Annotated in this window: 52 protein-coding genes and 1 pseudogene; 15 read left to right on the top strand and 38 right to left on the bottom strand. The window is 59.7% G+C overall.

Going from position 1 to position 41,208, the window contains the following annotated elements:
- Nucleotides 1-238: 238 nt before the first annotated feature.
- Complete coding sequence (locus ACXJKO_RS12555) at nucleotides 239-1,159, bottom strand: phosphatidylglycerol lysyltransferase domain-containing protein (protein WP_457091431.1); 921 nt, start codon at nucleotides 1,157-1,159, stop codon at nucleotides 239-241.
- Between the two features lie 140 nt (nucleotides 1,160-1,299).
- Entirely contained in the window at nucleotides 1,300-2,814 is a 1,515-nt protein-coding gene (locus ACXJKO_RS12550) for a tetratricopeptide repeat protein (RefSeq protein ID WP_457091430.1), read from the bottom strand.
- 1,216 nt (nucleotides 2,815-4,030) lie between these two features.
- Here ACXJKO_RS12550 and ACXJKO_RS12545 point away from each other — a divergent pair.
- From ACXJKO_RS12545 to ACXJKO_RS12535, 3 genes are all read left to right on the top strand, one after another.
- Nucleotides 4,031-4,738 carry an amino acid ABC transporter substrate-binding protein gene (locus tag ACXJKO_RS12545; protein ID WP_457091429.1) on the top strand — a complete coding sequence of 236 codons (708 nt, stop codon included), beginning with the start codon at nucleotides 4,031-4,033 and terminating at the stop codon, nucleotides 4,736-4,738.
- Nucleotides 4,735-5,070 carry a hypothetical protein gene (locus ACXJKO_RS12540; protein ID WP_457091428.1) on the top strand — a complete coding sequence of 112 codons (336 nt, stop codon included), beginning with the start codon at nucleotides 4,735-4,737 and terminating at the stop codon, nucleotides 5,068-5,070. The genes ACXJKO_RS12545 and ACXJKO_RS12540 overlap by 4 nt, the downstream gene beginning before the upstream one ends.
- Before the next feature lie 202 nt (nucleotides 5,071-5,272).
- Nucleotides 5,273-6,262 (top strand): magnesium transporter CorA family protein, encoded by a 990-nt coding sequence (locus ACXJKO_RS12535; protein ID WP_457091427.1) that lies wholly within the window; start codon nucleotides 5,273-5,275, stop codon nucleotides 6,260-6,262.
- Between the two features lie 161 nt (nucleotides 6,263-6,423).
- On the opposite strand, the gene ACXJKO_RS12530 is transcribed toward ACXJKO_RS12535, so the two are convergent.
- Together ACXJKO_RS12530 and ACXJKO_RS12525 are read right to left on the bottom strand one after the other, a co-directional pair.
- Nucleotides 6,424-6,714, bottom strand: coding sequence for a sodium-independent anion transporter (locus ACXJKO_RS12530; RefSeq protein WP_457091426.1), 291 nt, complete (start codon nucleotides 6,712-6,714; stop codon nucleotides 6,424-6,426).
- Nucleotides 6,701-6,961, bottom strand: a pseudogene (locus tag ACXJKO_RS12525) (DUF2252 family protein). The gene ACXJKO_RS12530 and the pseudogene ACXJKO_RS12525 overlap by 14 nt, the downstream one beginning before the upstream one ends.
- A 358-nt stretch (nucleotides 6,962-7,319) precedes the next feature.
- Between ACXJKO_RS12525 and ACXJKO_RS12520 the strand changes: the two are divergent.
- The 3 genes from ACXJKO_RS12520 to ACXJKO_RS12510 all read left to right on the top strand — a co-directional run bounded on the left by ACXJKO_RS12520 (nucleotide 7,320) and on the right by ACXJKO_RS12510 (nucleotide 8,648).
- Nucleotides 7,320-7,766 carry a carbonic anhydrase gene (locus ACXJKO_RS12520; protein WP_457091432.1) on the top strand — a complete coding sequence of 149 codons (447 nt, stop codon included), beginning with the start codon at nucleotides 7,320-7,322 and terminating at the stop codon, nucleotides 7,764-7,766.
- Nucleotides 7,759-8,130: a tyrosine-type recombinase/integrase gene (locus tag ACXJKO_RS12515; RefSeq protein ID WP_457091425.1), complete on the top strand. Its 372-nt coding sequence runs from the start codon at nucleotides 7,759-7,761 to the stop codon at nucleotides 8,128-8,130. The genes ACXJKO_RS12520 and ACXJKO_RS12515 overlap by 8 nt, the downstream gene beginning before the upstream one ends.
- 185 nt (nucleotides 8,131-8,315) lie before the next feature.
- Nucleotides 8,316-8,648 carry a hypothetical protein gene (locus ACXJKO_RS12510; protein ID WP_457091424.1) on the top strand — a complete coding sequence of 111 codons (333 nt, stop codon included), beginning with the start codon at nucleotides 8,316-8,318 and terminating at the stop codon, nucleotides 8,646-8,648.
- A 38-nt stretch (nucleotides 8,649-8,686) separates the two neighbouring features.
- Here the strand turns inward: ACXJKO_RS12510 and ACXJKO_RS12505 are convergent, their stop codons facing one another.
- Entirely contained in the window at nucleotides 8,687-9,751 is a 1,065-nt protein-coding gene (locus ACXJKO_RS12505; RefSeq protein WP_457091423.1) for a hypothetical protein, read from the bottom strand.
- A gap of 237 nt (nucleotides 9,752-9,988) precedes the next feature.
- Between ACXJKO_RS12505 and ACXJKO_RS12500 the strand changes: the two genes are divergently transcribed.
- The 3 genes from ACXJKO_RS12500 (at nucleotide 9,989) to ACXJKO_RS12490 (ending at nucleotide 11,185) form a co-directional block, all read left to right on the top strand.
- A complete protein-coding gene (locus ACXJKO_RS12500) occupies nucleotides 9,989-10,252 on the top strand; it encodes a DUF7696 family protein (protein WP_457091422.1) in 264 nt (87 codons plus the stop codon).
- Nucleotides 10,253-10,650: 398 nt separating this feature from the next.
- Nucleotides 10,651-10,824, top strand: a complete 174-nt coding sequence (locus ACXJKO_RS12495; protein WP_457091421.1) for a hypothetical protein — start codon at nucleotides 10,651-10,653, stop codon at nucleotides 10,822-10,824.
- 13 nt (nucleotides 10,825-10,837) lie between these two features.
- Nucleotides 10,838-11,185, top strand: a complete 348-nt coding sequence (locus ACXJKO_RS12490) for a hypothetical protein (RefSeq protein ID WP_457091420.1) — start codon at nucleotides 10,838-10,840, stop codon at nucleotides 11,183-11,185.
- A 5-nt stretch (nucleotides 11,186-11,190) separates the two neighbouring features.
- Here ACXJKO_RS12490 and ACXJKO_RS12485 read toward each other — a convergent pair whose 3' ends face one another.
- Genes ACXJKO_RS12485 through ACXJKO_RS12470 form a run of 4 tightly spaced genes read right to left on the bottom strand, consistent with a single transcriptional unit; the run spans nucleotide 11,191 to nucleotide 13,185 of the window.
- The gene (locus tag ACXJKO_RS12485; protein ID WP_457091419.1) at nucleotides 11,191-11,541 is read right to left on the bottom strand and encodes a hypothetical protein; all 351 of its coding nucleotides are present in this window, start codon (nucleotides 11,539-11,541) and stop codon (nucleotides 11,191-11,193) included.
- Nucleotides 11,538-12,008 carry a hypothetical protein gene (locus tag ACXJKO_RS12480; RefSeq protein ID WP_457091418.1) on the bottom strand — a complete coding sequence of 157 codons (471 nt, stop codon included), beginning with the start codon at nucleotides 12,006-12,008 and terminating at the stop codon, nucleotides 11,538-11,540. Before ACXJKO_RS12480 ends, ACXJKO_RS12485 begins: the two co-directional genes overlap by 4 nt.
- Nucleotides 12,009-12,010: 2 nt before the next feature.
- Nucleotides 12,011-12,433, bottom strand: a complete 423-nt coding sequence (locus ACXJKO_RS12475) for a hypothetical protein (RefSeq protein ID WP_457091417.1) — start codon at nucleotides 12,431-12,433, stop codon at nucleotides 12,011-12,013.
- Nucleotides 12,430-13,185 carry a lysozyme gene (locus tag ACXJKO_RS12470; protein WP_457091416.1) on the bottom strand — a complete coding sequence of 252 codons (756 nt, stop codon included), beginning with the start codon at nucleotides 13,183-13,185 and terminating at the stop codon, nucleotides 12,430-12,432. Before ACXJKO_RS12470 ends, ACXJKO_RS12475 begins: the two co-directional genes overlap by 4 nt.
- A 142-nt stretch (nucleotides 13,186-13,327) precedes the next feature.
- Between ACXJKO_RS12470 and ACXJKO_RS12465 the strand changes: the two genes are divergently transcribed.
- The 5 genes from ACXJKO_RS12465 to ACXJKO_RS12445 all read left to right on the top strand — a co-directional run bounded on the left by ACXJKO_RS12465 (nucleotide 13,328) and on the right by ACXJKO_RS12445 (nucleotide 17,675).
- A complete protein-coding gene (locus ACXJKO_RS12465) occupies nucleotides 13,328-13,570 on the top strand; it encodes a hypothetical protein (RefSeq protein WP_457091415.1) in 243 nt (80 codons plus the stop codon).
- Between the two features lie 1,314 nt (nucleotides 13,571-14,884).
- On the top strand, nucleotides 14,885-15,136 hold the full coding sequence (locus ACXJKO_RS12460) for a hypothetical protein (RefSeq protein WP_457091414.1): 252 nt from the start codon (nucleotides 14,885-14,887) through the stop codon (nucleotides 15,134-15,136).
- 56 nt (nucleotides 15,137-15,192) lie between these two features.
- Complete coding sequence (locus ACXJKO_RS12455; protein ID WP_457091413.1) at nucleotides 15,193-16,020, top strand: hypothetical protein; 828 nt, start codon at nucleotides 15,193-15,195, stop codon at nucleotides 16,018-16,020.
- A gap of 434 nt (nucleotides 16,021-16,454) precedes the next feature.
- Complete coding sequence (locus ACXJKO_RS12450; RefSeq protein ID WP_457091412.1) at nucleotides 16,455-16,715, top strand: hypothetical protein; 261 nt, start codon at nucleotides 16,455-16,457, stop codon at nucleotides 16,713-16,715.
- Between the two features lie 129 nt (nucleotides 16,716-16,844).
- Nucleotides 16,845-17,675: a hypothetical protein gene (locus ACXJKO_RS12445; protein ID WP_457091411.1), complete on the top strand. Its 831-nt coding sequence runs from the start codon at nucleotides 16,845-16,847 to the stop codon at nucleotides 17,673-17,675.
- A gap of 25 nt (nucleotides 17,676-17,700) precedes the next feature.
- On the opposite strand, the gene ACXJKO_RS12440 is transcribed toward ACXJKO_RS12445, so the two are convergent.
- The 29 genes from ACXJKO_RS12440 to ACXJKO_RS12300 form a co-directional block, all read right to left on the bottom strand.
- Entirely contained in the window at nucleotides 17,701-19,080 is a 1,380-nt protein-coding gene (locus tag ACXJKO_RS12440) for an SGNH/GDSL hydrolase family protein (protein WP_457091410.1), read from the bottom strand.
- Nucleotides 19,081-19,082: 2 nt separating this feature from the next.
- Nucleotides 19,083-19,325, bottom strand: coding sequence for a hypothetical protein (locus tag ACXJKO_RS12435; RefSeq protein WP_457091409.1), 243 nt, complete (start codon nucleotides 19,323-19,325; stop codon nucleotides 19,083-19,085).
- Nucleotide 19,326: 1 nt separating this feature from the next.
- Nucleotides 19,327-19,707: a hypothetical protein gene (locus tag ACXJKO_RS12430; RefSeq protein WP_457091408.1), complete on the bottom strand. Its 381-nt coding sequence runs from the start codon at nucleotides 19,705-19,707 to the stop codon at nucleotides 19,327-19,329.
- A gap of 65 nt (nucleotides 19,708-19,772) precedes the next feature.
- Nucleotides 19,773-20,252: a hypothetical protein gene (locus tag ACXJKO_RS12425; RefSeq protein ID WP_457091407.1), complete on the bottom strand. Its 480-nt coding sequence runs from the start codon at nucleotides 20,250-20,252 to the stop codon at nucleotides 19,773-19,775.
- Nucleotides 20,253-21,104: a glycine-rich domain-containing protein gene (locus ACXJKO_RS12420; RefSeq protein WP_457091406.1), complete on the bottom strand. Its 852-nt coding sequence runs from the start codon at nucleotides 21,102-21,104 to the stop codon at nucleotides 20,253-20,255. It abuts the gene before it with no gap.
- Nucleotides 21,104-21,802 (bottom strand): putative phage tail protein, encoded by a 699-nt coding sequence (locus ACXJKO_RS12415; protein WP_457091405.1) that lies wholly within the window; start codon nucleotides 21,800-21,802, stop codon nucleotides 21,104-21,106. The genes ACXJKO_RS12420 and ACXJKO_RS12415 overlap by 1 nt, the downstream gene beginning before the upstream one ends.
- A gap of 11 nt (nucleotides 21,803-21,813) precedes the next feature.
- Nucleotides 21,814-22,902, bottom strand: a complete 1,089-nt coding sequence (locus ACXJKO_RS12410; RefSeq protein WP_457091404.1) for a baseplate J/gp47 family protein — start codon at nucleotides 22,900-22,902, stop codon at nucleotides 21,814-21,816.
- Nucleotides 22,899-23,408: a phage GP46 family protein gene (locus ACXJKO_RS12405; RefSeq protein WP_457091403.1), complete on the bottom strand. Its 510-nt coding sequence runs from the start codon at nucleotides 23,406-23,408 to the stop codon at nucleotides 22,899-22,901. Before ACXJKO_RS12405 ends, ACXJKO_RS12410 begins: the two co-directional genes overlap by 4 nt.
- A 10-nt stretch (nucleotides 23,409-23,418) precedes the next feature.
- Nucleotides 23,419-23,682, bottom strand: coding sequence for a PAAR domain-containing protein (locus tag ACXJKO_RS12400; RefSeq protein WP_457091402.1), 264 nt, complete (start codon nucleotides 23,680-23,682; stop codon nucleotides 23,419-23,421).
- Nucleotides 23,682-24,074 (bottom strand): phage baseplate assembly protein domain-containing protein, encoded by a 393-nt coding sequence (locus ACXJKO_RS12395; protein WP_457091401.1) that lies wholly within the window; start codon nucleotides 24,072-24,074, stop codon nucleotides 23,682-23,684. Before ACXJKO_RS12395 ends, ACXJKO_RS12400 begins: the two co-directional genes overlap by 1 nt.
- Nucleotides 24,075-24,076: 2 nt before the next feature.
- Nucleotides 24,077-25,153 (bottom strand): phage baseplate assembly protein, encoded by a 1,077-nt coding sequence (locus tag ACXJKO_RS12390; RefSeq protein WP_457091400.1) that lies wholly within the window; start codon nucleotides 25,151-25,153, stop codon nucleotides 24,077-24,079.
- Nucleotides 25,150-25,869, bottom strand: coding sequence for a hypothetical protein (locus tag ACXJKO_RS12385; RefSeq protein WP_457091399.1), 720 nt, complete (start codon nucleotides 25,867-25,869; stop codon nucleotides 25,150-25,152). The genes ACXJKO_RS12390 and ACXJKO_RS12385 overlap by 4 nt, the downstream gene beginning before the upstream one ends.
- Nucleotides 25,866-26,339: a DNA circularization N-terminal domain-containing protein gene (locus ACXJKO_RS12380; protein ID WP_457091398.1), complete on the bottom strand. Its 474-nt coding sequence runs from the start codon at nucleotides 26,337-26,339 to the stop codon at nucleotides 25,866-25,868. The genes ACXJKO_RS12385 and ACXJKO_RS12380 overlap by 4 nt, the downstream gene beginning before the upstream one ends.
- A 9-nt stretch (nucleotides 26,340-26,348) precedes the next feature.
- Nucleotides 26,349-28,220 carry a phage tail tape measure protein gene (locus tag ACXJKO_RS12375; protein WP_457091397.1) on the bottom strand — a complete coding sequence of 624 codons (1,872 nt, stop codon included), beginning with the start codon at nucleotides 28,218-28,220 and terminating at the stop codon, nucleotides 26,349-26,351.
- A gap of 82 nt (nucleotides 28,221-28,302) precedes the next feature.
- Nucleotides 28,303-28,656: a hypothetical protein gene (locus ACXJKO_RS12370; RefSeq protein WP_457091396.1), complete on the bottom strand. Its 354-nt coding sequence runs from the start codon at nucleotides 28,654-28,656 to the stop codon at nucleotides 28,303-28,305.
- A 46-nt stretch (nucleotides 28,657-28,702) separates the two neighbouring features.
- Entirely contained in the window at nucleotides 28,703-29,077 is a 375-nt protein-coding gene (locus ACXJKO_RS12365) for a phage tail tube protein (RefSeq protein ID WP_457091395.1), read from the bottom strand.
- Nucleotides 29,078-29,119: 42 nt separating this feature from the next.
- Nucleotides 29,120-30,652, bottom strand: coding sequence for a phage tail sheath subtilisin-like domain-containing protein (locus ACXJKO_RS12360; RefSeq protein ID WP_457091394.1), 1,533 nt, complete (start codon nucleotides 30,650-30,652; stop codon nucleotides 29,120-29,122).
- Between the two features lie 48 nt (nucleotides 30,653-30,700).
- A complete protein-coding gene (locus ACXJKO_RS12355) occupies nucleotides 30,701-31,003 on the bottom strand; it encodes a DUF2635 domain-containing protein (protein ID WP_457091393.1) in 303 nt (100 codons plus the stop codon).
- Between the two features lie 3 nt (nucleotides 31,004-31,006).
- Nucleotides 31,007-31,768 (bottom strand): hypothetical protein, encoded by a 762-nt coding sequence (locus ACXJKO_RS12350; protein ID WP_457091392.1) that lies wholly within the window; start codon nucleotides 31,766-31,768, stop codon nucleotides 31,007-31,009.
- Entirely contained in the window at nucleotides 31,768-32,154 is a 387-nt protein-coding gene (locus ACXJKO_RS12345; RefSeq protein WP_457091391.1) for a hypothetical protein, read from the bottom strand. The genes ACXJKO_RS12350 and ACXJKO_RS12345 overlap by 1 nt, the downstream gene beginning before the upstream one ends.
- A 2-nt stretch (nucleotides 32,155-32,156) precedes the next feature.
- Nucleotides 32,157-32,444, bottom strand: coding sequence for a hypothetical protein (locus ACXJKO_RS12340; protein ID WP_457091390.1), 288 nt, complete (start codon nucleotides 32,442-32,444; stop codon nucleotides 32,157-32,159).
- A gap of 71 nt (nucleotides 32,445-32,515) precedes the next feature.
- Complete coding sequence (locus ACXJKO_RS12335) at nucleotides 32,516-33,544, bottom strand: major capsid protein (RefSeq protein WP_457091389.1); 1,029 nt, start codon at nucleotides 33,542-33,544, stop codon at nucleotides 32,516-32,518.
- A gap of 3 nt (nucleotides 33,545-33,547) precedes the next feature.
- Nucleotides 33,548-33,928: a head decoration protein gene (locus tag ACXJKO_RS12330; RefSeq protein ID WP_457091388.1), complete on the bottom strand. Its 381-nt coding sequence runs from the start codon at nucleotides 33,926-33,928 to the stop codon at nucleotides 33,548-33,550.
- 3 nt (nucleotides 33,929-33,931) lie between these two features.
- Nucleotides 33,932-34,963, bottom strand: coding sequence for a head maturation protease, ClpP-related (locus ACXJKO_RS12325; protein ID WP_457091387.1), 1,032 nt, complete (start codon nucleotides 34,961-34,963; stop codon nucleotides 33,932-33,934).
- Nucleotides 34,964-34,972: 9 nt separating this feature from the next.
- The gene (locus ACXJKO_RS12320) at nucleotides 34,973-36,448 is read right to left on the bottom strand and encodes a phage portal protein (RefSeq protein ID WP_457091386.1); all 1,476 of its coding nucleotides are present in this window, start codon (nucleotides 36,446-36,448) and stop codon (nucleotides 34,973-34,975) included.
- 5 nt (nucleotides 36,449-36,453) lie between these two features.
- On the bottom strand, nucleotides 36,454-36,672 hold the full coding sequence (locus tag ACXJKO_RS12315) for a hypothetical protein (RefSeq protein ID WP_457091385.1): 219 nt from the start codon (nucleotides 36,670-36,672) through the stop codon (nucleotides 36,454-36,456).
- 2 nt (nucleotides 36,673-36,674) lie between these two features.
- Nucleotides 36,675-38,624: a phage terminase large subunit family protein gene (locus tag ACXJKO_RS12310; RefSeq protein WP_457091384.1), complete on the bottom strand. Its 1,950-nt coding sequence runs from the start codon at nucleotides 38,622-38,624 to the stop codon at nucleotides 36,675-36,677.
- Entirely contained in the window at nucleotides 38,593-39,063 is a 471-nt protein-coding gene (locus tag ACXJKO_RS12305) for a hypothetical protein (RefSeq protein ID WP_457091383.1), read from the bottom strand. Before ACXJKO_RS12305 ends, ACXJKO_RS12310 begins: the two co-directional genes overlap by 32 nt.
- A gap of 294 nt (nucleotides 39,064-39,357) precedes the next feature.
- Entirely contained in the window at nucleotides 39,358-39,969 is a 612-nt protein-coding gene (locus tag ACXJKO_RS12300; RefSeq protein ID WP_457091382.1) for a phage tail protein, read from the bottom strand.
- Nucleotides 39,970-40,140: 171 nt separating this feature from the next.
- On the opposite strand from ACXJKO_RS12300, the gene ACXJKO_RS12295 reads away from it, so the two are divergent.
- Complete coding sequence (locus tag ACXJKO_RS12295) at nucleotides 40,141-40,314, top strand: YodC family protein (protein ID WP_457091381.1); 174 nt, start codon at nucleotides 40,141-40,143, stop codon at nucleotides 40,312-40,314.
- The last annotated feature ends 894 nt before the right edge of the window (nucleotides 40,315-41,208 follow it).

Here is a 41,208-nt window from a genome sequence, read left to right as displayed (position 1 = left end):
CAAAACAATGCACAGCGTACGGGCCAGAAGCAGGCCGCTTTGACGGCTAAGCGCGCGGGTTGCTCGACTACAATCCCGAGGCTAGCAACATCCGGTCGAAAGTCGGCTGCAATGGCGTGAAGGGAATCAGAGCCTATGCCGGCACTGAACGGCTACTTGCAGATTGAAGTCGATGGCCGGATCTTTTTGGCCCATCGCTTGGCTTGGCTGCTTCATCATAGCCGCTGGCCGCAGGGCTTCATCCCTCTCGGGCACCGTAGAGCCCATGCATTTCCACCGGTCTGAACATTCGTTTTGCCTGCCGCAGCCCGGGCCGGCCCGTATCCGATGAGTCGTTGAAACGGATCAGATCCGGGAACTCGGCCATGAGCCGGTAGCACAGGAGATAGGAGAGCCCTCGGTAGCTGAGGTCGGTGATGCGGACGAAGTTGCACCCCAGGGTGCGGGTGAGCGAGCCCGAAAAGGCAAAGCCGCGCACCTGCCCGTCCACCTCAACCACCATCCCGTTGAGCAGCGATGAGGGAAAGCGTTCAGCCACGGCCAAGCAGGCGACCGTATAGCTGTAGCCGTTGGGCGCAATGCCATTGGCCATCAGCCGCTCCCGCCAAGCCTCCAACACAGCGAGACAGGCGGGCTGATCCGCCGCCGTGTAGGGCCGCGTGACAACCTGCCCCTGCCGGAGCGCCCTCGACAACTCTTGCCGCAGCTTTTTAAAGCCGGCCCCCTCCAGGCTCATGACGGCTGCCCGGTCGAAGATGAACTCCTCCTCCTTGAAGAAAATCTCGAAACCGGCCCGCGCGACCGGCAGCGCATCACTCTCCTGCACCCAGACGATTCGGCTCGACCGGTCGCCGTTGAAGTCCCGCATCCGCTGCAGCGCATGCCGCAGGGCGGCCGGATCGAAGGGAAACGGAGGCAGGTACAGATCTAGGCGTGGCCGGCCCTGCTTGCGGCGGATCTGGTAGACCAGAATTGAGCCGGCGTAGCGCTCCCAGCCCAGCACGTGCGCTCGGAACTGCCCGTAGAGATACAGCAAGGGGAAGTAGTAGAGCCAAGCCTTTACCCGGGCGCGTTCGGCCGCTGCGAGAAAAACCTCCGCATCGTCGATCCCGACTGGCGCGAGGTTCGTCAGACCAATCAGCGTTTGCGCTATGTCCATTGTTTATCAATCCGAGGAGTGCGGGCGTATCTACGATTGAGCGACCGAACCTCATCGACAGCCTGGCTGATAGAATGAGCCGGGCTGAGCTTGTAGGCTGCGCCGCGCTCGATCGATAAGGCAAGGTGCCGCAGAATGGATTACGCTTTGATCCAGCCTGACATCAGCTGCTTGTCTTCGGCCCCTGTGGTGAACTTTTCCTTGAAAGCCGCAAGCCCTTGGCTGCGCCCGACATCCCCCGCATTGATCCAATCTCGATCAGGATACAACTTGCCGCGCTCATGGACGATCAAGGGACCTACATCGTACTCATGGTCCCCTCTGCCATAAACATAAGCAGTCCATGATGCGCCGAGATGGCAGCCGACGCTGTAGCCGATCACGTCATCATCGAGCATCACCGCCAGATGCCGCACGCCCAAGGGCTCCAGCGCGGTCAGGTTTTCCAAGGTCCAGATCGTGCGAGCCCGGTAGTATGTCGCCTCCCCTTTGGCTCTCATGGCGGCATACCAGCGGTCATTGCAGGCCAGCACGCGATCCAGGTTTTCTGGCCCAATGGCCTCCACATGCACGCCTGCTTTCAGGAGCTTCCGGATATTACGGCGGTGGCTTTGCAGCGATGATCCGATCATCTTAGATACGGTCTCTCGCCGCCACACGAACTCGTGTTTGCTCCGCACCATCGTGACTTCATTCTTTGACGCTCCCTGACGCGGCGCAAGCACCGGTCCCAGAAGATGGCCCGCCTTGAGGCCCGCCGCCTCCCGGGCGACGACCCGCTCGTAGACCTCCCGGTCCGACACCAGCGGCAGCAGCTTGGTCTTCTGGTCCAGCCGCAGAAGAATGCAATCTCGCTTCACCTCCTCCACCGCGCCATGGGCCAGATCTTGCGCCAGCTCCAAGAGATTCAGCTCGAACGGTGGCCCGCCAAGGGTCTCCAAATTCCGCCCCCACTCGGCGGCGCGGGTAAAGGTCTCGCGTTCCAGCCAGGAAATCTCGAAGGGTGGCAGGCGGGACCGCCGGGGCTTGGGCAGCCGTCCGAGCCGCTCGCGGGCCTCGGCGTGATCGGGCTCCTCCGCGAGGACCGTGCGATACATCTCTTCCGCCTCTCGAAAGCGGGCCAGCTTGCGCAATTGTGCGGCCAGCTTGAGCTTCAGGTCGGCTCTGGTCGGATCGACCTCCAGAGCGGCCTGGTAGTACTTCAAGGCCCGCCGGGGCTCGCCGCGCGCCCGCGCAATGTGCCCGAGTCCTGTCAGCGCCCGCACCAGTTTTGGCTGCTCCGCCAGCAAGCTCAGGTACAACGCCTCCGCCTCATCCAACCGTGACAGCGCCCGAAGCTCCTGGGCGGTCTCAAGCTTCAGGCGCGTAGGTCCTGACACGGCCGCTGACGCAGCTTCGGAATAGCTCAGAGCATCTGTGTCGCTACGCTGTTGGGCCGGAGCACCCAAGTTGAGCGGAGGCTGGTCGTCCCCTGGCTGTTTCTCCCGAATAGTTTCCAGAGTGATYTGATTGACGACCTCTGCTGCCCTGCGCAGTGCAGCAACGGCGTCTACGTGTACCGGAACCGGTGCCTGCGCATCGACACCGATAGAGGCAATTTGGTCATCGGCCTCCGTGGCGGGAGACGGATTTGTCTGTGTAGGTCGCGCGATCATGCCACCTCCTAGGATGATCCAGGAAAGTTCCGTTTTTTGTCGCGCCTCGCTGCAGCGAGATGGGCAGGGTCTTTGCGTCGATACCGCGAAGACGGCAGTTCGATATTGGCCCAGGAAGACAAAGAAACGCCAGAGGCGGAAGCCTATCCGCTTCGGCTATTGCGAAGTACGGCGAATGCCCAACACAGTCGTCGTTGCGGATTTCCCCTATCGAAAGGCTAGTCGGGAGCGCCTCCGATGATGCGACCCATGCGAGAGTTGAAGGCGCGGACCCGTGCTGCCCGTCCCGACGGATATTGTTCGGGCAATCGACAGCGCTGCCGTCGATAAACTGCTCACGCGCAGCGATTGGATTCGCAGAGCAATCCTTGACCGCCTGCGGCACGAAGGACTGCGCAAACGTCACGCGCCCCGAGGCTCACCCGAATGACCATGCAGACAACCCACGTCGGCATTGACCCCCATCTCACGTCGATGGCCTCGCCCTCGCCGAGCGCCTACGCAGGAGTCTGCAAGGCCTCCAGCGCCAAGTTCTCAAGCCGCCCGCCGCATGCTGTTGCATCACCGAATGTCTGGTCACTGAAGATCAGCGGATTTTTAAGACGTCTTGCCCGCTCCTCCTGTTGACCGAGAGTGTGTCAAAACTCAAACAGGCTCAGCCTCGGTGAACGATTTTTACAAGTTCACGCTCGTGCACCGGGGATTCCGCGGCCTACTGGGGTTCGCAGGAAATTAAATTGCTCCATGGCACGGCCCGTACGCGTTTTGACACAGGCTCGACCCTAAGCAGAAGTCAGCTTGCGGGCGGCCGCGCACAGCAGCACTCCCGGACCGAATGAGACCAAAAATCAGCACCAGCGACGGAGAGTTTCGATCTCCAGGATTGCGAACATGCGTCCGAATGCGCTAGGTCCGTCAATGCGGACTGCGGGAACGGCGGGCGAAGGCCCCCACCATCCATCAGCGAGCATAGCACCGGAAAATGTTGACGGCGAACCTCCGGCTTATAATTTTGCCATCTCGGCCGCGTGCGAAGCCCAGCCAAATCGGGAGGGGAAGGCATGTTGCGGACATTGGTTCTGTTATTCTATTTCTGCGCCTTAGCAGCGCCATCGTTTGCGCAGAATGAGCCCCCGAATGACAGCCGCCTGAAGGCCATGACGGACACGAAGGTCGTTCGGATCGCCTATCGGAGCGATGCAGCGCCGTTTTCTTTGTGAGAGAGAAAGACAAGCCTGTTGGCTACACGATCGACCTGTGCAGGCTCGTCGTCGATGCGATCGGACGGCACCTCGACCAGACCCTGAGGATCGAGTGGGTGCCGGTCGCGGTGTCTACGCGGTTTTCCGCGATCGCGAACAACCAGGCCGATATGGAATGCGGATCGAGCACGGTCACCCTGCGGCGTTTCGAGGAGGTGTATTTCTCGAGCTTTGTCTTCGTGGAATCCACCGCAGTCCTCGTCCGACGGCAATCCGACCTTCGCTCGTTGTCCGAAATGAACGGAAAGAGGATTGCAGTCATCGGGGGCACCAGCAACGAACCCGTGGTGGCGGATCATCTTCGCCGGCTCAAGCTCGATGCCGCAACCCTGGTTGCAGTGGGAAGCCGCGAGGAGGGCATTGCGGCGCTGGAATCGGGAGCGGTCGATGGATATGCCAGCGACAAGCTGCTGCTGGTCGGTGCCGAAAAGCAGCGTCCCGACGCCCTCGCACTGCTGCCCGACGACTTGTCGATTGAACCGTATGCCATCGCGCTACCGCGCGGGGACTGGGCATTCCGCTTGGCGGTGAACCAGGCCTTGGCCGGGATCTACAGCAGCGGTGCGCAATACGACGTCTTCGCGCGGTGGTTCGATCAGATCGGGTTGCATCCAAGCGCTGCTCTCAGCATAGCGTGGACCTTCGGAATGCTTGCGGAGTGAAGCGGGTCACGAGCGGGGACAAGGCCGAGGTTGCCTTTGACGCCGTGCCGGGACGGGTCTTCCAGGCGAAGGTCGGCAATATACTGGGAGTGATCGCGGCAGGCCAGTTTCAGGCCACCGGCGTGCTCCAGGACTTCGCCACGAACACGGCCAATGATCGAGCCGTGGCGGAAATCATCATGGTCGACGACATATCCTCCTATCAGATCCCGCTTGGAGCGGCCGCGCAGGTCGCAATTCTGACAGAGCATTGGCATCACCTGGGATTGCTGCGGCGCATCCTGCTGCGGATGCGAAGCTGGGAGAATTTCATCTTCCTGGAGGGGCACTAGGGCATCGTTCGGCGCGGAAAACCGGATCCACTTTTCGTTGACGCGCCCCTCTGGGTCCGCACGATGCGCTGGCTGGAACTCTCGCAATCGATCAAGGCGGATCCCTTGGAACCGGCGCCCAGGAGGCCGGAGCGATCCGGTGCTTGGAACTGCCTAGCTTGAACCAGCGTTTTGTCCTACATAGCCCAATTCCAGGTGACCCTTGATCCGTGCCTTCCTCTACGATGCCGACGGCCATGACCAGGAGGTGCAACTGGATGAGCACTGCATCGCAGAGCTCAATGAACGAAGCCTGCTGTGGATCGACGTTCAGGGGCGCGAACGCGGGGAGATGGAGCGGCTTGTCGGCCTCTTCTCTCTCGACCGGGGCTCGCTGCGGGAGCTGCTGAACCCGCAGGAGGCGCTCTACCTCGACAATTACGGCGAATACTTTCAGTTCGACATCATCGGGCTTGCCGACGCAGATGAAGGAAATGGCGAGCGGGCGCTCACCAAGCGGCGCCCGGCGCATCTGGAATTTCTGGTCGGACCGCGCTGGATCATCACCGTGCACGAGGGTGAGCTCCCGTTCCTGCAAGCCTTCCGCGACCAGAACAAGGGCGAAACCCTGATTGGAGCGCTCAGCCCGCCAGCGCTGGCGGCTTCGCTCCTCGACTGGCACCTGACCACCTACTTCGAGGCGGTGACGGAGCTCGAGGCGCTTCTCGACCGTCTCGACGAGGCGCTGCTGAGTGGCTCTGGCCGCAGGAGCCTCCTGGCCGGCGTGGTTGCCACGCGGCGCCGGGTCTCGGAACTGCGGCATCTGCTCGCCGTGCAGCGACCCGTGTTCTACGGGCTCTCCCGTCCTGACTTCGCCCAGGTCGTCGAGTCCGACACGGCGGCACATTACCGCTCCCTGGAGCGGCGCTACGAGCGGGCGGTCGATGCGGTTGACCATGCCCGCGAGTTGGTCAACGGTTCCTTCGATCTGTTTACGACCCGCACCGCGGAGGCGACGAACGACCTCGTCCGCCGGTTGACCTTTATCGCCTTGATGCTGGGCGTCGTGGGCGCCGTTGCGGGCATCTTCGGGATGAACTTCGAAACTCCCTACACCCAGACGGGCGTTCCCGGGTTCTGGGCCGTGGTCGGGGGCTTAGCCCTGTTCATCGTGAGCGCGTTGATCGTCGCCAGGCGCAGGGCTTGGATCTGAAGCCGATCTTGAAGTTGGCATGAACTCAAATGGAACGCCCCAGCCAAGGCAGGTCAAGGGAAGTCTCAGCCAGGGTATGCGTCCGTTTAACGGTCCGACGCTTTAGAGAGGACCCTCGGCGCTTCGTGCTGCTGAACCGGATGCTCCCCATCTCCCAAGGATCACGACTTCGATGTGACTGCCGGAGTGACGGCGAGCTCGGGAGACAATTTCAGGTAGCGCTCAATTGCCACCTGTGCGCTGAACAGCAAACGCTCGCGACCGAGCCGCACGTCCATGCCCGCGTGCCGGATGACCTCCAGTACACCAGGATTAAGGCCAGCAAGCCAAACCGTGACACCCTGTTCGGTCCTGCATCTCTCGCCCTCCTCGATCATTTGAAGGGCAGAGTACTCGATGTCTGGCACCCTGTTCAGGTCCATGACGATGACACGCGGCTTATACTGCACCATCAGCGCCGCGAGGACGAAGGAGGTGCATAGCCGTTTGACATCCCATTCCCCAGGGAGCCGGCAAGGTCTCATCGAAATCATTGATGTCGAAGAGGATGTTGCGCTCGGGCGTGGCGAACCCGCCAAAGTTTATCAGGTGGCATTCCCCGCAGGCCTGAACCTAGATCCCAATGGCCGGTGTCGTGGCGAGATCCGCAGCCATGATCCCTGCTGAGCCGCGATAAAAGGCGAAGGGTGACTGCAACATTCGACCATAACGGATCGGCACCAAGTCTGGGATCCGCTCGGGATCGGCTGCCTGTAGGATCGTGATGGGGTCGGGACGACCCTGTCCCTTCTTCCACTTGGCGTTCTTGGCGCGGGCACCTCCTTCCGGAGAGTCTTGCCGGCCTGTGTCCGCATATCGGGAGAGATGACTTGGCCGAGTGCATCCGTYTGAGGGTTGCCGGACACGTTCCTGTCACCCAAAACTTCCGGCAGGGTGACAAGCTGTCTCTTGTTGAGTGCCCCTTGCTCACCAGCCAACCCTGCCATGACGTCCTCCGGTCGAAATGGACACGCTCGGGACAGCGGGTTGATACTAGCATGAGCCGGCAACGTTGACGATGTCGTCGGCAGCGCCAAGTTCGCGACCAAGCTCGCCGGGCGAAGTGATCGTCGTGCTGGGCCACAGCAAGTGCGGCGCGGTCAAAGGCGTCATCATGACAGGGAACTCGGAAAGCTCACCCAGATGCTCTAGCGCGTTAAGCCGCCGGTTGAGGCCAACGGGAGCGCCCCGGGGCGAGCACAGCTCGATGGACCTGGACTTCGTGCGGCAAGTGACGACCACGGACGCCAAGTTGGCAGCCCAGCACCTTCAGCAAAACAGCCAGATCCTTCGAGATCTCGTCGCCCGGAAGTGCTCAAGATCGTTGCGACGATGCATGACGTCGCCAGCGGGCGCATCACGTTCCTGGAATAAGAGTCGGCGACAGAAGAAGGTCGGGTCCTGGCACGAGGTAGACCTTCCTCTTGTTTCTGCTCTCGACTACAAACCAAACATTCGTGCTTGATGCTGCACATCATGAGGCTGCGCAGGTGGTTCTCGACGCCGCCCCGACCCACCACGGATCAACCGTGGCGGCAACCACACGCGGCACGCCCTGGACCGAGAGTGGCTTCAACTCGGTCTGGGACCGCTTCAAGAACAGGCTGGAGCAAGAGGGCAAGGTGGGCGGGGATCTGACAATCCATGGGCTGCGCTATACGGTTGGCGACATGCTGGCCGAAGCGGACACAAGCCTCGACGACATCCGCCGGGCCTTGGGCCAGAAGACCCTTGCGATGGCGCAGCACTATACCGAGCGGGCTCAGAAGCGCTCGGCGGTCCGAAGGGCGGTGGAAAAGATCAACCCCTTGGGCACGCAAGTTGTCTAACCTGCGTGTCTAATCCAGTTGCAGTTGCAACTGATGAACAAAAAAACTCAGTTATTTCAAAGGGATATATGGTGCCCAGGGACGGAGTCGAACCGCCGACACTGCGATTTTCAGTCTGTCCCATCGTATTGAAATAGCTTCGCTCTGTTATCTCCCCGCTCCTCTCTCTGCTGGGAGGATGGCGAATGGCTGAGACCGCGAAATTCCTCACCCTCGAAATGTCGAATGGGGAGGTATGGGGTATCCCGCTTGAGGTGATCGCCCGCGACCGAGCCGAGAACTACAAGGATGAGTTCGACAACGACGTTGAGCGCAGCCTAGCAGAGGACACTCTGCCCCTGTTCGAGGACGACCCGTGGAACGCTCAGGATTGGGCCGCCAATAACATGAACTGGTCGGACGTAGCCGAATATGCGGTGAAGCTGAAGGAGGCCCCGGCCATCAACTTGGCTAGGGAATGGAATACCGCTTCCATGAGCGTTGAAGCTGTCCCCGCTCCTCTCACGGCTAGGAGGTAAGGAGGTTGCTTCTTAAGCGCTCTGCTCGGTGGGGCCCATCAGCGCGTGATACTCCGCCAATACTCAACAAACAGTTCTGAGCATGTAAGATCATTTCTAAGTTCAAATTTGAAATCGTCAATCCCTCCGGTTTGCAACGTATTACGATCTCTGAAGAGCAAATCGGCAATCTGTTCCTCGACGACCTCACAGTCGCTTTTTGAAATACCTTTTGCGGTTGCAAAGACACGCAGCGCCTGTGACCTCTTCGCTGGCTTAAGTAACTCCATATTCTGATCTGCATATGCGAAGCCTAAGAATATTATGACCTCGGCCTCCTCAACCTCGCGACGAATGGCCCTGAGATCGTCACCATCTGCAATTTGCTCCGTGAAGGTCTTTATCTGTCCTGCTAGGGTGAGCAGATCATCATACCTATCTCGGTCGCCTCCAAATGGGACGGTAGGCACATAGCCTTCTTGCCAAGGAAGATACCCAACTCGACCGTACGGATGATAGACCTTTAGTCTCGACATAATCTCGGACGCGAGTCCTTCTTCGATTCCGTAATAAATCTTCAAGGCATTATATAAAAAATGCTCAATGCATCGATCATAATTGAACGTAATAAAAGAAACATTATCAAATATTGTGTTAAGATCGGCTTTTGGCACACCCTCTGTCAATCTCTGGAAGAATAGCGAGTGCCATGCGCCACCAAGTTCAGTCGGAAATGACTCCGAATTGAACATATCGAAGTAGAGCTTACTTTCGCGCTCTGCTTGCAATATTGAACTAACGATACCGAGCTTTCCGCAAATATTAATCCTTGCATCGTCTCGATGGGCATCCAAGAAATTATCTATCGAGATAGCCTGGGGCAAAGCAGCACTAATATTTCTCCCTGCAAGTACATATGGAGTAGTCTTAGGGTCTGGCTCATTATCGAAAATGTGTCGGCGTAGAGCGCCCATTATTGCGTCGTCGCCGTGGGACAGTTCTCTGCCTTCAAAATAGAAGTCGAGTCTGCTTGCAATCATCTGCTTTAGACCTGTCCCAATTGGCAGGCCAACCTCATAGCTTGCTCCTGCGCCAACTATGAAAAGAGTTTTCGACTTGAACATAAATGCCCCCTGTGCGGGGCAGACTATTAGCAAAGTTGCCTTCTAAATGGACACCGAAAAAGTAGCTTGAATGTATGCGGGACAAGCTTTCCTTCACTACGGTACCTGACGCGCTCAAACACCATTGTCGCCCTCCACGACAACCATATTGATGCCTATCCGGAGTACACCGCTGCCAGCCTCGTTCCTGACGCTGATAACAAAGCTTCGGCCGCACCTCTCCCCTAGCTCTTCCTCATGACCTATTCCCGCGATACCGCCGCCCTTTCCGAGCTCGCCGGCCAGCCCGTTAACACATGGTCCGAGGAATGGCGGATCGAGACCGAAGCCCGTACCGTCCTGAAAATGTCGAAGGAAGAACGAGAGAGGTTCTTCAATGGCCGGAAGGATGAGAACGGGAAGACTGTTGATCGTGGCGTGATCGCTCTTAGGGGCCTGAAGTCAGCTGAGGAGATCAAGGCCACTATGGAGCGCCTGCAAGCCGCCCGAAGCGCCAAATAAAAAGGGCCGCGCCCGATCTTTGACCATGTGCGCGGCCCTCCCGGCCCGTAGTTGCCCCTACGGCGAATCGAGCAGTATTTGATTCCTATGGGCTGCCGCAATCGGCACATGACTACCCTGAAGTGGTGGGACAAAGGACCTATATCGGCGGGGCCATTCCTATGCCAGACTACCGATCCGGTCGAGATCTGCCCCTACGGCCGCAACTTTAGAAGCGCCGCGCAGGCGCTTTTCTTTTGCCCTGCTTCCTGGTGGAAGAGCAGGTCTAGATTGAGGCCACGCCGCCAGCGAGTGACAAGCACTTATCCCCACTCTTCACAACGATCCCGCACAGGAGTTCGACTCCTGTCCCATCCTCTGACATGTTCCCTATTCGTTCTTATCGAGTCGGGAAGGTTATGGGCAAGCCAAAGCTCACAGTCGAGCAGGTGCTCGATATTCGCCTGCGCTATGCTGTAGGCGAGCGGGAATGGACGAAGATCGGCCGGCTTTATGGTGTGAAAGCTGATACCGTTCGGGATGCAGCCTTGGGGGTGACCTACAAGGACCTTCCTATGCCGCCACGACGCTGATCCGAGAGCGACCATGGCACAGCAATTCGACCAGACATTCCAGCTCAGACACTACCCGTTACCCAAGCTCGTCGTAGAGTGCATCAAGTGCCAGCGGCAGGGCCAGTTCGACAAGGCACAACTGATTGAGAAGCTCGGAGAGACCTACCCTGTCTATCAGGCCGTTGATCGCCTGACGCGGGATTGGGAGTGCGACAAGCCTGATGCCTTTCCAGCTTACAAGCTGCACCCCAACGCCATGTACTGCCTCCCCCATCTGCCGGAATGGCAGGAGCGTGTCGGGCGGTTCTGCGTCGACGTAAACAATGGACGGGAGCCTGAGCCGCTATATGCCAAGTGGGAGGCGAAGAAGGCGACCTAAGAGCCTTAGCTCCGTCTCTTCGGTCGGGGAGCGCGCAGCAACTCGCTCAGGCTCTGAAGACAGTGCTTCATGTCCTCGAGGTGCTCGGTCTGTAGCTTCATGTGAAAGAGCATCTCCCGATCGAGATTGTTCCTGTCCCTCATGTGCTGGTTCGCTTCCTTTAGCGTCCCCGTTGCATCGGCGATCACCTGATTATCAGCGATGCTAAGCGATGGAATGAAGACATCCTTCGAGGATGGCGGAGGCGCATCCCTGCGCTTGCCGAACCAATGGCCGAACGCGGCGACGATGCCCAAGAACCCCAAACCGAGAAATTGCAGGAAGGCTACTGTGTTCGGCGAGGTGAAGTCGATCATTTGGAACGTGCCGCCCTTACTGCTCCAACATCCATCCAGGCGCGGAGGAAGTTCCAGGTCTCCAGCATCATGAAGCCGAGATAAGCCCAGAAGCCCGTCATGACGCCGCCGTTGTTCGCGACCGAGACCAGAATGCCGAGCGTGATCTGCCCCCAGAAGATACAGATCACCAGGGAGGCGAGGCCGCGGAAGTGCGGCGAATAGGGGAAGCGGGCTTTGAAGGTGCCGTTGACCACGAGGGCGGCGAGCCGCAGAAAGGCAGCCACGAAGCAGACCCATGACCATGTGACTTCGTCAGCCCATCGCGACATCTCGGCAAACGAGGTGGACTTGTCGAAGGTCTGAGGGTCCAGCAGGAGCGTCCAGGCCCATCCCATGAGAGGGACGAGCATGATCCACTCGGACACCCGGACAGGGAAATGCTCTGCAATCCCCTGCCCTATGCGAAGTACGATCCGGTGCGGCATGCTCAGGCCCCTGCCTTCCGACTGAAGAGAGGCTTGAGGCCCGATGCCAGCCGGCCATAGGCTGAATAGACCACGCCTCCGATCGCGACCAAGCCGCCGACCCCTTGAACCGCGGAGTTGATGCCGTCGCGGACGATATCGGCCTGCCCCTGATCGATAACGCCAAGCACGACGAGGATAGGCAGGAGCCCTATGATGGCTGTCGGCAGAGCACCGATACCAGCGATGAAGTTGCCCCACAGCACGCGGCTTTGAATGGGGTTCTCCGCGTTCAACTCGTTCTTGAGGACGGGATCGGCGGCAATCGCTTCCTTGACCGCCTCGACAACGACCGGCCTGGCTGTCGGCGTGACAGGCACAGAAGGACTCTGCACGAGCCGATCGGTGATGCGGCCGGCAAGCTCCAGGAAGACAAGCGGGTTCATGCGAAGATCCTTTTCAGCAGATTGGCGAGGGCAAAGAAAAACCCGCCTGAAGCGGCGGGCTGCGAGACGGGAACCGGAACGGGTTCGATGTCAGGAGGTGGTGGGACAGGCGCCGGGGCAGGAACAGGGCTGGGCACAGGCTCAGGCTGGATCGAGTTGAATRCCGGTGCCACGGCAGCCGCCAGCTCCTTCCTGACGTTGATGCGCTTGGCGCTCGACCAGTCCGGAGTGCTCTTCGAGGTGAGGCGCGTGTACTCGGTCATCGTCCCGTCATTGGACCATTTACCGGAGAAGAACAGGTCACGCTCCTTCTCCCGGCGTTCAATGATCGAGGCAGGCTTGTTCCAGTCCATGAAGGCTTTACGGGCGGCAGCAATGCTACCGGCTTTCCAAAGCTTCACCCAGGATGCGCGCTTGATGGCCCCGGTATTCCAGTGGAACGAGAGAGCCCCCGTGAACTGCTCTTTGGTGAGAGCATGCCCCTTGAATGCCTCAAGCACTTCCTTGGCATATTTCTCCAAGGCCCAGGCATAGACGGCGAGGCAATGCTCTAGCGTTTGAGGCTTGCCGATATAGCGCGTCACATTGTGGCCGGTTGCGCTGGTGAGACCCACGCTCCAAGTCCACACGTCCTCGCTATCCTTATAGGCCTGCCGGATGATGGCCTCATGGGAGGCAATCTCCAGGGCGACGTCGTAATCGACGGTAGTCCAGCCGAGCGAAAGCGCCCGCCCGAATGTGTCGGTGGTCATAGAGTCCTCGTGATGTGGAGTGGCAGTTGTTGGATCCGCAGTCACCAACTCGTGAGTGACTGGGCTCGCCGGTTAAAGGTTCGTTTGGGGCCCAGGCTGATATGTACGCATCTCATTCGCTATCGAATCAGACGGAGATCACATGCACAGACGCTTGTTTGCCTGCGTCCTTATCGGATCGGCTGTTCTTTTTGCCGCCACGTCATCCGCCAACGCTGAAGAGACGCGCCCGCAGCATCGTGAGTGGATGAGGAAGTTCAGCAATCCAGGTGGCTCGCTGAACGGACTGATCGCTGTTCAAGATTCCAATGTGTATCGCCTTGATCTTCAGAGCTGCAAAATTGGTAGTGAGGATGCTCAATCCGAAGCGCCTGAAGCGTGCTAGGGGCTACGTCGCGAAGCTGTCCTGCTGTGGGCATTCAGGCATCCATAATATAGCCACGGTTGATCGGGAATTTTGAGGCGTGGTCCGCCCTGAGGGCCCAACTGCCCCGGCTGAGTTTCTCTGACCCAGATTCCGCAGCCGGGGCTTCTTCTCTAGCAGCCCATGAAAAAAGCCGCCCTCCCGGAGCGGCTACGAATTCTTTACGGTGTCAGATCAAGATGACTTCACCGGGACGATGAGCCCGACATAATGCGGTGTTGCAACCGGCATCGCAGAGCGCCCTGGCTGATGATCCGGAAGAGCGTCAGCTGGGGCGTTTTCATTTTTAACCATCAATCAGCAGTCATATTGACGGGTGAGCAACGTTGGCCGATACGCTCATTCCGCGGTGTCTACCCACCGCATGACGCCCTGGCTGAGTTTCCGCCTAAACTCTCGGCTGGGGCGTTTTGACTCTCAGAAACAGTTCGCTATCCTTACAGAGCCATTAGCCGACAGGCTTTGGCGGGCGCCCTGGCTGAGGAATTGCAAACTCCGGTCGGCCGGGGCGCTTTTATTTCCCATTCATGGCCGGTTCACGCGCTCCGCCTAGCATTCAGCGCGCGGGTTTCCTCAAGAACCGCAGACGCCTCGGCTGAGTACTCGCCAGGTCCTCGGCTGGGGCGTTTGACTCTATGCCTAAGCTTGATATCAGTATCGAGCCATTAGCCCCCAATGCTTTTGGCGAGCGCCCTGGCTGAGGATCCGCAAACTCCTCCTAGCCGGGGCGTTTTCATTTGGGCTAGTCCGCAAGCTAAGACGATATCGACCTTGTCGATGTTGTAAGGCCCCCGCGACAGCATAGGGTTCATGCCGTGGCGAGAGCATTCCCTTGTTTGAAGCCACGGGCGCCCTGGCCGGTGCTACCGGAGAGCCATCGGCTGGGGCGTTTTCATGCTATAGCGGGCCATGGACCCGTTTACTCGCCTCACCTTGTCCCTCTGGCAGTTCTCACGCGGTCGGCACTCCCACAAAGTGATCATCTTTTACTCAATCGTCGTGCTCGGAGCTTTGGCCATCGGTTTGACCGAGTGGGCTGGCTACTGGCCTGAGAGCTGGAAGGTCGAACGACGTGGGATGCCATAGATCACGCGTCTATAGCAGCCCGACGACCTCAGTTGAAACCTATTTTAGTTACTCTCGTACTTGGCAAACGGCCTTGCGAAACTTGGGCCTTCGATCCGAGACTGAATGCGGCGATCAGCAAAAGCGCTACAGCCTTTTGACCATCTTTCAGCTGTGCTAAACCCCCGATTCAGGCTTGAGGGTACCCAAATGGCATCGCAGACTTCGTATATCGTGCAGACATTCGAAATTCATCGAAAGAGGCTAGTTCCGACTGTAAGGGCCCAGTTTAAGACCGAACAACAAGCTATTCGTTCTGCCGAGAGCACCGCACAACGTAAAACTGGAAGCGCGGCAATGAAGGTCATTGCAGACGATGAAACTGGTGAGATGAGCAGTATCGAAGTTATCGCAAAATATGGTGAAGTCCCTGATGACTTTGAAGAACTGCTACAGGGCTAGCCTCACCAAAATATTTGCACTTGATAATACAACTCCTATCGTAGGAATATATCTGTATGCTCATCAACTTACACCGACTAAACACCAAGAATGTTGGCGATCTCGTCTGTGCCCCTGCGAATTACTATTCGAACCAGGGCGGATTTTCATCGGCGGATATCCTCGGATGGCGGTCCTCTGAGACGCCATTAGTGGAGGATCGGAAGAGATGGAAAGAAACTTTTGCCGAAGCGAAAGGCTTTGTTGTGGGCGGAGGCGGCCTGCTTCACATCAGCTTCTTTGAACCTGCCCTTAAGTACCTGTTCGAAAATAAGCGACCGGAGCAGAAGGTTGTTTTGTGGGGTGCTGGGCATAATGATTGGCAGGTCAATGATTGGCGAACACTCAAGTTTCCACTCGATCTGAATCACTATCCCTTTGACCTGATCGGCGTCAGAGACTTCAATCAGCCTTATGCTTGGGTCCCGTGCGTAAGCTGTATGAGCCCGCTGCTTGAGAAGCGGCATGCTCTCAAACGTGAGATTGGCCTCTACGTCCATACGGGCACGTTGAAGAATGAGAGTTTCCGAAAGAAGCTGCCGAGTGACATCGAGATCCTCTCAAATGACTCTACGTTCGAGGAGGCTATTGAGTTTATCGGGTCAACCAAGCTTCTACTGACGGACAGCTATCACGGAATGTATTGGGCTACCCTACTTGAGCGTAAGGTCATTGCCTTCCCGAGTTCATCCAAATTCTATGATACGAAGTACCCGGCACCGCTCTGCACTCCGGTGGACTGGATGAAGTTCGAGCGGATGGCTATGACCTATCCAGAGGCGTACTCAGAATGCCAAGAAACGAACAACGTATTTGCCGACCAGGCGTTTAACCTTCTCTCCTGATCTCATCGTCTTGTGCGGGCTCTGACTGACCATTTCGACGCTAGTTTCAAAAGGACGTCAGCTGCCAACCGGGATCAAGTGAACGAACCCGCGATGTGTGGCAGTGGCGGCTCCAGCAGAGGCACTAACCTTCAGCCGGAGCCAGTCCCATTTGACAACAGCAACCCCGCCCGTCCCAGCGGGGATAGCCTCGAAGGCGCCATCAGTGATCGTGGTAACTGCTGCCATGTCGGCTCCCCCGTTCATCAATGTGTAGGTAAAGCTCCAACCGGCTCCATAGGCCACATCAGCGTAGGTAGAGATCCCTCCAAGCCCCGGCTCTCGGCGGGGTCGTGCGCCCTTATGCATTGACTCCGTGAGAGCCCCTACTATCGAGGGATGGCAAAATATCCGTGTTTTGCCAGCGCCTCGGCTAGCTGTTCATGGAGTTCTAAATGTCTGATAGGTGGATTGCCCTTTACAGTGCCGAGGCTGCGCAAACTTTTGGAACGACTTTTTGGGTGGCCGAGGACGGCAGGGAAATCGAATGCACAGCCGTGTTCCCAGTCGGGTCCGATTTATCCACCTATGAGTGGGAAGATAAAGTAGATCTAGGCGAAGTCATCAAGTGGTCGCGCCCTGGCCAGGGGAAAAACCCATCAGGCGTATCATTTTATAGCTTTGGTAAAGTCAGCCCTAATTCGAATATTCATTAAAATCGGCAACAACATCTGTATGCTCAAGAGATGTTGGATACTAATGATCCTTCCTCACGGCAGCAGAATGTTGGGGCCATCTTTATGCACCTATCAGCCGACCAGTTCCGTTGAAGCCAGAAATTGCTAATGATTATCAATCTGCACCRAACAAATACAACAAATGTCGGCGATCTATATTGCGCCCCCGCTATCTATTTTCCAGAATTTAAAGGCGTGCCTCAGCTCGATATCTTAGGATACCGTGAGAGTGAGAGCGGCTCTCTCGCAGCAAAACTTGACTGGATCAAAAGCCTTAGTAGCGCTCGCGCCATTATTATTGGCGGCGGCGGGCTGTTAGGAATCGACTTTTTCGAGCCAGCTCTCCGTTACGCTTTCGAAAACAAAAGTCCAACGGCGAAAACTGTGCTCTGGGGGGCTGGGCACAACGCGTGGCAAATTGGCGACTGGCGCAAGCTCAAAGCCTCAGTTGATCTTTCGCCTTTCCCGTTCGACCTTGCAGGTATACGTGATGCGGACACTCCATTGGAGTGGGTTCCATGTGTTTCCTGTATGCATGAAGCTCTCAATAATCCTGGGGCACCGACTCAAGAGGTYGGCCTCTACATTCACCACGACGCCGAGACACTTGAGGACTACTTCCCTAAGCTTCCCACCGATGTGCCACGACTTACAAATGCTGCGGCATTTTCAGAGGTGATAGCTTTCATTCAGTCTATCGACTTGCTTCTGACGGATAGCTTTCACGGCGCATATTGGGCGACATTGATGGGAAAGCGCGTCGTAGCATTTCCTAGTTCTTCGAAGTTTTACGGGCTCAAGCACGCCGTACCGCTCTGCGATCCACTTGATTGGCAACGCTTTGCCAATCTCGCAATTAGATATCCTGATGCATTGGAAGAATGCCGAGACGCGAACCGCCGTTTCGCACAGAAGGCTTTCGACATCCTTGGGCTCTAAGAATAGCTTCGGGCGGTAGCTGGTTCTAAAACTGCGACGTGACCGCTTTGATCGTTGACACCAGCGCAGCGGCCACAGCCGTATGCGCCGCTTGCGTAAGATGCGTTCCGTCCGAGGTCCACGCAAAGCTGTCTACCCGATATTTGCCGGGAGAGGTCGGTTCCTCAACGAGCGCGTTAATATCCCAAACGGCCGCCATGTCGGCATGGGGCAGTGTTTTCATCCAGGCATTGAACGCTATACGAACTGCGTCGTTGGCGTGTGGCGTCTGCCCTCCGAGCGTCGTGAAGGTGCCGGACACGCCAGAAGGAGGATGAGTCACAGCAATGACCTTCTTGCCCATGCCAGCGATGATATTGCAGGCTGTCTGGAAGCGGCTCTGCATGGTCGCCAGATCGGCCCCGCCCGTCAGGTCGTTCGGGCCAAGCTGCAAGATCACATGAGAGACGTTTTGCAAGGTCTCTCGGCGGAAGCGGCTGTTAGAGCCAAACCCGCTCAATGTGTAGCCGCCCCGCGAGACGTTCACGAAGGTGGCATCCGCAGCGGACAAGGCGCGGGCCAGATAACCATATTCATATTCAGGATCGATAGGGCCGCCGTCGCCCTGCCCTTCGCCGGATGACGAGCCGAGAATACCGAAGACCGGCAACATTGGGTCGAACAGAACACCCTCAATCCGCGACGCGACAAAGCCATTAGCCGAAGTTAGACCAGAGGGCACTGCCGTTCCTGTCTGATCTGTCGCAGCCGTCCCCTCGCCAATAGTCGTCGTCAGCCAACCCGCCAGCGGCCACTTTTTGCCGAGCGTATCAACGGTGACATAGACGCCTGAGTAAACAAGTGTGTTGTTCGCTACTTTGACCGGGATTGGATCGCATGTCGCCTCAGCCCCAGGAGCAATAGTAACCGTACTCTGCCCGTTGAAGGTAACCTGATACAAGGTGCCGTTCGCGTACAAACTCCCCTTGATCGTGATGCTGTCGGGCGGCGTGGTCTCACCCCCTGTGTCTAGATAGCGATTGCTCCACGTCAGACGCAGCGAATGGGCTGCCGCTTGCACATAATGGGCTGTGCGGGAATAGAACGTCTGCGCTGAGCCAGAAGACAGGCTCTTGCCTAGTTGAGCCTTATTAGCAACAGGAGCAATCCTGCCCGCAAGTGCCGCACTCACAACTTCCCCCAGTTCTCTCTGTACTGATCCGAGGGTGATGGGAGCGGAGCCAAGGTTCTCCATTGCCTCGGCCACAACAGTCTCGGCCGCACTGGTCGCCTGTGTAGCGGCCTCTTCAGCCGCCTGCTGAGCCGCTTGCACGGACTGTTGGCGCGTCGTGGCGTCCTCCACCACGGCAGCCGTCATCGCGTCCACGCTCGCGGTGAGCGCGGCGATATCCTGTTGAATCGTCATGGTCAGATCTGCCCGGTGATAAGCTGAATGATGCGGGTGGATTGGTTGGCGTAAGCCGTCGCCATCTGGATCATCGGCGCGGCAATCTCTTCGGTCTGGTCGAAAGCGACCCACTCGCCCCAAGTGCCGTCCGCTTGCTTGAAGCGAATGCGGACACCGTCGACCTCGTGCTCCGGCAGTGGGCCTTGAACACCTGGCGTAAAGGCAGTGACCAGCCGCGTGCCGGTCGGTTGAACAACGGGCATCTCAAGCTCCGGGATAGAGAGTGATAGGAAGGCGACAGACCCATTCGGACGGCTCGGACCCGTCCATGCTGCGGTAGAGATCGCCCATGATGCTGACCGGCTGCGTGAGACTACCAATGAAGGAAAGCCGGTCCTCCGACCTCAGCGTGATGAGAAGGTTCGGCTCGGGCTGATTGGCGACCGTCGGCGCTGGATCGACAATGACGATCGAGCCGTCATCCGTGCGCGCCTCGCCGAGCGGCGTGCCCTTCGCGTCCATGCACGACAGCTTGAGCCGGGAGCCGGTGAGAACCACGGGCACGCCATAGGCCGAGCCGTCGGCATCGGCCACGCGCACCGGCGCGCTCCACACCGCCTTGGTGTTGAAGTTGAGGGTCTTCATGGGGGCTCCAGGCACAAAAAATCCCGCTCGAAAGCGGGTGCTTGTGGCTTGAATGATGAGAGACTCTAGGCGGGGGCCTGCCCCACCATCACGGTCGCTTTGCGCTCCGTCGAGATCAGGTTTTCATCGACGAGCTTTTGCAGGCCAGGCTCGGTGCGCGGATCATCAAGGTCGATGTATTGCGCGCCAAGGGCCTTGTCGTACCAGAGCTTCACGGCGGGCAGTGTCATCGAAGCCTCGACGAGGGTCATCTGCTCTTCTTCCGTGAAGAGGTCCATGAACTCGAGGAAGCTAAATCGCCGCTGCGGCGCGGCCGGGGGCACCTCAACCAGAGGAGCCTCAAAGCCTGTACCGCTCCATGCCCAGCCGATGCCCGCATGTTCGTCCAGGACGAACGTCGCGCCCTCGGGCGCGTCCAGGCCGTCGCTCGCATCGCCCTCGCTCCACGCGAGGCGGGCACCGTTGCCGATCACGCTTGCCTCATCGGGCACGAGGATGGCATCGAGCACGATGCCGCCGGAAACAATCAGTGCTGCTTTCGCCATTTATGCGAACTCCCAAATTCTCACGATGCCTGCCGCGCCCGGGCCGCCGATGACGCCCGAAGGGTTGCCCGACAGCGACGACGCGCCCGAACCACCCGACCCTGGTGTGACGGCCGCAAGGCCGCCTGATGTGCTGCTGCGATAGTAAGCCCCTGCGCCGAAGTAGCTCGACCCGCCCTCGCCGCTGAGGGGGCTTGAGGCCAGGAGCGCATAGCGTCCGAGCCCGCCCTGCGCATTGATCAGATTGCCGCCCGTGCCGACGCCGCCCACGACACCTCCGACGGGTTGCGCGGCATTGGACACCGAAACGTTTGTCCCGACACCGCCGCCGGGGCCGCCTGTCGCCGACAGGAGCGCCCCAAAGGCAGAATTGCCGCCGTTGTTGCCGTTACCACCTGTCACGCCCGTGCCGCCCGCGCCAACGGTCACAGAGACCCCGGAGAACCCGCTTGTCAGATAGCTCGCCGCAAAGCCTCCTGCGGCACCGCCCGTGCCAGCCGCCGCAAAGGATCCGCTTGACGTTGACTGCGTGCCGCCGCCGGCGCCACCTCCGCCTTGAACTTCAACCAGCACCGCCTTCGTGCCAGGCGTCGGCGTGTAGGTGCCGGACGCGGTGAAGATCCTGACGTCCATGAGACGCCCCGGCGCGAGCAGCGGGATGGCCTGGGGCAATTGACCCAGATCGACATCAGACGGCGTGAGCCCAGCGGCGGTAATCGCGGCCACGATCTCCCGCATTGGCTGCTCAACGGCCTTGGCCGGCACGCGCGAGCCCTGGATGCCCGACGCCAGATCGCGATTGACATAAGATTCATCCGGATCGCTCGATCCGTACGGCTGGTGGTATTTCATCAGGCCACTCCAGAATAATCAAAGATGAGGGTTGTGTGCGCAGGCGCGACGCGCCGCAGCATGCATTCGAGGTCAGTCGCGGCGACGAAGCCGCCGAGCGGGGTCTCGCCCGTGATGCCCTCACCGGCGTAGAACCAGATGTCGCCGGTGTTGATCAGATGGACGATCCACTCGTGGTGGCCGTTCGCTGCCACCACCGTGTCGTCACCACCGCATTCCGAGACGCTGCAAATGAAATCGTCCGGCTCGGTGATGGTGATGTCGTAGCCGACGGAGGCAGCGAGGCAGATGAAATATGCCGGGCTCGCGCCACCCTGCGCACCGAAGCGCGCCCGCACCGCATTGATGCGGCCCGTGTCACCGGAGGCAGGAGACGTGCAGGGATCCGGCAGACCGTATTCCGCCTCCCAATCGTCGAGCGAATATGTGATGGCGGATGGGAAGGCTTGGGTCGCCGCTTCGAAGGCTGTCTTGTAATGGTCAGCCAGCCAGCCTGCGACGGCCGTCCAATACCGGCGCATGATAGGAGAGGCGCCGGTGCCGTCACTGACTTCGTCTGTGCCCCAGATCGGACCGCGCGGGACTTCCGCGATCACCTGGGGCAGGAGGTCAGCAGCAGTCGGCTCGCCCAGCCGGTCCGCCACCGAGGGCGGGGTGGCCGGCAGGAGCGCGCAGGGCCAACCGTCAGGAATTGCCATAAGGCCCTCGCTTATGAGTAGGAGATCGGCCCCAACACCGGCATGTTGGCCGCTGCGGGATAGGTCAGATCGGTGGCCGGGGTGATCAGCACATGGCGGCGCTCGCCGGTGGCGCGCGAGATCGCCTCGGAGATCCAGGAGCGCGACAGCGTGAAGTAGGCGGACGGCATGGCTGGGGCGCTCAAATCTACGAACATGGCCGCGAGTTCGGCCTCAATGGCGGCCCGGATTGCCGGCGTATTAGGCGACAGGCCTGCGATGTGAATCGCCACGGGCTGCGGGATCGGCGCGACCACCGACACCCGCGCCGTAACCGGGCGACGGATCGGGTCGCTAAGGTAGGCTTGCACTGCGGCCACATCGGATGGCGTGGGGATACCATTGGGGCGATCCGATCTCAGGAAGCTGATCCACACCTCGCGGCTATCGCCAATGAAGCTATCAACGAACACGCGAGAGATGGCGCCCGAGCTTTCCTTGGTCCACCGAACCCAGTCCGGGCCCGAGCCGCCCTGCGGCGGGTTGCGCTTACGGTCCAGAATACGCTGGCGCAACGTCTCGATTGGCTCGACATTGGCACCGCCGCCGAAGCCGCCAACGGAAACGGTTGCCGCATCACCGAGACCGGTGACCACTCCCGTGTCGACTAGGTTCAACGTCTGCCCGGCGTCAGTGTTGCCGAGGGCCCCGGCGACGACCGCCTCGAACTCCAAGCTGGTGCCGACACCCGTTCCGACCCCGCTCGTGCGCGTCCGAAACAGCGCGCCATCTGCGCGTCGGAATGTGACGCCGTAGGGCACAACCGTCCCAACTGGCACATCCACCAAAGCAAATCCCGTGGCGACCTTCGCCGGAATGCGTGTGATACCGAGTTCAAAGCCATGACGCACCAGCCAGACTTCATCCGCCGTAGAGGCGAACAGCTGCCGGTAGAGGAACTTCACCCGGAGGTGCCATTCCTTACCGACCAGTGCGAGGATCTTGGCCAGGATGACATTCAGGTTCGGCCAGAGATCGGTAATTGCGCCTTCTGTCGCCTCGGCAATGATCAGGCGCACCCGCTGCGACAGGTCGGAGAGCTTGGGAACGACAAAGGTCATGCGATGAGCTTCCAGAGAGGATCGAAGCGGACATGTGTGGTGTTGCGGCCACCACGACCGATCACCGCCACCTCAAGAGCGATGCGGCCTTCGGCCTTCTGCACTGTTGCCTTCACGTCGATGCGCGAGGCGAGGCCTTGGCGAATGAGTGTCTGGAGCGCGCGCCGGGCTTCGTCCTCCACCGCCCTGCCCGTTTCGTCAGTGAGTTCATGGCGCCGATACAGCCAGAGCTTGGAGCCGAGTTCGGTCTCGCCACGCGAGGCATCGACATCGAAGCCATCGCCAGGCCAGCCGCGCGCATCGCCCGCATGCTCGTGGCGCAGTTCATCTTGAGAGGCGCGTGCATCAGTCAGCAGGCACAGAGCAATCGCCGTGGCGATGGGGTTCCGGGCCCGCAGGCCGGTGGCCGCGTCGAGCACGAAATCGCCCGTCGTGCCGTCGATGATCACGACATCGGGCGGCAGGACCGCGCGGTCTGCCGTGGACAGAGGTTTGATCGCGAGCATGGATGCCCTTTCAGGAGCACTCGAAGTTCGGTGAGCCGGCGGAGATCACGGCGCCGCAGCCGCAGACGGAACCCACTCGGGCGGCGGGCTTGCCCTCAACTTCAAGGTTCGGAGAGCCGGTGAGGATTGGCGTGACCCCATGACCGGGGATCGGGCAGGAATGGAGATCATCCACACGGGCGATCAGGATGCCATCGGCTTCTGTCTTGGAAGCCGACGAGATGACAACCCCGCCATGCGAGGAGGAATCACCGAGGCGAGCGACTTTCGGCATCAGGAATTGATCTTCACTTTCCCGCCCTCCATCACGATGGTGGCGCCGTTGCAGACCATCTCGACTTTCTGGCTGTGCACGATGCGCAGGTTGGACTGCACCAGTGAGACTGCCGAGCCGAAGGCATCGTAGAGCACCGTGCCGCCCGGCGCGGTGGTGCGGGGCCGGTACTGTGCATTCTCCATGCCCAGAGCCACGACGAGATCGCGCCGGCCGTGGAGGGCCATACCAATGCCATGGGACCCGACAGGCGCAGCCGAGGAGAGCCCGAAGTGCTGGACCCGATGAACCTTCGTCAGCTCCTCACCGCTAACGCCGTAGAGAGTGACGGTCTGCTGGTCGCCGTCGTCCTGTGTTTCGCGCAGCTCAGTGCGGAATAGGTCGTACATCATAGTCAGAGCAGTCCCGTTCCCGTGTCAGAGAGCGACTTTCCGGCATCGTACGCCTTGTCCGACTTTCCTTTGGGCTTCTTGCCGCCGTGGCTGCGCGGATCGACGAACGTGAGTTGCGCCGTCGTGCCCTGATGGTTCTGCGTAAAGGTGACGCCAGAGAGCGTCATGTCCTGGTCGACCCGCTCGCTCGGCAGTTGGATTGCCATCAGACGGCCTGGCTCCCAAAGCTGCCCAGCGTCATCACGCCATGTGCTGACCGTGATAGAGATGGAAGTGCCGGAGCCCTGTCGGCGTAGGCGCTCCCATTGCGCCCGGGTCTTGAGGGTCTCTTCCGTGCCGTCGCCTTCCAGAAAGACAATCAGCGGACGATAGCGGCCAACCTCCGGGTCGTATTCTTTGACCTCCTCTCGGAGATCCTTGGAGCTGGTGCCAATGGCGCGCTGCGCTTTCGCGGTGACCTCGCTGAACTTGCCTTCGGCAGAGAACCTGACACCGAACTTCTTGATCGGCGGATGGCCTTCCACCAAGGCTCCTGCATGCCGCTTCGAGCCCGCCCGGGTGATTACGACACCTCCATCGGGCTTGCCCATCAGCATCAGCCCCTGCGCACGCGCCTCACGCTCCAGAGTATCGTGCACGGTGTCGGTCGGATAGCGCTGCACCTTCGGGATCGGCTTGAGCTGCACCTCGGCCTCATAGCCGATGTCGAACTCATCGAATTCCTTCGCGACGTCCAGCAGCGTCTTGCCCTCGACGCGACCAGTCTTGTGCTTGGCCGGCGGGCAGTCGATGGCATCGGCGGCCTTGGAGCGACCAGAGGCACGAACATCATGTGCCGGACCCTCGCCATGGTCCGCCTCGTAGGTATCGATGTAGCCGCGGCATAGGAGGGTATCGTTGGAGTAGAGTTCAACCTCAGCTCCAAGACGCAGGGCCCACGCATCCTCGCTCCAGGCTGGATTTGTCGCTCTCAAGCCGAAGGTGATGGCTGCCTGCTCCATCGAGCGGGTGACATTCACCTCCTGGAACCCACGCAACCGCTTCCCGCCAACAACCAGGGTCACGATCTCTTCAATCATGAAGCCAAAGCCTCGAAGGTTGTGGGGAAGAAGAGCGACGTGGTGACGGCATTCCGGTCGACGAGCTCCTCAGCCCGCTCCGGATCGCCATAGAGGCGCCAGGCGAGCACGGTCGATGGGAAGGAACGCATTGCCTCGACCAGCACCACGGGCTTCAGATCAAGGGCCCCGCGAGCCAGGTAATCGATTGCCTGACGCACAGCATCGGAGGCGGCACGCCAGATATCCTCTCCGCCGTATTCAGCGATACGCTCGAGTGAGGTATCGGCAAGGCCGGAGAGTCGCCCCGTAGCAGCCTGCGCCGATGGCCGGTCCATGTAGGATCGCTCAGCGACTGCCACCGCGACCTCAACCAGGACAGCAGCCTCAACACATGCGACCGCAGCGCGCGCGAAATCGGACGCTAAATTCACGGCAGGCGATGTCGTCGCGGGAACAGCATCGACCAGAAGCGGGAGAGCGGCGGTACCGCGACCCTCAATCTCAGCAGGATCGCAGTTGCTGCCCATATCCCTGATCACGTCGCACAGATCACCGACCGCATTTGCGATCGTGATTACAAGAACGGCGCCTACGAGGCTGGCGCGGATACGGGCAATGCGTGTGCCGAGGTCGGCAGCCACATCAGCATCGAGGGTCAGACCGGTGCGGAGGCCCTCGACCTGATCGCAGAGACTCTGCACCACACCGGCGGCGATCGATACGCGCTCCGTCACGGTCTGAAACCTCCCAGATAGGTACGGGCTATCCCCGCGATTGACGCCGCAGCCGCGGCGGCCAGGCGGTCGCCAAGCGGCAGGCTCGGGAAGAGCGATGCGCCACCAGCTTCCACGGCCTCAAAGTCAAACCCGACATAGCCAAGCCGGTCCTTAGAGTGGTTGGTGCTCACGTCGCCCGAGATCATGACATCGACCAGGCCAAGCATCGGCAGCATCAGCATGCCGGAGCCGGGTTGCGTCAGGGCGGCGACGAGTGCTGCCCCGTGCACGTCGACGAGGTCGTTGGCAATATAGGCCGTCACCCTGTAGCGAGTTGCCTTGCGACCCATATCCTCCGACCAAACTTCCTCAGATCGAACGTACTCATGCACCGCCACGTGGCGGCCGGCAGTGAGACCTTCCGTCTCGACATGGAAAGGCACGCCACGGAACGATGCTGCCCGGAGTGTTTGGGTCCAATCGCGCATGTTGAAGTCCTAACGCGGTCCCGCTTTGATGTGCGGCATGGAGGTCCCGACATTCCCTTGGGCATTGCCACCGGAACTAGCTGACATGCTGGTCACCCGGCCATCGCCTTCGACAGAGATTTTCACGTTCACGTCGACTTTTGACGAGGGGTCTAACTCGACCTTGCCGGTCACATCGATCGGACGCTCCGGCGGCATTGGCGCGGTCAACGGGAAGCGAAGGTCGCGCGAAATACGCGCATCGCTGTCGTCCCCTGCCCAGGGATAGGTGGGCCGGCCACCTGCATAGCGCCCTTGCTCGATCCGGCGTGCATCCTCCTGCGCGAGAGATAGACGCCTAGCGTTCTCGGCAACTGCGCCAGTGAGAGTATCATCCTTGAAGCGCAGCTTGCTCTGGTCGATCCCGCCGAGCCGTCGACTCTCTTCTAAAAGGCTGTTCATTCGAGAGATGACAGCCTCTTGCTCTGCTGTCCTCTCGGCAATGGCGCGCTGCCTACCTGCTTCTTCAGCTGATGCCTTTGTCTCGCTCGTATCGAAAATCGATTTCTTCCAAAGGTCTGAATTTTCCAGATCTTTTTGGACCTGCTGCTGGATCAGAATACCGCCAGGATCACCGTCCATGATCGGCGGATCGTCCGATCCATATCGTTCGCGGTTATAGGCTTTCCTGCGGGCTTCCAAACGATCGAAGAAGCCATCTCCACGCTCGCTAGCCTCTACGAGCTTGTTGATTTCTATCGCGAGCCCCCCGGCTGCCTCCTTGAAGGCTCTGCCAGAGCGCGTCATCAATACGTCCAAAGCTTGTGTCGCTTTGCTTATCCGGCCTACGTCGCTGTCGATAGCGTTATTGAAGTTCTCCATCACAGAGCCAGCATAGCGCCCTTTGTCAGAGACTAAGCCAAGGGCCTTCGAAAGGCCGACGAGGTTGTTGGACAGGATCGCAACATTGTCTTGGTATTCTTTGCCAAACAGAGCTGTCCGGATCTCAGCAGCCTTTATCGGATCCTTGATCTTCGCCAACCGCTCCAGCAGTTTGACCGTTGTCTCTAAAGGCTTCTTGGCGAACTCCTTCTGCACCTTTGCCGCGCTCAGGCCCAACGCCGCATAGCCTTCTTTGCTACTGTCGAGGAACTTGTCTCCCAAGGCCATGGCATTTACGAGCGAGTTGAAGGTACTGGATGCTACCTCTGTACGCATACCTACCTCTTTGAGTGCGGCGCCAAAGGCTATCGTTTGCTCAGCACTCAGACCGGCCTGGTCGCCGGCAGCGCCCGAGTCTCGAACAAATTGGATTAGGTCCGCTTCACGAGCTGCGGCATTATCGGCCACGTAGTTGATCGCATCACCGATTTCTTCAAGCCGGCTCTGTCCTGCCTTATAGGTATTGGCCAATTCAGCGAGTGCTTGGCCGGTTTCCTCAGCTGAAGTACCCCAAGCGGTTGTTGCTTTTGCGGCGTATTCTGTGAAGCGAACGAGATCCTGCGTTGGCCTCCCCGCAAACCCAGCGGCGGCAAGCATCGATCCGATTTCCTCTTTCGACTGACCCGTGGCCCGCGCGAGATCAAGGATCGCCTTTTCGTAGGTCTTAAGCTCGTCACCGCTAGTATTGGTCGCCTTCCCGACCTCGATCATCGTCTTTTCAAGCGACAGCGAATTATCTGCTAGTTTTTTGACGCCATAGCCGATCGCAACCGGGGTAATGATTGGGGCGAGCGCTCGACCGACACCAGCAAGGATAGTTCCCTGAGCCGCCATTGAGCGGTTTACCGCCTTCGCCTGATGATCAAGCCCTCTCATCTTACCGGCGATGCGATTGAAGATGTTGCCCGTCTTATCAGCCGCCGTGATGACGGCCTGGGCTACCATGCTACGAGAGGCCATTACAGACGCTTTCGAATAGGATGCTTGGGATCGTCCAGGGCCTCAAGAGCACTAGAATGCCAGTAGATAATTTGCGAAATTGTCAGGTTACCGACTGAGGCCGCGTCCCATCCGAGGGCGAGGACGAGGTCGCGGGCTCTGGGCTCGATGGAGCTTCGCGAAAAAAACCGAGGATCGCCCCCACGACCGCTTTGGTATCTTTGACATTCAATTGACCAAGCAACAGCCCGTTGAATGGCTGCTGCACGAGCCGCTCCGCATATCCTTGGACCACCTCATAGTTGATGTTCCGGATATACACACCTCCAGCCATAAGACCTTCAGCCTCAGGCTCACCTAAGGCCATGATGTCATTGAAGACAGGCTCGCGAAAGGTGACTTTATTCAGGGAGCTCTCATGCCCCGTATATGCTTGGCTAAGTTCGACGGTTTTCATGCGGCTGCCTTCTGGGGACGATAACCTTAATGCTCAGGGTTAGAGCCTAAACCGCCTGATAGCTGTCGGTGGCGATGCTGATGCCGGACACCTCACCGGTGGCAGTGTTGATCGCAGCGCCGTCACCAACGAAGCTGGCGCGAGTGAAGAGGTGAGTCTTGAAGCCTCCGCTCTTGTCCGTCTCCACGAAGGTCACGTTGATCTCTTGAAGGAGCATGGCCTCGTCCCACTTGAGACCGATGCCACGGTCAAACGATAGATCCAACGTGGCAAGCCTCGGCTGGATAGTGCGGTACCCCGTGCCATCCATATTGGCTTCCGCCGTGATCCCTACCCGGCTCGGGTTGATGGTAGCCTCGCCGCGCCCTGAATAGACACGGCCATTGATTTCGAGATTGAAGCGACCGCCCTTGGTATCCATGGCGCGTGTCTCCTGATGCTAAATGATGGATAAGGGCGGCGCTTATTGGAGCGCCGCGATCTGGTCGTTGAGTTCGGGGAAGATCGTGACGTTCGCCGCAAACACTCGGAGCTGGTTGGCCACATCGAACGGGATGTAGGCGTTGACCCGGTTCGGATCGGCCGAGCGCTCGACGATCACATACTCGGCGAACAGATCCGGCTTCTCCGCCAAGCCAGCCTCCCACATTTCGCGGTAAGCATGGATGAGCGTTGCCCGGATCTGCGGCGGGGTTGTTACGCCCTGCATGGCACGCGGATTTTCATCCTTCAGCACATGTCGCGGGTACGTCGCCAGGATGCGTTGCTTGAAGTACCGGGCGGCATAGGCCGCGATGTAGAGCGTCTCCACGTCCAGGAACGTGATATCCGCCTGACCCCAGGCATTCGTCTGATAAGTGGTCACCACCCGATCCAGAGCCGCCTGGCCATCGGCGCGGAAGACCACTGCCGAGATGCCGTTTCGGTAGAGGCTGTCCCGGTCAGCCATTTTCCACTGATCGGAGACATTCTTCGGACCACGCAGCCCTTGCAGGACGAGCGTCTGAAGCGGGCGGGCAATCTCAACTGCCTCAGTGATGGAGCGCCCGAGGTTCTTCGAGAAGCCTACGACAGCCGTCAATGCCGCTACCCAAGCCCATGGAGCATGCGGATAGTTGTTCAGGCCAAGGATCGAGACATGCGGGTCGTTGCGACCTGCACCAAGAGTGGTCTGCGCCGAGAGGTTGCCGCTGTTCGTGGTGAAGTAGTGACCGTAGAGGCCGACCGTCGGCGACCAGCGGCCGGAGCCGCTGTCGGACAGGAATTGCCGCATTGCGTTGAGCTGCGCGGTCGAGGAATACGGCCCGCCAATATGATCGAAGGGCTGGTCGCCAAGGGCAGCCAGCGCGGTTGCCAAGTCGACATCACCGGTACCGCTGGCCATGGCCGTAATGTTGATCGTTAGACCCGCCGGATCGACCTCATTGCCATCGAGACCGGCCTCAATGCGGATGGCATTGCCCTCGGTGCCGACATGGCGGGCCGTCAGAGTGATGGTGCCCGTGGCAACACCGGTCGTGACCGGCGCGAGCTGGGCGCGATTGTACTTCGTGTAACCCTTGTCGATAGCGGCCTTCAGCGCCGCGGCGACGACTGCTGCTGTGTCGCCGACGGCAACGCCAACCGAATAGCGCTCGCCCGCGATGTAACGCACCAGCGTACCGGCTGCGGTGGCCGTGCCGGTGATGGCGATGGTGCCCGTGGCAGCGGCGCCGGAGGGGTCCGTAGCCGGGAATGCCCAAATCTCACCGGTGGGATTATGCCAGCGGGCGATGATCGCCATCTCGGCCAGCATAGATCCGGCACCGAAGAGCGCGTTCGGGTCGCCGGCGCCGAGATTAATCGGGATGCCGAGCTGCGCGGAGCCGGCCGGCAGCTTCCGGCCAATAAGCAGTGTGCGAGACGTGCCCGAGTAAGGCGGCACCCCGGCATTGATCTCGAAGTAGGCGCCCGGGACGCGGATATCGCCAGGCATGTTGTTGAAGGCTACGGCCATTTCAGGCTTCCCTTGATCAAACGGCCGCGCGTGTCGGCCTGGTGGAAATTACAGATCAGAGCTCGGCTCGGGGTCGGATATCGGCTGGGCGTCGACAGACGGACGGTCATCGGCCTTTTCAGGCTCGACCCGCTGCGCTGGGGCGGCAGTCCGCTTGGCTTTGGGTTTTGCCTCGACAGCCTCGGCCTCGACCTCCTTCACGGTGATGTCGCCGCGCTCAAGCAGGCCCACCCAATACGGCGACCAGTCGACTTCAATGCCCTCCCAAGGCAAGTCCCGACCGCGATCAGGGTCTGGGATGGATGCGCCCTTGCGGGCAGGCTTGATGAACTTCCGTTCGATCTCGTACATGGCTCAATCCTCGTGGTTGATCGTGGCATCCACGCCGACGAACGGCGCATGCGGCTCGCCCTCGGCGGGCTCGGGGAGCGGGCTGGAAAGATCCGGACGCATGGTGATGGAGGCGCCCTCGAAGAACTCGACGCCCACAGACGGCAGGGCGTCGGAAATCATTTGACAGACTAGGGCACCTGAAGTGTCCGCCGGCAGGAGCTGGCACACAGTGCGGAGCGGATCGGGGAGATTCCCGAACGGCCCCGTGGGCACATCTCTGATGTCCCGCTGGTCCTCGCCTTTCAGTTCGATGGTCAGTGTGACCACTCTCACCGCTAGGCGGAGACCGTTCTCATTGTCCGGGAACCTGGAAGATTTGTACTTCGGAACCCTGCGCGACACCTTTCGGGTGAGTGCCGGCCCCTCGCCAACAGTGAGCACCTCAACTGCGCGATGCTCGATCAGGTCAAGAGCGGCTTCGAGCTCGCGGTCCGTTTCCGGTCGATCAATTGTCGGTGCTTCGTCATCACCTCCGAGTGCCACCATCGCGATCTCAAGCATGAGGTCGCAGGTCTGATCGAACGGCACCCCGCCGTTCTGCTTATCAAAGGCCTCTCCGTCTTCATCCTCGGTCGTGATGGTGATGATCGGGCGGAAGTCCTTGCTGGTCGGAGGGTCCATGGCAGAGTCGTAGATCCGGCCGGCGCATAGCGCGCCAATAACCGGGTCCGCCTGCAGGTCGCGTGACACCGCAAGCCTCAAAGCCGTTCGAGCAAGGCTCATCAGACCCTCAGGTTAACCTTGGAGGTATTGAGGTCGTCAGGAACGACACTCGTGACGGTGAACGTCTCGTTGGTGGCAACACGCTTCACCTGGTCGCCGGAAGCGATCCAGTCAGGCAAGGCGACCGTGGCAACCTTGATGTGAGTAGGCTGGGCCACGAACTCCCGCGTCCAGTTGCCCGAACGCCCCCTGCCCTGTGCCTGGGCCATGGCTCCTTCTGCGGTGAAGGAGCCGATGAAGGGGAACGGYGGTCGAGAGCCGTCGCCCGTTCGCCGGGCATCAGGATCGGCCACGGCTTGGGCGCGGGCGAGGAGGATGAACTCCTCGCCATACACCATGTCGAAGTCCGCTTGGGCATCCGCCCATGCATCGCGGAACTCATTCATGATCAGGCTTTCAGGGCCTCGATGATTTCAGCCTTGGTCGAAGTGCTGGACACATCGACGTTTCGCTCTTTGGCGAGATCCAAGAGTTCGGCCTTGGTCTTGCCTTCGAACTCATCGTCCTTCGACGAGACGATCTCATCCTTGTCTTCCTCCGAGCCGACATTCGCCTGCTCTTCGGTGTCATTGATGACCTCGATCGCGCCAGCCTGAAGAGCAGCCTGCATCTCGTGGAATCCGAGATAGCCGACTTCCCCCTTCTGGTCTCCGGACAGATATTTCACCTTTGCCATGACAGCCTCCATTGGCTGACGGGCGGCTCGTGCCCGCCCGTCAGCTGGATTCGGGGTTGAGTGGGGATGGTTTAGGCGACAGTACCTTTGACCAGGAGCGCCGGGCGCTTCACGATCGGCAGCACATTCGACTGGGTATGAAGCTTCACCCAGCGATTGAACTCCGGATCGACGGCCTGGCGCGCATAGACCTCGGTGCCGAGCGTATTCACGGTGTCCATGAAGTCAGCCGGTCCGAAGTAGGTCGAGAAGGTGTCGTTCGTCCCGAGCGGGAAGAAGCGAGCCTCGTTGGCCGGGATGAACTTGCGGGCGGTGAAGGTACCGTCCTCGTTCACCGAATTGGCCGTACCGCGGTACTCCTCGAAGGTCACGCCGCCGAAGTCGAACACGCGTCCGAAGCCGTTGCGGAGGGGATCTCGGCCGGAAGCATAGTACTTGTAGGCCTCCGTCACCTTGCTGTGCCCGATCAGAGCCGTGAAGAACTCTGGCGAGCAGAGCGCGTGCACCCCCGTCATGGTCTCGCCCATGAGGTTATCTTCCATATAGGAGATGACCTCACGAACTTTGCCCAGAACGTCCGTGCCAGCAGTGCCGAGGGTGAAAGCGACCACCTTCTCCGTCACACCGAACTCGGTGAACAGGTTCAGGAGGGTCGAGCCGTCGGCGTCGAGGACAACGCCCTTGAGAGCGCCCATACGAAGATGCTCGAGGGTGATGGCGTGCTTGGCCCGCATGCGGGCCAGCTTACGAGCCACCACAGCCTGGACATTCTCCAGCACATCGCCGGCGAATGCCGTGAGGTTCTGGATATCGTCCGCCAGCACGAAGTCATCGTGCGGGATCTGCCACAGCGAGAAGGTGCGGGCATTCCGACGAACAGGCAGTCCGAGGCTCGGCGGGCCGCCGCGCACGCGGGTGGGCAGAAGGTTGAGGGAGCCGTTCTCGTATTGAACGGCCACCGTCGTGGTGGAAATGCCCTCGCTGGAGAACAAGCCCATTTCGTTGAGGCGCCCATAGGTGTTGGGCACGACGTTGATCGCGGCAGTCATCTCGACCGCGGCGAAGGCGTCGTTGGAGAAAACATCAGTGATCAGAGGCATCGGTTAGGCTCCTTCGCGGTCGAGGATGCCCAGAGCCGCCAGACCAGCCGTAATGGCTGCACGCTCAGGAGCCGTATCGACATCCGCTCCATAGAAAAGGGCTTGGTGCGCCACGATGGCGTCCCGGGCGATAATGACGGCCTTGGCGTCCGCAGTGGTGTCGGTATCCCACATGAGGATGCCGGCTGCGTTCTGGCTGCCGTCGGCGGCGGCCACCGTAATGGGCTTGTACTTGCCCGAAGCGGTGATCTTGCCGAGAACGGCACCGCTCTTCACGATACCGGAGCCGGCGGCAAGAATAACCTGCTCGCGCGAGTAGAGGCTGTCCTCTTCCCGCTTGAGCCAATCGGCCGCGTAACGGCCTTCAGTGATGGTCGTGGGCATCGGTTAGGCCCCCTTTCCGAGTTGGCGCAGCATGGTCGCCTTCAGCCCGCCAGAGGCAGGAGCCGACGTTCCGTTGGGCGGAATGGTGTTGGTGATGGTGCGCGCGGCGTCGGCCGAGGCGCGGGCGTCGAGAAGCTCTTTGCGGACATCGGCTGCCTTGGCTTCCTTCTCGATGAAGGCCATCGCCTTGTCGGGCTGGCCTGCGAGGGCGCAGATCTCGGTGATCTCGCGAACGTAGGCGAGCGCTTCTGAACGCCCGGAGGCGCGAGCCTCATCGATGTTCACGACGTTCGAAGGCTCCGTCGACGTTGGCTCGGTCGGAGGGGTGGCGGGCTTTGTGCCCGCCGGAGTTGTTGCCATAGGATGCTCCTGTTGGCTGTTGGTGGCAGCGGGCTTGGCCGCCTTCAGTTCGCGTTTGTCCCACGCGCGGGCTTCCGCCAGGGCGACAAAGCGCTCCGGGGCATTCTGGTAAAGCCGGTAGTTGAAGACCGCTGGCTCGATGGCCACGGCGTTCTCATTGGCGGCATCGAGCCGATCCGCGAACTTCTGGGCAACGGCCTCGTCTGCCGTCAGCCAGAGCTCGTCGCGCATCTGGTCGCGGATCTCATCAGCGGCGCGCCCGGTCCGCTCGGAGTAGATGTCGGCGATGGCATCCCCGAGCTTGTCGAGCGAGACGATTGCCTTCTCATGCTCGCGGACATCGCCAATAGTCACGCCTGCAGGGTCGTGGATCATCATGATGGAGCCGGTCCGCATGATGATCTCGTCCCCAGCCATTGCGATGACAGAGGCGGCCGAGGCAGCCAGCGCATCCACATAGACAGTGACCCGGCCACGGTGAGCCTTGAGAGCGTTGTAAATGCTCACACCGTCACTGACATAGCCGCCCGGGCTGTTGATGCGCACAATGACGTCGGTCCCACGACCCACTTCAGCCAGGGCCCGCAGGACATCTTGGGCCGTGAAGCCCTCGTCCCAGAAGTCATCGCCGACCGTCCCGTAAAGAACGATCTCGCCGTCGAGTAGTACGTCCATGTTGGTTCCTTAGGCGGCGTTCTGCTGGCCTGCCGGTTCTTCTGACGGTTGGAGCCCCGATTCCACCTTCGCTGCCAGCTTGATCCCGAGGCGCTCCTCGCGCTCCTGATCGGCCTTGATACGCGCGTCGACCTCTTCCGGATCGAAGCCCTCGGCCTCGATGCTGTCAGACCGAGCCGTCCAACCACGGTCCTCAGCCAATGCTTGGGCTTGGCGATCCTTGAGCGGATCGACCCAATCCCACTTCGGCGGGATCCACTTGGCTGGCGTGAGCGCTGCCGCCTCTTGAGTGAATCGCCGAGTTGTTAGCCCCGAAATGGCCCCAGCAAGCACCGCCGTCTCAAACCAGCGTTGCCAGACAGGCCGGCACATCTGGTAAATGAGCGTGGCGTGCTGGAACTGATCCATACGGCGCCGGAACTCGACTTGAGCCCCGCGCAGGCTTGAGTAGTTGGCCTTGGCTACGTCTGCCGTCACGGCGTGATAGGGCAAGCCAACCGCAGCCGCGATGGCGAGGAGGCTTCTATACTGAAAGGCCTCATAAGACCCGCCAACTTCCGTAGGGTTCGAAAACTTGATGTCCTCTCCTTCGAGAAGGACGTGCATGGTGCCGGGCTCCAGTTCAGCCACGCTCGTGTCGGGCATCAAACTTGGATCGCCCTTGAGCGGCCCTTCGTCCTGAGCGGTAGGCTTCGTGATGAAACCCGCGAACATTGCTGCGACTCGCTTCCGATCAAGTTCAGCGTCGTCGTACTGATCGAGCAGATAGAGACGGATCATACCGGGCGTGATGCCGGGTTGTCCTCGGATCTGACCAGGACGAAGCGGCCGATAGAGGTGCATGACCTCGGAAGCCGGAACTATGGTCTTCTCCAGATTGCCAAAGCCGGTGCCGTAGTCACCTGGATGGTCGCGTAAGAAATGATAGGCCACCCGCCGACCGATCGCATCAAACTCGATGCCAGCCCGTATGACCCGGCCATTGGGGGATGTCTCGTTGTGGTCGAAAGGAAGATGCTCTGATTCCAGCAACTGGAGCTGCAGCGGAACCGACAATCCATCCTCGGCGCGACGTGGCCGGAAGCGGATAAAGCATTCGCCTGCCTCGAACATGGCACGAGCGGCGAGCGCCTGCAGACCATAAAAGTCCGTCAGTCCATCCGCATCGGCCTCGTCGGTCCACCGCAGCCACGCGGCCTGAATTGTCGCCTTGAGCGCTGCATCCTCAATGAGAGACGACGGCTTAATACCGGTGCCGACTGCCGCCGCCACGAAGGATTCACACGCGTTCGCGGCGTATGGATTCTCCCGGCACAACTGGCGCGCACGGGCTCGAAGCAGGTCACCGCCCGCAGTCAGGAGGGCGTTGATATTGCGTTTCTCGGCGTTCCAGCCCCGAAGACGACGAGCCAGTCGGCTGGCCTCATAGCCACCGACGAAGGCCTTCGCCTCGCCACGGCGCATGATGCGGTTGAGCCAACCCATCTCAGTCAATATCCCTTGGTTGAATAGGTGAGCACGCGGCGCACTGTCTTGCCCCCGGTCAGGAGCAATGCCAGTTCCGCCTCAAGCTCAGCCTTCCTCTTGCGCAGGGTGTCGTGATCGTACTGGATCTGTCGTTCGCCGTCGGCCAAGCGCGTTACGCCCCGCTCGAGCTTGCGGTTGATGGTAGCGATAGCCGCGATCAACTCTTCCTGGACAGTGGCCATATCTATCGTCCCATGTAGCCGCTACGAACCACCCGGCGTGCCGGACGCATCACCCCTGCGGGTATTTGCTGTGCCCGCGGCGCATCATTCTCTTTGGCCTCGTGATCCAGGCCCCTGATAGACCTCAGCGATGCCCACCGGCTTGCCTTCCAGGCTGCAACACCCATCGTCCACAGAGCCGCACGGGCATATACCCGACAATCCAAAGCCTCGTTGCGATCGTGCTCTTTCTTCCATTCGTACCGGCCAGTGCTGCGGCGGATCCGCTTCTCAGCGGTCAGCTGCTTGCACCAGTCGGCATCCATGAAGTCCGGAACATGGACGTAGCCCGGCGGGAATCCGTTCTCCGCGATCTCCTCATCGGTAGGACGCGAGAGCGCGAGAAAGCGGTAGAGCTCTGCCTTGAAGACATCGCCTGTCACCGACCGAAGACGGATAGCCCTCTTTCGAGTGCCGAACGGGATGTTCGTGGGCGCCCCGACAGGGGCATTAATTTCATAACCCCGTTTGCCCTTGACGGCGTATACGCGGCTTTGGTCCTGCTTCGAGATCCAGGAATAGACCGCCGTTGTCTGATCGCCTGTATCGACAGCAAGCAGGTCCAACTTCAGTTCTGCTCCGGATGCGTGAATCCACGTATCCTCGAGCGCCTCCTCGATCATCTCCCAGGTCTTGGGATCGTCAGCCGTTCCGTATGAAACCCGCCGATCAATGGCCCAACTTTCCAGGTCTTCGCCAAACCCCCAGACATGAAGCTCTACACGGGCTGGACTGGCCTGAACGTCGACAGCGCCTAGAAGAAGCGTCACTCCGGATGGCAGCGTCCCAGGCTTCCAAGATTCCCGCCGCTCGTAAATCCGCTCCCAGTCGACTTGCTCGCCCTGCTCGAACCACGTCTCGCCGAGACGGGTGTTCTTGAAGGTCTTGAGCCTTGAGACGTCACCCTGCGCTGCTTCCCATTCCCGAGCGATATCCTCCCAGGACATCCACCCAAGGGGCGAGTAGAGCGCTGAAATATGAAACCCAACGGTGCCAGGATCCTTCGGCTCTGCCGTCGGCTGCCAAATCCCTTCCGGCAGCATCGTCGCCTTGTGTCGTTCTTCGATCAGAGCACCGCAATGCTCGCAAACATAATGAACCGTCTCTGGTTGCCCGCGCTCCCACCGAAGCCGCTCAAACTGCAACCACTGCCGCTCCTTACAGTGGGGGCATGGTACGAAGTACCGCCTCTGGTCCGACATCTCGAACTCGCGTTCGATGCGGGATTCCCCATGTACCGTTGGCGTCGAGACCAAAAACATCTTCGCCGTCCGCCCGAAGGTCGTCGTACGGTTGGCGACGAGAGCAATCGGGTCGCCCTCCCCGTCCACATCGCCCGGGTAAGCGTCGATCTCGTCACAGAAGGCGTAGCGCGCCGGCATGGAGCGCAGACCAACCGCTGAGTTGGCGCCGGTCATCACGAGGATGCCACCGGGGAAGCTCTTCGCGAGAACCGTGTTGCCGCTGTCCTTCTGCTTAGCCGGCGCGATCAGCTTCGCAAGTTCCGGGCTGTCCTCAATGAGAGGCCCGATGCGCTGCTGAGAAACTTTCTTTGCGGTGTCGACTGTGGGCCAGACGCCCATGACCGGCGCCGGTGACCAATGGACGATGTACCCAAGCCAGTTGTTGCCTGCTTCTGTGGCCCCGACCTGAGCGCCTTTCATGAAGACAATCCGACGGGCCGGATGCGTTGGCGAGAGAGCGTCCATCACTTCCCGCAGGAACGGCGTCCGGTCCGTCCGATAAGGACCAGCCTCAGCAGCCAGCTTCGTCGACAAGATCCTGTAGCGGTCAGCCCACTCCGAGACGGTCAGAACCGGATCGGGCTGAAGTGACTTACGAATGGCGTCCTCAATAGCCTCCGCGCCCTGATAGGCGGCGTCAGGCTCGGACCACCGGGCTTGAGAGAGCATCGAGTTCCGCCGCTATGGCTTTCGAGAGAGCCGCATCGAGTAAAGCCGGATCGCATCCGACCTCAGCAGCAATCGCCGCCACATGGCGCGTTGGCAGCCGCTGGACGACTTGCCGGAAGCCGATGAAAGCCTTCTCTACGTGTTCCTGGACTTTGACGAGCGGCACGAGTTCCTTGCGCCGCTGCTTCATCTTCAAATCGCGTTCATAGGCCTTGAGGATCGTGTCGGCCGTTCGGGCCATGCCGAAGTCGACCTCAGCATCTTCCTCAACAGTCGACCCCTCAGAACGCAGCACCTTGATGATCAGACCAACCGCTGCCCTCGCCTCGTCTTCGGTGCGAACGACGGGCGTGCGTTCACTCCGTTCACCGTTCACCACGTCAAGCGAACGATGAACGGTCTTCCGACGAGCCGGATCCGTGTTCGCCTCAAGAGCCAACCGAACAGCAGCTTCATCGAACGAACCGTCTGCCAGCCTTGGGATTTGCCCATTCTTGGCCAGCTTGGACAGCCCGGATTTTGCGCGGTCAAGACGGCGGGCTAGCTCACTGAGACTGATGCCCCGAGGCACTAGCGTTCACCTTGAAATTTTGTACCAAAACTAGCGAAATCTCGGGCCGTTCTCCGCCCGCATAAGGGGGTGTTCCAGAGGGACCCGCAATGGTGTTACATGTCACGATACTGCAACATCATCACGCGATATACGACATGGTGTATCATTTAGGACGGCCCATTACTTCCCGCTCAGAACCCGTAGCAGCTCATGCCCGAGGCGGTCTGCAAGGTCACGCTGGGCAACATCGTAGAAAGCCTTCTCGGTCGCGCCTGTGACCATCTGCTCGGGAATGACAACTCCGCTGTCTTGCAGATCCATCTTGCCTGTCCACTCTCCGCCTTCGACGTTCTGGTAGACATGGCCTCCCAGCTTCTTGAGCAAGCGTCGACCTTTGATCGGCCCGATGAAGCCCTTGCTATAGCGCTTCGACCGGCCGCTCTTCATGAAGAAGCCGGGATAGTGCTTCCGCCTCCCCAAGGGATAGGCAGTGACGCCGCCGCTGGCCTCACGGGGGTTGAAGTACTTGAGGCTGATGTCTCCACCGCGTGAGGTGATCGTGTATGTCAGGTCGCCGCGCTGCGCAGCTCGCCTGGTCTTCAGGGCCTTCGCAATCGTCTTCCGCTTCAACCCCGTCTGGGTTGTCAGCGACTTGATCATCGCAGTGCGGGCTTTGTTGCCCGTGTGGTTCAGGGCTCTTGCAATAGCGACCGGCGCTTTCTTGCCGACCGACGCCATGAGATTGGCAAGGCGCGACACATCAACCGTATCGATCCGAAGCTGAACGGCCATGTCGGTCTACCACTCTGTCCTGCGCTTGGCGTCGTGCTCTCCCTGCCTTGCTCGATGATCTAAGGGCTTGGGCATTCAGGTCAGGTGAATGTCTCTACTCAGGGCTCGTCTCTGCGCCTTGCATTTGCCATGCAGGTGCTTTCCAAAAGGAGGCCCTGGAGAAACCAATCTATGCCGTTCAACATTGGCGATGCTGTGCGCCTCAAAGGTCGCCCCGAACATAACATGACGGTTGTTGAGATTGATGAGGACTGGGTCATATGCCGCTGGTTCGATAAGTCGGCCGTTCAAGAAGAGGCATTCTCTGCCGATGATCTTGAGCACATCCCAGAGGCCAGAGACTGATTGGGGGAGCCTTACCTTAACAACCCCAGCCTCTCGGCCAGCGACACCTCAACGTACAGGYCGGGAGCGATCTCGATTATCATCAGCTCCCATAGACCATCTGGTCGAATAGACATCCAGCCACAGAAGTGAATGCTGCTTACCGATTCAGGGAGTAGCCGCGCACTTGTGGAGGTGGGTATGATTGAGAGGCATCCTTCAACCAATAATGCCGAGGCTTGTCACGCTTACCGGGCTTACCTGGTTAATGACCAAGGTCGATTTATAGGTTTTGTCGAGATCTTCAGCTCAACCGATCAAGAGGCGATTGATCAGTGTCGTCCTGTATCCAGAGAGCGGGGATATGCCATCGAGCTCTGGAAGCACGATCAGAAGATCGCCTTTATTCCCGCTTCCGACGGGTCTACGGATCATTAACCTGCCCTGGCCATACTAGCTGAGCCTTGCGGGTTGCATAAGCTTCCAGATCCAGTTAGCACGACCCCACACGATTCCGTCACCCATCCACTTCGGAGGAGCCCATGCCCCACGAAGCGTACTGTGTTGCGTATCGCGACCGTCGCTGGTCCGTCATTCATAACGGACGCGATCTCGGTGCCTTTTATCTTCGTACGAATGCCCTCAAATTTGCTGTCGCCTCRGCGCATCGTGGCGAGGTTTCCCATCATCGTAATGTCTATATTCACGATAGGAATGGCGACTTCTATACCGCTTGGCGCGGGTCCAAAGACCTGATCAGCCTGGACTTATCGGCGTAATTACCTCAATAGCCCCAGCTTCTCAGCGATGCTCTCTTCAACGTAGAGATTGGGGCTTATCTCTATCATGACGACGCCGTCATCACGGATGTAGGTCTTGCGGGTGGAGGGCATGGGGTAAGATGAACGCTTAGAC

The sequence above is a fragment of the Microvirga sp. P5_D2 genome, assembly GCF_054049475.1.
This window is presented reverse-complemented; position numbering and strand designations above follow the sequence as displayed.

Bases quoted from the DNA above. Each gene is read 5' to 3' on its own strand.
- ACXJKO_RS12555 (WP_457091431.1), bottom strand. From the start codon at position 1,159: ATGGACATAGCGCAAACGCTGATTGGTCTGACGAACCTCGCGCCAGTC.
- ACXJKO_RS12530 (WP_457091426.1), bottom strand. From the start codon at position 6,714: ATGGTGCAGTATAAGCCGCGTGTCATCGTCATGGACCTGAACAGGGTG.
- ACXJKO_RS12520 (WP_457091432.1), top strand. From the start codon at position 7,320: ATGTCGTCGGCAGCGCCAAGTTCGCGACCAAGCTCGCCGGGCGAAGTG.
- ACXJKO_RS12510 (WP_457091424.1), top strand. From the start codon at position 8,316: ATGGCTGAGACCGCGAAATTCCTCACCCTCGAAATGTCGAATGGGGAG.
- ACXJKO_RS12505 (WP_457091423.1), bottom strand. From the start codon at position 9,751: ATGTTCAAGTCGAAAACTCTTTTCATAGTTGGCGCAGGAGCAAGCTAT.
- ACXJKO_RS12500 (WP_457091422.1), top strand. From the start codon at position 9,989: ATGACCTATTCCCGCGATACCGCCGCCCTTTCCGAGCTCGCCGGCCAG.
- ACXJKO_RS12495 (WP_457091421.1), top strand. From the start codon at position 10,651: ATGGGCAAGCCAAAGCTCACAGTCGAGCAGGTGCTCGATATTCGCCTG.
- ACXJKO_RS12490 (WP_457091420.1), top strand. From the start codon at position 10,838: ATGGCACAGCAATTCGACCAGACATTCCAGCTCAGACACTACCCGTTA.
- ACXJKO_RS12485 (WP_457091419.1), bottom strand. From the start codon at position 11,541: ATGATCGACTTCACCTCGCCGAACACAGTAGCCTTCCTGCAATTTCTC.
- ACXJKO_RS12480 (WP_457091418.1), bottom strand. From the start codon at position 12,008: ATGCCGCACCGGATCGTACTTCGCATAGGGCAGGGGATTGCAGAGCAT.
- ACXJKO_RS12475 (WP_457091417.1), bottom strand. From the start codon at position 12,433: ATGAACCCGCTTGTCTTCCTGGAGCTTGCCGGCCGCATCACCGATCGG.
- ACXJKO_RS12465 (WP_457091415.1), top strand. From the start codon at position 13,328: ATGCACAGACGCTTGTTTGCCTGCGTCCTTATCGGATCGGCTGTTCTT.
- ACXJKO_RS12460 (WP_457091414.1), top strand. From the start codon at position 14,885: ATGGCATCGCAGACTTCGTATATCGTGCAGACATTCGAAATTCATCGA.
- ACXJKO_RS12455 (WP_457091413.1), top strand. From the start codon at position 15,193: ATGCTCATCAACTTACACCGACTAAACACCAAGAATGTTGGCGATCTC.
- ACXJKO_RS12450 (WP_457091412.1), top strand. From the start codon at position 16,455: ATGTCTGATAGGTGGATTGCCCTTTACAGTGCCGAGGCTGCGCAAACT.
- ACXJKO_RS12440 (WP_457091410.1), bottom strand. From the start codon at position 19,080: ATGACGATTCAACAGGATATCGCCGCGCTCACCGCGAGCGTGGACGCG.
- ACXJKO_RS12435 (WP_457091409.1), bottom strand. From the start codon at position 19,325: ATGCCCGTTGTTCAACCGACCGGCACGCGGCTGGTCACTGCCTTTACG.
- ACXJKO_RS12430 (WP_457091408.1), bottom strand. From the start codon at position 19,707: ATGAAGACCCTCAACTTCAACACCAAGGCGGTGTGGAGCGCGCCGGTG.
- ACXJKO_RS12425 (WP_457091407.1), bottom strand. From the start codon at position 20,252: ATGGCGAAAGCAGCACTGATTGTTTCCGGCGGCATCGTGCTCGATGCC.
- ACXJKO_RS12420 (WP_457091406.1), bottom strand. From the start codon at position 21,104: ATGAAATACCACCAGCCGTACGGATCGAGCGATCCGGATGAATCTTAT.
- ACXJKO_RS12415 (WP_457091405.1), bottom strand. From the start codon at position 21,802: ATGGCAATTCCTGACGGTTGGCCCTGCGCGCTCCTGCCGGCCACCCCG.
- ACXJKO_RS12410 (WP_457091404.1), bottom strand. From the start codon at position 22,902: ATGACCTTTGTCGTTCCCAAGCTCTCCGACCTGTCGCAGCGGGTGCGC.
- ACXJKO_RS12405 (WP_457091403.1), bottom strand. From the start codon at position 23,408: ATGCTCGCGATCAAACCTCTGTCCACGGCAGACCGCGCGGTCCTGCCG.
- ACXJKO_RS12400 (WP_457091402.1), bottom strand. From the start codon at position 23,682: ATGCCGAAAGTCGCTCGCCTCGGTGATTCCTCCTCGCATGGCGGGGTT.
- ACXJKO_RS12395 (WP_457091401.1), bottom strand. From the start codon at position 24,074: ATGATGTACGACCTATTCCGCACTGAGCTGCGCGAAACACAGGACGAC.
- ACXJKO_RS12390 (WP_457091400.1), bottom strand. From the start codon at position 25,153: ATGATTGAAGAGATCGTGACCCTGGTTGTTGGCGGGAAGCGGTTGCGT.
- ACXJKO_RS12380 (WP_457091398.1), bottom strand. From the start codon at position 26,339: ATGCGCGATTGGACCCAAACACTCCGGGCAGCATCGTTCCGTGGCGTG.
- ACXJKO_RS12375 (WP_457091397.1), bottom strand. From the start codon at position 28,220: ATGGCCTCTCGTAGCATGGTAGCCCAGGCCGTCATCACGGCGGCTGAT.
- ACXJKO_RS12370 (WP_457091396.1), bottom strand. From the start codon at position 28,656: ATGAAAACCGTCGAACTTAGCCAAGCATATACGGGGCATGAGAGCTCC.
- ACXJKO_RS12365 (WP_457091395.1), bottom strand. From the start codon at position 29,077: ATGGATACCAAGGGCGGTCGCTTCAATCTCGAAATCAATGGCCGTGTC.
- ACXJKO_RS12360 (WP_457091394.1), bottom strand. From the start codon at position 30,652: ATGGCCGTAGCCTTCAACAACATGCCTGGCGATATCCGCGTCCCGGGC.
- ACXJKO_RS12355 (WP_457091393.1), bottom strand. From the start codon at position 31,003: ATGTACGAGATCGAACGGAAGTTCATCAAGCCTGCCCGCAAGGGCGCA.
- ACXJKO_RS12350 (WP_457091392.1), bottom strand. From the start codon at position 31,768: ATGAGCCTTGCTCGAACGGCTTTGAGGCTTGCGGTGTCACGCGACCTG.
- ACXJKO_RS12340 (WP_457091390.1), bottom strand. From the start codon at position 32,444: ATGGCAAAGGTGAAATATCTGTCCGGAGACCAGAAGGGGGAAGTCGGC.
- ACXJKO_RS12335 (WP_457091389.1), bottom strand. From the start codon at position 33,544: ATGCCTCTGATCACTGATGTTTTCTCCAACGACGCCTTCGCCGCGGTC.
- ACXJKO_RS12330 (WP_457091388.1), bottom strand. From the start codon at position 33,928: ATGCCCACGACCATCACTGAAGGCCGTTACGCGGCCGATTGGCTCAAG.
- ACXJKO_RS12325 (WP_457091387.1), bottom strand. From the start codon at position 34,963: ATGGACGTACTACTCGACGGCGAGATCGTTCTTTACGGGACGGTCGGC.
- ACXJKO_RS12320 (WP_457091386.1), bottom strand. From the start codon at position 36,448: ATGGGTTGGCTCAACCGCATCATGCGCCGTGGCGAGGCGAAGGCCTTC.
- ACXJKO_RS12315 (WP_457091385.1), bottom strand. From the start codon at position 36,672: ATGGCCACTGTCCAGGAAGAGTTGATCGCGGCTATCGCTACCATCAAC.
- ACXJKO_RS12310 (WP_457091384.1), bottom strand. From the start codon at position 38,624: ATGCTCTCTCAAGCCCGGTGGTCCGAGCCTGACGCCGCCTATCAGGGC.
- ACXJKO_RS12300 (WP_457091382.1), bottom strand. From the start codon at position 39,969: ATGGCCGTTCAGCTTCGGATCGATACGGTTGATGTGTCGCGCCTTGCC.
- ACXJKO_RS12295 (WP_457091381.1), top strand. From the start codon at position 40,141: ATGCCGTTCAACATTGGCGATGCTGTGCGCCTCAAAGGTCGCCCCGAA.